This window comes from Nocardia stercoris, assembly GCF_003696265.1.
GTDB classification, from domain to species: Bacteria; Actinomycetota; Actinomycetes; order Mycobacteriales; family Mycobacteriaceae; genus Nocardia; species Nocardia stercoris.
Map to the genome: position 1 here is coordinate 1 of NZ_RFFH01000022.1, position 57671 is coordinate 57671.

The 57671-nt window shown below is 70.5% G+C and carries 47 protein-coding genes and 2 pseudogenes (1 of these 49 running past the window's edge); 18 read left to right on the forward strand and 31 right to left on the reverse strand.

Annotation, left to right across the window (positions count from 1 at the left end; translation table 11 throughout):
• A pseudogene (locus EBN03_RS30220) lies at nucleotides 1-281 on the reverse strand (HNH endonuclease signature motif containing protein); the annotation flags it as partial.
• A gap of 179 nt (nucleotides 282-460) precedes the next feature.
• On the opposite strand from EBN03_RS30220, the gene EBN03_RS30225 reads away from it, so the two are divergent.
• Nucleotides 461-1255 carry a hypothetical protein gene (locus tag EBN03_RS30225; RefSeq protein ID WP_147471764.1) on the forward strand — a complete coding sequence of 265 codons (795 nt, stop codon included), beginning with the start codon at nucleotides 461-463 and terminating at the stop codon, nucleotides 1253-1255.
• A 69-nt stretch (nucleotides 1256-1324) separates the two neighbouring features.
• Here the strand turns inward: EBN03_RS30225 and EBN03_RS30230 are convergent, their stop codons facing one another.
• From EBN03_RS30230 to EBN03_RS30245, 4 genes are read right to left on the reverse strand one after another with little or no spacing between them, the layout of a single operon-like run.
• On the reverse strand, nucleotides 1325-2347 hold the full coding sequence (locus tag EBN03_RS30230) for a prenyltransferase/squalene oxidase repeat-containing protein (RefSeq protein WP_122191579.1): 1023 nt from the start codon (nucleotides 2345-2347) through the stop codon (nucleotides 1325-1327).
• On the reverse strand, nucleotides 2334-3065 hold the full coding sequence (locus tag EBN03_RS30235) for a class I SAM-dependent methyltransferase (protein ID WP_122191580.1): 732 nt from the start codon (nucleotides 3063-3065) through the stop codon (nucleotides 2334-2336). Before EBN03_RS30235 ends, EBN03_RS30230 begins: the two co-directional genes overlap by 14 nt.
• A 46-nt stretch (nucleotides 3066-3111) precedes the next feature.
• On the reverse strand, nucleotides 3112-4377 hold the full coding sequence (locus tag EBN03_RS30240; protein ID WP_122191657.1) for a glycosyltransferase family 4 protein: 1266 nt from the start codon (nucleotides 4375-4377) through the stop codon (nucleotides 3112-3114).
• Nucleotides 4377-5735 (reverse strand): cytochrome P450, encoded by a 1359-nt coding sequence (locus EBN03_RS30245; RefSeq protein ID WP_122191581.1) that lies wholly within the window; start codon nucleotides 5733-5735, stop codon nucleotides 4377-4379. Before EBN03_RS30245 ends, EBN03_RS30240 begins: the two co-directional genes overlap by 1 nt.
• Nucleotides 5736-6118: 383 nt before the next feature.
• On the opposite strand from EBN03_RS30245, the gene EBN03_RS30250 reads away from it, so the two are divergent.
• Entirely contained in the window at nucleotides 6119-6808 is a 690-nt protein-coding gene (locus EBN03_RS30250; protein ID WP_122191582.1) for an MBL fold metallo-hydrolase, read from the forward strand.
• Between the two features lie 22 nt (nucleotides 6809-6830).
• Here EBN03_RS30250 and EBN03_RS30255 read toward each other — a convergent pair whose 3' ends face one another.
• Together EBN03_RS30255 and EBN03_RS30260 are read right to left on the reverse strand one after the other, a co-directional pair.
• Nucleotides 6831-6977, reverse strand: a complete 147-nt coding sequence (locus tag EBN03_RS30255; protein WP_122191583.1) for a DUF1059 domain-containing protein — start codon at nucleotides 6975-6977, stop codon at nucleotides 6831-6833.
• Between the two features lie 28 nt (nucleotides 6978-7005).
• Nucleotides 7006-8244 carry a cytochrome P450 gene (locus tag EBN03_RS30260; RefSeq protein WP_122191584.1) on the reverse strand — a complete coding sequence of 413 codons (1239 nt, stop codon included), beginning with the start codon at nucleotides 8242-8244 and terminating at the stop codon, nucleotides 7006-7008.
• 189 nt (nucleotides 8245-8433) lie between these two features.
• Here EBN03_RS30260 and EBN03_RS30265 point away from each other — a divergent pair, with 189 nt between their 5' ends.
• Nucleotides 8434-8772: a carboxymuconolactone decarboxylase family protein gene (locus EBN03_RS30265; RefSeq protein ID WP_122191585.1), complete on the forward strand. Its 339-nt coding sequence runs from the start codon at nucleotides 8434-8436 to the stop codon at nucleotides 8770-8772.
• Entirely contained in the window at nucleotides 8759-9340 is a 582-nt protein-coding gene (locus tag EBN03_RS30270; protein WP_122191586.1) for a carboxymuconolactone decarboxylase family protein, read from the forward strand. Before EBN03_RS30265 ends, EBN03_RS30270 begins: the two co-directional genes overlap by 14 nt.
• On the opposite strand, the gene EBN03_RS30275 is transcribed toward EBN03_RS30270, so the two are convergent.
• A complete protein-coding gene (locus EBN03_RS30275) occupies nucleotides 9331-10239 on the reverse strand; it encodes an alpha/beta fold hydrolase (protein WP_122191587.1) in 909 nt (302 codons plus the stop codon). The genes EBN03_RS30270 and EBN03_RS30275 overlap by 10 nt on opposite strands.
• A gap of 98 nt (nucleotides 10240-10337) precedes the next feature.
• Between EBN03_RS30275 and EBN03_RS30280 the strand changes: the two genes are divergently transcribed.
• The gene (locus EBN03_RS30280; protein WP_122191588.1) at nucleotides 10338-10943 is read left to right on the forward strand and encodes a TetR/AcrR family transcriptional regulator; all 606 of its coding nucleotides are present in this window, start codon (nucleotides 10338-10340) and stop codon (nucleotides 10941-10943) included.
• 53 nt (nucleotides 10944-10996) lie between these two features.
• Here EBN03_RS30280 and EBN03_RS30285 read toward each other — a convergent pair whose 3' ends face one another.
• From EBN03_RS30285 to EBN03_RS30315, 7 genes are read right to left on the reverse strand one after another with little or no spacing between them, the layout of a single operon-like run.
• Entirely contained in the window at nucleotides 10997-11590 is a 594-nt protein-coding gene (locus EBN03_RS30285; RefSeq protein WP_122191589.1) for a TetR/AcrR family transcriptional regulator, read from the reverse strand.
• Nucleotides 11591-11601: 11 nt separating this feature from the next.
• A complete protein-coding gene (locus tag EBN03_RS30290) occupies nucleotides 11602-13212 on the reverse strand; it encodes an acyl-CoA synthetase (protein ID WP_122191590.1) in 1611 nt (536 codons plus the stop codon).
• Nucleotides 13213-13234: 22 nt separating this feature from the next.
• Nucleotides 13235-14488 carry a hypothetical protein gene (locus tag EBN03_RS30295; RefSeq protein WP_122191591.1) on the reverse strand — a complete coding sequence of 418 codons (1254 nt, stop codon included), beginning with the start codon at nucleotides 14486-14488 and terminating at the stop codon, nucleotides 13235-13237.
• Nucleotides 14482-15030 carry a nuclear transport factor 2 family protein gene (locus tag EBN03_RS30300; protein WP_122191592.1) on the reverse strand — a complete coding sequence of 183 codons (549 nt, stop codon included), beginning with the start codon at nucleotides 15028-15030 and terminating at the stop codon, nucleotides 14482-14484. The genes EBN03_RS30295 and EBN03_RS30300 overlap by 7 nt, the downstream gene beginning before the upstream one ends.
• Before the next feature lie 13 nt (nucleotides 15031-15043).
• Nucleotides 15044-15235, reverse strand: a complete 192-nt coding sequence (locus EBN03_RS30305) for a ferredoxin (protein ID WP_122191593.1) — start codon at nucleotides 15233-15235, stop codon at nucleotides 15044-15046.
• Nucleotides 15232-16023 carry an SDR family oxidoreductase gene (locus EBN03_RS30310; RefSeq protein WP_122191594.1) on the reverse strand — a complete coding sequence of 264 codons (792 nt, stop codon included), beginning with the start codon at nucleotides 16021-16023 and terminating at the stop codon, nucleotides 15232-15234. Before EBN03_RS30310 ends, EBN03_RS30305 begins: the two co-directional genes overlap by 4 nt.
• Complete coding sequence (locus tag EBN03_RS30315; RefSeq protein ID WP_122191595.1) at nucleotides 16023-17228, reverse strand: cytochrome P450; 1206 nt, start codon at nucleotides 17226-17228, stop codon at nucleotides 16023-16025. Before EBN03_RS30315 ends, EBN03_RS30310 begins: the two co-directional genes overlap by 1 nt.
• Nucleotides 17229-17493: 265 nt before the next feature.
• Here EBN03_RS30315 and EBN03_RS30320 point away from each other — a divergent pair, with 265 nt between their 5' ends.
• The 5 genes from EBN03_RS30320 to EBN03_RS30340 all read left to right on the forward strand — a co-directional run bounded on the left by EBN03_RS30320 (nucleotide 17494) and on the right by EBN03_RS30340 (nucleotide 22548).
• Nucleotides 17494-18963 carry an aldehyde dehydrogenase gene (locus EBN03_RS30320; RefSeq protein ID WP_122191596.1) on the forward strand — a complete coding sequence of 490 codons (1470 nt, stop codon included), beginning with the start codon at nucleotides 17494-17496 and terminating at the stop codon, nucleotides 18961-18963.
• Nucleotides 18964-19013: 50 nt separating this feature from the next.
• Entirely contained in the window at nucleotides 19014-19763 is a 750-nt protein-coding gene (locus tag EBN03_RS30325; RefSeq protein ID WP_122191597.1) for an SDR family oxidoreductase, read from the forward strand.
• On the forward strand, nucleotides 19760-20629 hold the full coding sequence (locus EBN03_RS30330; protein WP_122191598.1) for an NAD(P)-dependent oxidoreductase: 870 nt from the start codon (nucleotides 19760-19762) through the stop codon (nucleotides 20627-20629). Before EBN03_RS30325 ends, EBN03_RS30330 begins: the two co-directional genes overlap by 4 nt.
• A complete protein-coding gene (locus tag EBN03_RS30335; RefSeq protein ID WP_122191599.1) occupies nucleotides 20626-21009 on the forward strand; it encodes a carboxymuconolactone decarboxylase family protein in 384 nt (127 codons plus the stop codon). Before EBN03_RS30330 ends, EBN03_RS30335 begins: the two co-directional genes overlap by 4 nt.
• Before the next feature lie 111 nt (nucleotides 21010-21120).
• Complete coding sequence (locus tag EBN03_RS30340) at nucleotides 21121-22548, forward strand: MFS transporter (protein WP_122191600.1); 1428 nt, start codon at nucleotides 21121-21123, stop codon at nucleotides 22546-22548.
• Nucleotides 22549-22611: 63 nt separating this feature from the next.
• Here the strand turns inward: EBN03_RS30340 and EBN03_RS30345 are convergent, their stop codons facing one another.
• Both EBN03_RS30345 and EBN03_RS30350 read right to left on the reverse strand, forming a co-directional pair.
• Nucleotides 22612-23529 (reverse strand): AraC family transcriptional regulator, encoded by a 918-nt coding sequence (locus EBN03_RS30345; protein ID WP_122191601.1) that lies wholly within the window; start codon nucleotides 23527-23529, stop codon nucleotides 22612-22614.
• Between the two features lie 96 nt (nucleotides 23530-23625).
• Nucleotides 23626-24996 (reverse strand): cellulase family glycosylhydrolase, encoded by a 1371-nt coding sequence (locus EBN03_RS30350; protein ID WP_158675790.1) that lies wholly within the window; start codon nucleotides 24994-24996, stop codon nucleotides 23626-23628.
• Nucleotides 24997-25158: 162 nt separating this feature from the next.
• Here EBN03_RS30350 and EBN03_RS30355 point away from each other — a divergent pair, with 162 nt between their 5' ends.
• Nucleotides 25159-25635 (forward strand): GNAT family N-acetyltransferase, encoded by a 477-nt coding sequence (locus tag EBN03_RS30355; protein ID WP_122191603.1) that lies wholly within the window; start codon nucleotides 25159-25161, stop codon nucleotides 25633-25635.
• Between the two features lie 88 nt (nucleotides 25636-25723).
• Here EBN03_RS30355 and EBN03_RS30360 read toward each other — a convergent pair whose 3' ends face one another.
• Complete coding sequence (locus EBN03_RS30360; RefSeq protein ID WP_122191604.1) at nucleotides 25724-27175, reverse strand: CoA transferase; 1452 nt, start codon at nucleotides 27173-27175, stop codon at nucleotides 25724-25726.
• 100 nt (nucleotides 27176-27275) lie between these two features.
• Entirely contained in the window at nucleotides 27276-27881 is a 606-nt protein-coding gene (locus tag EBN03_RS30365; protein ID WP_122191605.1) for a TetR/AcrR family transcriptional regulator, read from the reverse strand.
• 80 nt (nucleotides 27882-27961) lie between these two features.
• Between EBN03_RS30365 and EBN03_RS30370 the strand changes: the two genes are divergently transcribed.
• Together EBN03_RS30370 and EBN03_RS30375 are read left to right on the forward strand one after the other, a co-directional pair.
• A complete protein-coding gene (locus tag EBN03_RS30370) occupies nucleotides 27962-28342 on the forward strand; it encodes a DUF4345 domain-containing protein (RefSeq protein WP_233608747.1) in 381 nt (126 codons plus the stop codon).
• Between the two features lie 20 nt (nucleotides 28343-28362).
• Nucleotides 28363-29172, forward strand: a complete 810-nt coding sequence (locus EBN03_RS30375) for a siderophore-interacting protein (RefSeq protein ID WP_122191607.1) — start codon at nucleotides 28363-28365, stop codon at nucleotides 29170-29172.
• Nucleotides 29173-29226: 54 nt separating this feature from the next.
• On the opposite strand, the gene EBN03_RS30380 is transcribed toward EBN03_RS30375, so the two are convergent.
• The 4 genes and pseudogenes from EBN03_RS30380 to EBN03_RS30395 form a co-directional block, all read right to left on the reverse strand.
• On the reverse strand, nucleotides 29227-30564 hold the full coding sequence (locus tag EBN03_RS30380; RefSeq protein ID WP_325052113.1) for a salicylate synthase: 1338 nt from the start codon (nucleotides 30562-30564) through the stop codon (nucleotides 29227-29229).
• A 60-nt stretch (nucleotides 30565-30624) separates the two neighbouring features.
• Nucleotides 30625-31440 (reverse strand): ABC transporter ATP-binding protein, encoded by an 816-nt coding sequence (locus EBN03_RS30385; protein WP_122191608.1) that lies wholly within the window; start codon nucleotides 31438-31440, stop codon nucleotides 30625-30627.
• Nucleotides 31437-32453, reverse strand: coding sequence for a FecCD family ABC transporter permease (locus tag EBN03_RS30390; protein ID WP_233608748.1), 1017 nt, complete (start codon nucleotides 32451-32453; stop codon nucleotides 31437-31439). The genes EBN03_RS30385 and EBN03_RS30390 overlap by 4 nt, the downstream gene beginning before the upstream one ends.
• A pseudogene (locus EBN03_RS30395) lies at nucleotides 32450-33451 on the reverse strand (FecCD family ABC transporter permease); the annotation flags it as partial. The pseudogene EBN03_RS30395 and the gene EBN03_RS30390, both read right to left, overlap by 4 nt.
• Nucleotides 33452-33683: 232 nt before the next feature.
• Between EBN03_RS30395 and EBN03_RS30400 the strand changes: the two are divergent.
• The 4 genes from EBN03_RS30400 (at nucleotide 33684) to EBN03_RS30415 (ending at nucleotide 36850) form a co-directional block, all read left to right on the forward strand.
• Complete coding sequence (locus EBN03_RS30400) at nucleotides 33684-35039, forward strand: SagB family peptide dehydrogenase (protein WP_122191610.1); 1356 nt, start codon at nucleotides 33684-33686, stop codon at nucleotides 35037-35039.
• Nucleotides 35040-35119: 80 nt separating this feature from the next.
• Entirely contained in the window at nucleotides 35120-36088 is a 969-nt protein-coding gene (locus EBN03_RS30405) for an ABC transporter substrate-binding protein (RefSeq protein ID WP_122191611.1), read from the forward strand.
• 40 nt (nucleotides 36089-36128) lie between these two features.
• Nucleotides 36129-36446, forward strand: coding sequence for a type II toxin-antitoxin system Phd/YefM family antitoxin (locus EBN03_RS30410; RefSeq protein ID WP_158675791.1), 318 nt, complete (start codon nucleotides 36129-36131; stop codon nucleotides 36444-36446).
• Nucleotides 36443-36850 (forward strand): type II toxin-antitoxin system VapC family toxin, encoded by a 408-nt coding sequence (locus EBN03_RS30415; protein ID WP_122191613.1) that lies wholly within the window; start codon nucleotides 36443-36445, stop codon nucleotides 36848-36850. The genes EBN03_RS30410 and EBN03_RS30415 overlap by 4 nt, the downstream gene beginning before the upstream one ends.
• A 63-nt stretch (nucleotides 36851-36913) precedes the next feature.
• On the opposite strand, the gene EBN03_RS30420 is transcribed toward EBN03_RS30415, so the two are convergent.
• From EBN03_RS30420 to EBN03_RS30450, 7 genes are read right to left on the reverse strand one after another with little or no spacing between them, the layout of a single operon-like run.
• Nucleotides 36914-41995 carry a non-ribosomal peptide synthetase gene (locus EBN03_RS30420; RefSeq protein ID WP_122191614.1) on the reverse strand — a complete coding sequence of 1694 codons (5082 nt, stop codon included), beginning with the start codon at nucleotides 41993-41995 and terminating at the stop codon, nucleotides 36914-36916.
• A 1-nt stretch (nucleotide 41996) separates the two neighbouring features.
• Complete coding sequence (locus tag EBN03_RS30425) at nucleotides 41997-46787, reverse strand: non-ribosomal peptide synthetase (protein WP_122191615.1); 4791 nt, start codon at nucleotides 46785-46787, stop codon at nucleotides 41997-41999.
• Nucleotides 46784-50374: an SDR family NAD(P)-dependent oxidoreductase gene (locus tag EBN03_RS30430; protein WP_122191616.1), complete on the reverse strand. Its 3591-nt coding sequence runs from the start codon at nucleotides 50372-50374 to the stop codon at nucleotides 46784-46786. The genes EBN03_RS30425 and EBN03_RS30430 overlap by 4 nt, the downstream gene beginning before the upstream one ends.
• Nucleotides 50367-51683 (reverse strand): beta-ketoacyl [acyl carrier protein] synthase domain-containing protein, encoded by a 1317-nt coding sequence (locus EBN03_RS30435; RefSeq protein ID WP_122191617.1) that lies wholly within the window; start codon nucleotides 51681-51683, stop codon nucleotides 50367-50369. The genes EBN03_RS30430 and EBN03_RS30435 overlap by 8 nt, the downstream gene beginning before the upstream one ends.
• Nucleotides 51680-52438: a thioesterase II family protein gene (locus tag EBN03_RS30440; protein ID WP_122191618.1), complete on the reverse strand. Its 759-nt coding sequence runs from the start codon at nucleotides 52436-52438 to the stop codon at nucleotides 51680-51682. The genes EBN03_RS30435 and EBN03_RS30440 overlap by 4 nt, the downstream gene beginning before the upstream one ends.
• 27 nt (nucleotides 52439-52465) lie before the next feature.
• The gene (locus EBN03_RS30445) at nucleotides 52466-53404 is read right to left on the reverse strand and encodes a methionyl-tRNA formyltransferase (RefSeq protein ID WP_122191619.1); all 939 of its coding nucleotides are present in this window, start codon (nucleotides 53402-53404) and stop codon (nucleotides 52466-52468) included.
• Nucleotides 53405-53436: 32 nt separating this feature from the next.
• Nucleotides 53437-54720, reverse strand: coding sequence for a SidA/IucD/PvdA family monooxygenase (locus EBN03_RS30450; protein ID WP_122191620.1), 1284 nt, complete (start codon nucleotides 54718-54720; stop codon nucleotides 53437-53439).
• Between the two features lie 178 nt (nucleotides 54721-54898).
• Here EBN03_RS30450 and EBN03_RS30455 point away from each other — a divergent pair, with 178 nt between their 5' ends.
• On the forward strand, nucleotides 54899-55327 hold the full coding sequence (locus EBN03_RS30455) for a hypothetical protein (protein ID WP_122191621.1): 429 nt from the start codon (nucleotides 54899-54901) through the stop codon (nucleotides 55325-55327).
• A gap of 60 nt (nucleotides 55328-55387) precedes the next feature.
• On the opposite strand, the gene EBN03_RS30460 is transcribed toward EBN03_RS30455, so the two are convergent.
• On the reverse strand, nucleotides 55388-57671 hold the 3' portion of the coding sequence (locus tag EBN03_RS30460) for a non-ribosomal peptide synthetase (RefSeq protein WP_122191622.1). Its footprint extends 1598 nt past the window's final position; the window shows 2284 of its 3882 coding nt (coding positions 1599-3882); the start codon falls outside the window, past its right edge; its stop codon occupies nucleotides 55388-55390.

Below are 57671 nucleotides of genomic sequence, written 5' to 3' on the forward strand. Positions count from 1 at the left end.
ACTCGCCCGTGCGCTTCGGCGCCGGAGAGCCGGAACACGTCGGTGAGCATCCGCTTTTCCCCACGCACACCGCAGGTTTCGGGGAAGGATCGTTCAGCGGCTTCGATCAGCATGCGGTCTTGGACGGCGGCGAGTTTCCAGTAGGCGGTTTCGATGTCGCGCATGGCCTGCCACATGGCGTCGTCGGACAGTGGTGTCAGGGGGAGTTCGATGAGGGCGGTGACGGTGGACAGCAGTGTCGCCGCCGCCTGTCCTGTGTCTTCTACCCCCGTCGAAGTCATGCTTCAAGTTTACGCTCGAACCACCACACGCGCCAGGGTGGAACCCAAAGAATCTCAACATATTTGCTGGTCAAGCGACTGAACTATCGGCCGCCACAGATCTTTCGGTGGTCCACCAACGTGCGGCAACAGCATCCGTCTCCCTTCGGTATTCAGTTCATTGCCTCGCTCAGGTCGGCGTGCCAGCAGAGACGGTGTCACCCCGTGCGCATCCCCGCGGTGCGGCGGCCGCAGCCCTCCAGTACGCGAAGGCGCGTTCTCCCGGCGTGCCTACGATGAGCTGTCTCGGTGGCAGGTGCCGGGCGGGGGAGGAAGCGATGGCGAAGAAGGTCCAGCTCGGGAGGGTCGTATCACCTGACGGCCGTTGGGAATTCGAGGGCAGCATCGTGCGGTCGGGGGCGGCGGCATTCGATCTGGACGTGATGTGGGGCCTCGAGCGGTGGACTTATGCGCGATTCCATGGCGCCGACACTCTGGTGCTCGCCTTCGAATCAGGCTGGGAATATGTCGGCGACACCACGTTGGGTGGGATCTTTCATGGCGTTCTCGTCGCCACGCTCGACCAGCGGGACATGTGGTCGATTGCCGATATCGAGATGGACGACCGCGAGCCGTACGAGGACTTCGTGCCGACCGATGTCGTGTGGGACCGCAGCGGCGTCATGGGCTGGCTGCACGATGGGGTCATCGAACTGCTCGTGCTGTCAGGCCCGCGGCGCCACGTCGATCCCACACTCCCGCAAGGCATCGAGCTCACCGAGGACTTCGACCTGCTGCGCCTGGAACTGCGAGCCGAAGGAACGTGGCACGAACTCGAATTCGATCCAGTTTCTCGACTGTTGACAGCGCGCGACGCGGACGGCGCGGACTACTTCGACCTCGCCGGTGAGTATTACCGCAGGGACGAGACCGAGTGGCAGCCGATGGCCGATGTCGAGCGCTCGGGATGGTACTTCGCGTTCGCCGCGACTTGACCGTCGGATGCGCTGTGAGGCAACGGCACCTGTCGTGAGTGGGCGTGCCACCGAGCTGCCGTCGGTCGGTCAGTCCGGGCGTGCCGTGCGGAAGATGCTGTTGCCCGGGGTCGTGCGGCTCAAAGCATCAGCTGCCAGGATCACCGCCGCCGCGGTCCATGTCGTTCGTTCCTCCGGCCAGCGTTTCCCGTCTGCGAACACCAGTCCGGTCCAGTACGAGCCGTCCGGCTCGCGTAGATGCTGGATCTGGGTGAAGAGTGTTGTGGCAGAGGCGGTGTCGTTGATGGCGTCGAGCGCCAGGACCAGTTCGCAGGTTTCCGCGCCGGTGACCCAGGGGGCGTCCGAGACGCAGCGGGCGCCCAGGTCGGGGACGACGAAGGTGGTCCAGTGTGCGTCGATGCGGGTGCGGGCGGCGGGGGCGCGGATCGCGCCACTGAGGATGGGGTAGTACCAGTCCATCGAGTAGCGGCTCTTGTCCAGGAACGCTTCGGGGTGGTCGCGCAGGGCGGTGCCGAGCCGGTGGCGGGCCCGTACCCAGTCGGGGCGCGGATCGCCGAGGCGGTCGGCGAGTTCCACCGCGCAGCCGAGGCTGTGGAAGATGCTCGAGCTGCCGGTCAGCAGAGCGGTGCCCGAGTGTCCGGATTCGCCTGCGGACCAATAGATTTCACCGTACTCGCCTTGCAGGGTGAGCACGAAGTCGATTCCGGCGCGTACGGTCGGCCACAGTTCCGCCACGAAGTCGCGGTCGCCGGAGATCTGGAGGAAGTGCAGCAGCCCGGTCGCCAGGTAGGCGCAGAAGTTGGTGTCGGCGTCGTGGTTCTCGATCGTCCCCTGCCGGAACTGCATCGGCCAGGAGCCGTCGTCGCGTTGCGTCTTGGCCGACCAGACGTACGCGGCGCGGGCCAGGTCGTGCAGGCCGGCGGCGGTGAGCGCCATGGCGGATTCGACGTGGTCCCACGGGTCGGTGTGGCCGCCGGTGAACCAGGGGACAGCGCCGTCGGGTTCCTGTGCGGCGGCGATGGACGCGGCGCTGCGGGCGATCTCGCGCGCGCTCAGCACCCCGGCCACGGCCGGCAGGTCAGCGGCGCGCACCGGACACCGCCGGTTTGGTGAAGTACAGGGCCACCGACTTGCCGATCAGCGGGTTGAGCAACCGCTCGGCCGTGCGGGTCAGCCGGGGCGCGGACATCATGTCCCACACCAGCATCCGGTGATACGCGGCGACCAGCGGATGCGTGTCCCGCGAAACCCCGACCGCGCACTTGAGCCACCAGAACGGCGAGTGCAGCGCGTGCTCGAACCCCTGATGGACATACCGCACACCGGTTTCGGTGATCCGGGCGCGCAGCTCGTCGGCGCGATAGATCCGGATGTGCCCGCCCTCGTTGGCGTGGTATTCGTCCGACAGCGCCCAGCAGATGCGTTCGGGTAGCCAGCGCGGCACCGTGACCACCAGCGCCCCACCGGGTTTCAGTACCCGCACCAGTTCCGCGATCGCGCGCCGGTCCTCGGGCACGTGTTCGAGGATCTCCGAGGCGATCACCACATCGAACGCCCCGTCCCCGTAGGGCAGGTCGAGGGCGTCACCGCAGACGGTTTCGGCCTTGGCGTAAGCGGGTGCCTCGCCGGCCTCGGCCATGGCCCGGAACATGAGCTCGACGTCGGCGAGTTCGCCGGCGTTCTGATCGAAGGCGACCACGTCGGCGCCGCGACGGTACGCCTCGAACGAGTGGCGGCCCGCTCCGGCGCCGACGTCGATGAGGCGGGTACCGGCACGCACACCGAGGCGGTCGAAGTCGACGGTCAGCATTGACGCTCCTGGGGATCGAAAAGGTTCGGGCGGCTCACTGCGCGGATCATCTCGGTGAAACACCGTGCGCGGCAACCGCGGTGGTCGGCCCCGCGCGATGCCGTTCGATCGCGCGTTCGTACACCAGCGCGGTCCGGGCGCCGACCGCCGGCCAGCTGAAGATCGCGACGGCCCGCCCGCGCCCGGCGCGTCCCATCCGGTCCAGCCGCCGCGGATCACCGAGCAGCTCGTCGAGCGCCCGGGTCAGCTGGTCCACATTGCCCGGCTCGACGAGTTCCGCGCAGTCCCCGACCACTTCGGGCAGCGCTCCCGCGCGGCTGGCAACCAGCGGCGTCCCGCTCGCCATCGCCTCCACGGCGGGCAGCGAGAACCCCTCGTAGATCGACGGGATGCACGCGACCTGCGCCGACGCCAACAGCTCGGCCAGTTCCTGGTCGCTCAAACCGCTTGTCGCGGTGACGATATCGGCGAGCCCGAGTTCGGCGATCAGCTTCTCGGTCGGGCCGTTGGGTTCCAGCCGCCCAACCAGCCGCAACTCGACCTCGCGCGTATGCCGCAGCCGCGCAACGGCTTCGAGCAGATGTGCGATGCCCTTGAGCGGCTTGTCGGCACTGGCGACGGCGACGATGCGGCCGGGCACGCGGGATTGCCCACGCGGCCGGAACAATTCGGTGTCCACCCCGAGCGGTACGGTGTGCAGCTGCTCGGGCGCCACCCCGAAGTCGGCGACGATATCGGCGGCCGACGACGAGGACACCGTGAGCAGGTCCGGGATCCGCCGGGCCACCCGCCGCTGCATGCCGAGGAACCCGTACCAGCGGTGCACGAACGGTATCCGCCGCCACGGCGCCGCGGCCAGGTCCACCGCGCGGTCGCGGGTGATCGGATGGTGGATCGTGGCCACCACCGGCAGGTGCCGGGCGATGTCGAGCAGCCCGTACCCCAGGCACTGGTTGTCGTGCACGACGTCGAAATCCGCGGTGCGGGAACGTAACAGCTTCGCCACCCGGGTGCTGAAGGTGCGCGGCTCGGGGAACCCCGCGGTCCACATGGTGGCGACCTCCAGCAGATCGGTGCGATCGCGGAACTCGCGCGGGTGCGGGGTGCGGAACGGGTCGTCGTCGCGGTACAGGTCCAGGCTGGGCACTTCGGTGAGCCGGACTCGCGGGTCGAGCTGTTCGGGATAGGGCTGCCCGGAGAACACCTCGACCTGATGCCCGAGATCGGCCAGTCCGCGGCTCAGATACCGGACGTAGACCCCTTGCCCGCCACAGTGGGTCTTGCTGCGGTACGACAGCAGCGCGATCCGCATCAAACGGTCCGTTCCCGGCGCCGGTAGCGGACCGGGCACGGCTGTTCGAGCTGCACGACCATCTTGGAGTGGTCGTTGCGGTAACTGTCCGACGGCTGCGCCAGCTCGAATTCCCAGTCCCGCAGCAGAATCGAGAAGATCGCCTTCAACTGCATGAGCGCGAACGCGGCGCCCACGCACCGGTGCCGGCCGGCCCCGAACGGGATCCAGGTCCACCGGTTGACGATGTCCTCCTGCCGCGGGTCGAGGTAGCGGCCCGGGTCGAAGGTGTCGGGGTCGGGGAAGTCCTCCGGGATGCGATTGGAGATCGCGGGCGTGGCGGCCACCATGTCGCCCGGCGCGATTCCGTGCCCGCACACCTCGAATTCGTCGCGCGCGATCCGCATCAGGATGATCAGCGGCGGGTGCAGGCGCAGCGATTCCTTCAGTGCCGCTTCGAGGTTGGGGATCTGCCGCAGCGCGTTGTGGCTGACCTCGGATCCGTCGGCGTACAACTCGTCGAGTTCGGCGACGACGCCGGCGAGCGTCTCCGGGTGGCGCAGCAGCTCGATGATGGTCCAGGCCGCGGTGCCGGACGTGGTGTGGTGTCCCGCGAACATCATGGAGATGAAGATCCCGGTGATCTCGCTGGCGGAGAACCGCGGCACGCCGTGCTCGTCCTTGACCGAGATCAGGATGTCGAGCATGTCGCGGTCGTCCTTGCCCTGCGGTGGGTCGGCCTCGCGGTCGTTCATGATCGCCTGCACGAGTTCGACGAGTTGGGCGCGGGCTTCATCGCGGCGCCGGAAACTCTCGATCGGGGCGTACGGGTCCACGTAGGCGAGCGCGTCGGTGCCCTGTTCGAGCTCGTGGTAGAGGTGCGCGAAGCGGGAGTCGAGCTGGTTGCGGAACTTCACGCCGATCAGGCAGGACGACGAGGTGTAGATGGTGAGTTCGGCGAAGAATTCGAGCAGGTCGATCTCGCCCGCGTCGCCCCACTGCGCGAGCATGGCGTCGACCTCGCGCGCGATGGTGGCGGCGTGGCCCTTCATGTGGTCGGCGCGCAGCGCCTGGTTGTGCAGCATCTCCTTGCGGCGTTCCGGTGGTGCGTCGAAGACGACGCCGTCGCCGAAGATGGGCTTCATGAACGGGTAGGCCGCACCCTGGTCGAGTTCCTCGTCGCCGGCGCGGAAGAAGAACTCGTTGGCTTCGGCGCCGGTGAGCAGGATGACGTCGCGCCCGGCCAGTTCGAAGGACCCGATGTCGCCGCATTCGGCCCGGACCCGGCGCATGAGGGCGATCGGGTCGGTGCGGAATTCTTCGAGGTGGCCGTGCTCGTCCTCGCCTCCGGACACCCGTTGCGGCTTGACCAGTGTCATTGGAAGTCCTTCCCGGAATACCTGTCCAGACATGTGATGGACATGTGTCCGGACAGTACTACGGAAAATGGGTGGCGACAAGGCGCGCCCGACGTGGCGATGCGCGCGGGACCGGTTCCGGCCGGTGCCGGACCCTTGCCTTCGAACACCGAACCGAACTATATTCCGAACACCTGTCCAGGTCGATTCGGAGTCGGCACGGTGCAGGGTCACCGGCGAAATCGTCATCGCCGCAGGCACAGGCGTCCGGAGCGGACCCCGGGATGCGCTGTCGATGGAACCGACGGGATGGTTCCAGGTCGCGTGGTGGTGCCGGGGACCGGGATCGGGCACGACGCCGGGCCGGTGACCACACGGATTACGCTCGACCGAATGGAGAAGGTATGCGAGACGATGAACTCCGGACCGGCGGTCGCGCGGTGACCGGCGCGGTCGTGCATCGCAGTGGCGCGCTGCGCATCGAGCAGGTCGTCACCGCGGGCACCTTCGCGCTCGACGGCGGCACCTGGGAGGTCGACAACAACGTCTGGGTGGTCGGCGACGACACCGAGGTGGTGGTGATCGACGCCGCGCACAGCGCCCAGCCGATCCTCGACGCCGTCGCCGGCCGCACGGTGCGCGCGATCGTGTGCACGCACGGGCACAACGATCACATCGGCGTCGCCGAGGAGTTGTCCGGGCGCACGGACGCGCCGGTGCTGCTGCACCCCGGCGACGACATGCTGTGGCGCCAGGTCTATCCGGAGTTCTCGTTCGGCGCGCTGGCCGACGGGCAGCGGATCGCGGTGGCGGGCACCGAACTGGAGGTGCTCCACGCGCCGGGCCACTCGCCGGGCTCGGTGTCGCTGTCCCTGCCCGAGGCCACTGCCCTGTTCAGCGGCGACACGCTGTTCTCCGGCGGTCCCGGCGCCACCGGGCGGTCCTTCTCCGACTTTCCGACCATCATCGCCTCCATCCGCGACCGATTGCTGACCCTGCCGGTGGAGACGGTGGTGCTCACCGGCCACGGCGACAGCACCGAGATCGGTACCGAGGCACCGCATCTCGAGGAGTGGATCGCGCGCGGCTGGTGAACGGCTGTGCGGCACCGGGGATTCAGTAGGCGATGAACAGGATCTCGTCGCGCGAATAGTCGTGCCCGGGGTGGTTCGCGGCCAGATGAGCCTGCGTCTGCTCGACCAGGTCGTTCTCGTCGGTGCCGCGGATGTGTTCGCCGCACGGGCAATTCAGTCGGGTCTTCACGAATCTCTCCTTCGGTGATGTGGGCCCGCTACGCGTAGCGGACCTGCCAGCGTTTGATGCCGTTGATCCAACCCGAGCGCAGCCGTTCGGGTTCGGCGACCTGGGTGAGGTTCGGCATCGCGTCGGCGAGCGCGCCGAACATGAGCTCGATCTCCAGGCGCGCCAGGTTCGCGCCGACACAGTAGTGTGCGCCCGTGCCGCCGAATGCCAGATGCGGATTGGGGTCGCGCGCGATGTCGAACTCGAACGGGTCGGTGAACGCGTCCTCGTCGAAATTGGCTGAGCTGTAGAACAATCCGAGCCGCTGCCCCGCGCGGATCCGCTGCCCGCCCACCTCGGTGTCGGCGGTCGCGGTGCGCTGGAACGCGGTCACCGGGGTGGCCCAGCGGATGATCTCGTCCGCGGCGGTGCGCGGGCGTTGCTGCCGGAACAGTTCCCACTGCTCCGGGTGGTCGACGAACGCCTTCATGCCGTGGGTGATGGCATTGCGGGTGGTCTCGTTGCCGGCCACCGCCAGCAGGATGACGAAGAGGCCGAATTCGTCCGAGCCGAGGGATTCTCCGTCGATATCGGCGTGCACGAGCTTGCTGACGATGTCGTCGACCGGGTCGGTGCGCCGCTGTTCGGCCAGGTTCCAGGCGTACCCGAGGATCTGCACCGAGGCGTCGGTGGAGCCGGCGGTGGTGGTGGCGTCGCCGAATTCCGGGTCGTCGTAGTTGAGCATCTGGTTCGACCAGTCGAACAACTTGTGCCGGTCTTCCTGTGGGACACCGATCAATTCGGCGATCGCCTGCAACGGGAGTTCGCACGCCACCTGTTCGACGAAGTCCCCGCCGTCGTGCTTCGCGGCCGCGTGCACGATCGCCGCGGCGCGTTCGGTCAGGGTGGCGCGCAGGTTCTCGACCGCGCGCGGGGTGAACCCCTTGGAGATGATGCGCCGGATCTTGGTGTGTTTCGGTGGGTCCATGTTCAGCAGCAGCGCGCCGGTCGCCTCGATCTGCTCGGGTGTCACCTCGCCGGGCAGCCGGATCACCGAACCCTTGGCTGCGGCGGAGAACAGGTCCGAATGCCGCGAGATGTGCTTGATGTCTTCGTGTTTGGTGACGACCCAGTAGCCGCCGTCGCGGAACCCGCCGGAGGTCTCGTCGCTCTGGGCGTTCCACCACACCGGTGCCGTGCGGCGGAGTTCGGCGAATTCCGCGACGGGGTTGCGGGTCTCCCAGAGGGCCGGATCGGTGAAATCGAACCCCGGAGGCAGCAGCGCCATGGGACGTCCTTTCCGAGAAAACTGTCCAGACACATGATGGACATGTGTCTGGACGGTACTACGGTTCACTGGACGCGACAAGGCCGTCGCCGATCCGCGACGGCGCAGCCCTGACTGCGGTTGCCGGACTCTGCGACTACCGTCGGTCGGGAACCCGCTCGCACGTCCTACCGCCGCAGGAGGCGAACCATGAGCAGGACCGAAGAATTCGCGGCGCTCCGCCGCCACCTGGTGTCCCGGGTACTCGACGGCCCGGGATCCACGCCGGCGCAGCTGCGCGCCGGCGCGTTCGGCAATACCGTGGCCACCGAGCCGCTGGGCCGGTTCATCATGCTGGTCGCCGACAACTCCGCGCAGCTCACCGACGCCGACTTCGCCACGCTCTCGGCGGCGGGCTACACCGACGACCAGCTGTTCGAGATAGTCGTCTGTGCGGCACTCGGCGCGGCGAACCGGCAGTACGACGCGGCCCGGGCCGCGCTCGCGGCAGCGCTGGGCGACGAGGGGGCCGACGATGCGTCCCGCTAGCCTCGAACGCGGTATCGGGCCGGTGCCGAAGATGTTGTTCCGGTTCGTTCGCATGGTGACCGGGCGGCCGGTTCCCGACGCTGCGAAGATCACCTTCTACCGCCCCGACTTCTACGGCGCGGCCATGAAGAAGTTCACCCACGAAGCCATGCGCGGAGACTCGGCGTGGTCGGTCGCCGAGCGTGAGCTGATGGCGGCCTACATCTCCGAGGTCAATCGCGCGCCCTTCTGCGTCGGCGCCCACACCGCTACTGCCGCACAAGCTTTCGGTGATCCGGACAAGGTGGCCGCCGCGCTCGCCGATCCCGCGAGTGCCGATATTCCCGTCGGTCTGGCGGCGACCCTGGTCCTGCTCGGCACGCTGGCCCGATCCGGGCGCGTGGACGCCGCCCACGTCCGCGCGGTGCTCGCGACCGGCGTCACCGCGCAGCAGATCGAGGACGCGCTCGCAGTTGCCTTCGCATTCAACGTCACCGACCGCCTGGCCAACGCCTTCGACTTCGAGCAATTGACGCCGGAGGGCTTCGCGTCCGGCGCGAAGTACCTGCTGAAACGCGGCTACCGCTGAGCCGGTTCGGATTCCGATCCGCGCGCGGCGGGGCCACCCACTTCGAGCAGGAAGCGCTCGACGACGTCGGTGAATCGGTCCGGTTCCTCCAGCATCGGGAGATGGCCACTGGCGGTGAAGGTTTCGGCCCGGCGCGGCCGCAGTACGGTGGCGTCGAGCCGGTGGCCGGCGGCGGAGGAGAGCACGCGGTTGCGGGCACCCCAGATCGTGCAGATCGGCGGGAAGTCCGGATCGAGCAGCGCTCGGTCCAGTGCGGCGAAGGATTTCCGGAAGTCGGCCGCGATGTCGCTGTCCACCAGCGGTTGCAGCGCGCCGGGGCGGGTCCAGAGCGCGCGGAGTTCCGCGGCGGGCGAGCCGGCGCTCAGGCGTGCGCGGCTGCCGCCGGGACCCAGCTGCTGATCGAGAATCGCGGCGGCGATCGGCGCGGGCAGGCTGAGCGTGCGCAGCACGGCGAGCCGTCGCGCCACCCACGGCAGGGCGTTCGCGAGCCGGATCGCCGCCCCCAGCGGCCGCGGCCCGACCGTGGCATAGGTCGCCGGGTTGGCCAGAACCAGCGCGGTCACGGTGGCGGGCCGGCGGATCGCGTACGACAGCGCGGTGGCCGCCCCGACACAATTGCCGACCAGCGCCACCCGTTCGAGACCCTGCTCGTCGATCAGCCGCGCGAGCAGATCCGTGTAGTTGGCGAGGGTGTATTCGTCGCGGGCGCCGCGATCGGAGTCGCCGTAGCCGAGCAGGTCGAGCGCGAACACCTCGCGGTGGCGGGCCAGTGCCCGCATCTGGTGGGTCCAGACCAGCCGCGACGTGCCGAGATTGTGTAGCAGGACGACCGGCGCTCCGGCGCCCAGGCGTTCGTAGACGATCGTGCGGCCGTTGTGCTCGAACCGCTGCACTGCCATACCCGACCTCCGCGCCACTACTGAATCGACTTCCAATAGATCGTGCCGCGTTATTGAGTCCACTGTCAATAGCGGGATCGGCTGGCTAGGATCGCAGCGTGTCCGCCCCACGTACCCGGTCTCGCCTCGGCACGGCGGAACGCCGCGCGCAGCTGCTGCGCATCGGCGCGGAGAAGTTCGGCACCCAGGCCTACGACGACGTGTGGATGGAGAGCGTGGCCGCCGCCGCGGGCGTATCGGTGGGCCTGATCTACCACTACTTCGGCAACAAGAAGGCGTTCGCGGCGGCCGTCGTCGAGGCGCAATCGGAGGCGCTGCTGGCGGAGATGCGCACCGACGCGTCGCAGCCGCTCGACCGTCAGGTGCGCGATGCGCTCGATGCCTACCTGCGGTTCGTCGAGGCGAACGAGCACGGCTACCGCGCACTGCGCAACGCGGCCGCCATGGCCGACGAGGACGTGCGCGCCATCGTCGACCGCAATACCGCCGAACTCGAACGCCGGATCGCCGCGGCGCTCGGCTGTTCAGCCGCGGTGCCCGCCGATGTGGCACTGACCGTCCACGGCTGGGTCGCGTTCACTGTGGCCGTCTGCCTACGCTGGCTCGACGACCGCGGGATGGACCGAGACGCGGTCCGCGACCTGTGCGCTCGCGCCCTGCTGCGCGTGGTCGCACCCCCGGAAATGATCTGCCCGCCAGAATGATTCGACCGTGGCCGGATCGGACGGCCGATTGCTGTGTCGGAGAGTCGCGGTCGCTAACTCTCCGGGGCCGGGTCCGCGAGGACGCGGCGCACGCAGGTGTCGAGCAGGTCGGCGACCTGGGCGTAGGAGAGCAGGCCCATGCCGCCCTGGAGCAGGGCGCCGGAGTACAGCAGTTCCAGCATGGCCAGGCGCTCGGGATCCTTCGACCCGAGGGCCACGGTGAGCCGCTGGCGGATCTCGCGGCCGATCCGGATGCGCAGGTGCTTCACGTCGGGGTCGTCGCCGAGCAGGGCGGTGCTGACGGCGCCGGCGAGCGCGGGCTCGTCGGCCACCAGCATCGAGACCTGCCGCAGGACGGCGGCCACCCGGGTGGCCGGGTCGGTGTCCTCGGTCGGTTCGGGCGGATTGGCGATCAGGCGGCGCCAGAACACCTCCGAGATCAGGTGTTCCTTGGAGGAGAAGTAGGTGTAGGCGGTAGCGGTGCCGACGCCCGCGGCGGCGGCGACGAGCCGTATAGTGGTGCCGGAGTATCCTTCTCGGGACAGCACTTCGACCGCGGCCACGGTGAGCCGATCGACGGTGTCGGCCTGCTTCTCGGTCAAGCGGCGCCGAGTTGCTTCGATACCGGTAGACGCTAGTTCGGACATGTGTCTGGATTCTACTCGACCCGGTGGTCCGGCGAACGCTCGGCGGTCCGGTCGCGAGCCCACCGATAGTCCGGCTTACCGCTGGGCGAGCGCACGATCGTCTCGGCCACCCAGATACTGCGCGGCACCTTGTAACCCGCCAGGTAGCGGCGCGCGTGACCGGTCAGCGCCGCGAAATCGACATCGGAATCACCGGCCACCGATACGACGGCCGCGACCTGCTGTCCCCAGCGCTCGTGCGCGATCCCCACCACCACGGCGTCGAACACCGATTCGTGGGATTTGAGCACACTCTCGACCTCCTCCACGAACACCTTCTCGCCGCCGGTGTTGATCACCATGTTGCCGCGCCCGATCAGTGTGATGTGGCCGCCCTCCTCGGCCCGTGCCCGGTCGTCGGTGATCACCATCCGCTTGCCGTCGACCGTCTTGAACAGCCGCTCGGACTTCTCGGGATCCTTGTAGTAGCCCAGCGGCACCGCACCGGTTTTCGCGAGCCAGCCCTCCGCACCGACCGCCACCGGTGTGCCGTTCTCGTCCACGACCACCGCGCCACGCCCGGTCTGCACCCGCGGCCCGCGACCCGGATCGTCGTCCTTGGTGGCGTAACCGATTCCGCCGAATCCGGTTTCGGACGAGCCGATGGAATCCGAGATCAGCCGATCCGGAAAGTTCTCCAGCAGCGCGTTCTTCGTCGGCTGCGACAGCAGGGCCGCACCTGAGGCGATCACCATCAGCGAACTCACATCCGAGGGCGCCGCGATGTAGGCGTCGAGCAGTGGCCGGGCCATCGCGTCGCCGGTGAGCACCATGACGAACGGCTTCTCTCGTGCCACGGTCGCCCAGATCCGCCGCGGATCGAAGCTCGATTCGAAGATGACCGTGGCGCCGGACCACAGCGCGTTGAAGGTGGGCATCATGCCGGCCGCGTGGATCAGCGGCGGCAACATCAGCCAGGTCGTCGGCGGGTTCCCGGTGCCCACCCGGGACTGCTGGTACTCGTCGGCGACCGGCTCGTTGGTGTAGAAGTCGATCCCGCCGCCCAGCACCCGCCACATGTCCTCCTGGCGCCACATCACGCCCTTGGGCATGCCGGTGGTACCGCCGGTGTACATCATGAACAGGTCGTCGGCCGACCGCTCCCGCGCCACCCGGCCGGGGGCGCCGGCCGCCATGGCCTGCTCGTAAGGCGTTGCGTCACTGGCGATCGCGTCGCTGCCCAGATCGTCGTCGACCACGAACACGTGCCGGACCCCGGGCACTGCCGCCAGCGCGGCCTGCGCCGCCGGCGCGTAACTGCGGTGGTACACCAGCGCGTCGAGATCGGCGTTGTCGTAGAGGTAGCGCAGTTCCGGCGCGCCGTATCGGTAGTTCACGTTGATCGGTACCGCGCGCAGTTTGAACGTGGCGAGCAGGGTTTCCATGGTCTCGATGCTGTTGTGCATCTGGAACCCGATGTGCGCGCTGGTATCCAGGCCGAGCGAGGTGAAATACGAGGCGAGCCGGTCGGCCCGCTCGTCGAGCTCGGCGAAGGTGACACGGCGGTCGCCGTGGATCACGGCGGTACGCTCGGGCATCGCGTCGACCGCGTGCTCGAACAGGTCGGCGAAGTTGGACGCCATGGGTTTCCCTCTCGAAGGCAGTTCAGAGGACGGTCAGTGGCAGCGGGATGCCGCGGTCGGCGAAGCGGAAGTCGGCACCGGTGGAGAACCGGGTGATGGCGACCTCCCCGGATTCGCGGAACGGCTTGTCCGCCTTGCCGAATCGCACGGTCAGCCCGTCGGCGTCGTCGGCCGCGACCTCGGCCGTGTAGTGCGGGTCGACCCCGCGGGCCATGGCCGCCACGGCGCCCAGGTGTTCGGCGTCGATCAGGGCCGGCCAGGTGCCGTCCACGGTCGCGCCGCCGGCCTTCGGCAACCACAGTTGCACCCCGGACGTGGTGAGCTCGATCCGAGCCCCGCTGTAGCGCAACGGGTTCCATGCGGGATGCAGGCGCAGCACCTGGGCCAGCGCCGCGTCGTCGGTGCCGAGCCCGAGGGCGTCGCGCAGCCGCTCGGACGTCAGTCCGGCGATGCCGGTGAACTGGGCGCGGCCGATCCGGGCGGTCTCCGCGGCATCGGCCCGGCCGCCCACCGCGATCAGGAAGGCCAGCGTCAGCAGGTGATGCTGCAGGCACACCTCGTCGGCCATCCGGATCAGCGCCGACCGCGAGAAGTCCGCGAACCGCAGGTCGCTGAGCAACGGGCCCGAATAGTCGCCCATCCCTTCGTCGTTCGGGTCGATCGGGTCGAGTTCCACTGCGGCCGCCCGTGAATTCGCCGCCCGGTGCGCGTTCGCCGGGGCGGGTGGCGGCACATGCGAGTCGTCGATGGTCACCGTCCACGCGCACACCGGCTTCCGGTCGGCCGGTACGCGTGGTGGCCGGTGGATCGGGCGGACCTGGGCCTTCGGGTTGGTGGCCAGCGCGGTGGCGTCGAAGGTCGGGTCCTCGATGTCGTGGCACATCGAGAACACGAACTCCTCGCCCATCGGCTCCACGTCGGCGAGCGCGCCGCAGTGGTCGAGCCAGAACTCGCCGTGATCGTGGTCGTCGACCCGGTAGCGGAAGTCCATGAACTGCGGGGGTGCGCCGATATCCAGCTGCAGCCCTTTGAAGATCGTCTCCACGCTGTCGCCCGCGTAGCCGAGCGCGCGCCGCATGCGGCGAGTGTAGACCGGGCTGGCGACCTGCCATTCCTCGATGGCGACCTGTGCCATGCCCTCCCGGCCGAACGCGGCGATGCTGTGCGCCATCCCGGACCGGTCGATCAGGTGCCCGCTCAACAGCAGTTCGGGCACCAGGATCGCGAGTTGCTCGCGGGTCAGGTCCGCGTAGGCGCTGCGGGCCGGGGTCACCACAGCGGCACCGGCCCCTTGCCGATCGGGTACCAGCCGGGCAGCGGGCCGGCGACCGATCGCTCGATCCGCTTGGTCATGCCGTCCGACAGCGCGTTCGCGGTGATCATCTCGAGAAACAGCGCGCTCACATTGCCGAAGTCGAAAAAGTCACGCTGCCAGGACCATTGGAAGTCTCCGGCGTAGCGGAACCAGCTCCCGCCGATACCCTGTGGCGAGTAGTGACTGCCGTCCGGGCGGGTGTTCTCGTTGACCTGCTTCCACAGGCCGATCAGGTTGCCGGTCCGGTCGTCGATCACCCAGTCCTGGTACGGATAGGTCCAGCCGTCCAGGCCGTCCATCTCGGTACCGAGGGCGTAGTCGCGGATCTCGTCGCGCCCGACGGCCATGAACTCCTGGGTGGGCCCGTAGTTCCAGCCGTAGGTGGCGTCGACGGTGTAGAAGTCGGCCAGTGGCCGCCAGTCCCCGGCGGCTTCGCAGTCCTGGTTGGCCCGCAGCCAGCGGGCGACCATTTCGTCGAGCTCGGCACGGTCGAATTCGGCCATGACGGTGGTCCTTTCACTCGGTGATCGACAGGGCCCGGGTGGGGCAGTAGCGCACGGCGGCCTCGACGGCGGCGCGAGCATCGGGATCCGGTGTGGCGCAGAGGATCTCCACCTTGCCGTGTTTGGGCACGGTGAAGATCCCGGGCGCTTCCTCCTGGCAGGCGGCGTGACCCTGACACAGGTCGAGGTCGACGGTGATCTTCACGAGGCGCTCCGCGGGTCCTGGACGCGCGCCTCGGGCTGCACCTCGGTGAGCTGGATGTGGGCGCCGCGCGGCGCGGACACGACCGCGGCGATGGCGGAGGCCAGATTGCGCGCCTTCAGCATCTCCGAGTGCCGGGCGAAGCCGAAGCGCACCCAGTCCGCCAGCACCGGGGTGATGATCTCGGCGGTGGTGTCGGTGCCCATCCCGGTCATCGTGGGGCCCGGGCGGACCAGCGAGGCGCGAACTCCCGTGCCCTCCAACTCCATCCACATCTGGCGGGCCATCGCCTCGACCGCGGACTTCGCGGCCGGATACGCGCCCGAGCGAGGGCGGGGCTGGACAGCGGTGTCGGAGCTGATCATGACGAAGTCGCCCCGCTGCCGTTCGACCATGCCGGGCACCACGCGGTGGATCAGCCGCTGCACGCCGAGCAGGTGCACGTTCACCTGTGCCGCGAAATCGTCGGGATCCATCTCGTGGACCTTGCCGAAACGCAGGTCGCCGGCGCCGGAGACCACGATCTCCGCGGTGCCCAGCGCGGCCTGGGCGCCGGTCACGAACTCGTCCACCGATGCGCGGTCGGTGACGTCGAGCCGGCCGGCCCAGGCCTCGCCGCCGTTGGCATTGATCTTCGCGGCCAGTTCCGCGCACAGGTCGACGCGGCGCGCGCCCAGCGCCACCGGGTAGCCCAGTGCGGCAAGGGTTTCCGCGGTGGCGGCGCCGATGCCGGAGGAGGCGCCGGCAATCAGGGCCGGCCGGCGGTCGGGATGGGGTTCGAAGCGGGGCATCAGCGGCCTTTCACGGTGACGGGGAGTTTCGCGAAACCACGCACGCTGGTCGAGTGGACCCGCTCGATGCCGGAGTCGACCAGCTGGTACGCGCCGACCCGCGACACGAATTCGCGCAGTGCGATGGTGGTTTCGAGCCGGGCGAGGTGCGCGCCGAGGCAGAAGTGCACGCCCGCACCGAAACTGGCGAGGTTGCCCTTGCCCGGCCGGTCGATGCGGTAGGTGTCGCCGTCGTCGAACACGGCCGAATCGCGGTTCGCCGAGCCGATCAGCAGCAGTACCTTCGCGCCGGCCGGAATGGTCTCGCCGTACATCTCGATATCGGTGGCGGCACTGCGCGCGATGATCTGGCTGGAGGTGTCGTAGCGCAGGGTCTCCTCGACCCAGTCCGCGACCAGTTCGGGATCCGCGACCACCTTCGCGAATTCGCCGGGATTGCGGCCCGCCCAGTAGATCGCGTTGCCGAGCAGTTTGGTGGTGGTCTCGTTGCCGGCCACCACCATCAGGAACATGAACGCGATGATTTCCTGATCGGTGAGCTTGTCCCCGTCGATCTCGGCGTCCAGCAGCGCGGAGGTGAGGTCCGCGGTCGGGTTCTTCCGTCGCTCGGCGACCATCTCGGTGTAGTAGCCGATCAGCGCGAGCGCGGACTCGATCGCCGCCATCGGCACGTCGAGCACGCCTTCTTCCCGGTGCACGACCAGGTCGGCGAGCCGGCGCAGTTCGGCGCGGTCGGGCTGGGGGACACCCAGGAGCTCGGAGATCACGTCCATGGGCAGCTTGCCGGCGAAGTCTTCGATCCAGTCGAAGGTGCCGCGGCCCAGGGCCGGTTCGAGGTGTTCGAGGGTGAGCTCGTGGATGCGCGCGTCCATCTCGGCGATCCGGCTCGGAGTGAAGCCCTTGAAGACCAGTTTGCGCATCCGCATGTGGCGGGGGTCGTCCATGGCCAGGAAGGACATGGTGTGGTGCGCGTGCGGTCCCCAGGCGGCGGGGTCCAGGGAGACGCCCATGGCGCTGGACAGTCGCACGTTGTCCCGGAATCCCGCGATCACGTCGCTGTGCCGCGACAGCGCCCAGAAGTCGAGCTCCGGGTTGTGGTAGAGCGGCGCGTCGGCGCGCAGTCGCTCGTAGACCGGGTACGGGTCGTCGTGGAAACGGTAGTCGTACGGGTCGAAGGTGAACGGCTCCAGGGAGGCGGACGTCATCTCGGATACCTCGCATTCGGTCGCGGGTCATGCCCGGACCGGACGGAACCGCCCCGTCCCGAAGACACATAGCTGGACATGTGTCTGGACAGTATCACCGGCAGTGGTCCATCACAACGGAATGTTTCGAATACGGTGTGTACCAGTGCGAACGTCCCCGGTCACGGGCTCGGGGTGTGGACGCCGTCGCGCCGATTCCTTGCGCCGGGCCGATGATCCGAACTATATTCCGAACACCTGTCCAGACATGCATCGGAGTCAACGTATGAACAGCCTCGTCCCGAGCACGGGCACGCCCCTGCTCATCGGCGGCAAGCTGGTCCCGGGCGGCCGGGGAGTCTTCGCGACGATCGACCCGGCCACCGAGGAAGTCCTCGGCTACGCCGCCGACGCCTCGGCCGAGGATCTGGACGCGGCCGTCGGGGCCGCGCGCGCGGCCTTCGACGACACCGGCTGGTCCCGTGACCCCGCGTTCCGGGCGCACTGCCTGCGCCAGCTCCGCGACACCATGCGCGACCACATCGAAGAACTGCGCCAGATCACCGTCGCCGAGGTGGGCGCGCCCGTCGTGCTCACCAGCGGCCCGCAACTCGAAGGGCCGGTGAACGACCTGTCGTTCGCCGCCGACCTGGCCGAAAGCTACAGCTGGGAAACCGATCTCGGTACCGCGGTGCAGATGGGCAGCACCAGCCGCCGCGTGCTGCGCCGCGAGGCCGTGGGCGTCGTCGGCGCCATCACGCCCTGGAACTTCCCGCACCAGATCAACCTGGCCAAGCTCGGGCCCGCGCTGGCCGCCGGAAACACGGTGGTACTCAAGCCCGCACCGGACACCCCGTGGTGTGCGGCCGTGCTCGGCGCGCTCATCACCGAGCACACCGACATCCCCGCCGGCGTGGTCAATATCGTGACCTCCTCCGACCACGGCGTCGGCGCCCGGCTGGTCGAGGACCCGCGGGTGGACATGATCACCTTCACCGGATCCACCCGGACCGGGCGCGCGGTCATGGCAAGTGCGGCACAGACACTCAAGCGCACCTTCCTCGAACTCGGCGGCAAGTCGGCCGCGGTCGTCCTGGACGACGCCGATATCGCGGCGGCCGCCGCCTACACCGCCTTCTCGGTCGCCGTGCACGCCGGTCAGGGCTGCGCGCTCACCACCCGGATGCTGGTGCCGCGCGAGTCCTACGACGCCGCGGTCACCGCTGCTGCGGGGACGCTGAGGGGGCTGAAGGCGGGCGACCCGACGAAGCCCGGAACGATCTGTGGCCCACTGATTTCCGCCGCCCAGCGGGAACGGGTCGAGCGGTACCTCGACATCGCGCGCGCCGAAGGCGGCACGATCGTGGTCGGTGGCGGGCGCCCGGCGGGCGCCGAACGCGGGTACTTCGTCGAACCGACCCTGATCAGCGGCCTGCCCAACACCGCCACCGTCGCCCAGGAGGAGATCTTCGGGCCGGTGCTCGTGGTGGTCCCGCACGACGGTGACGCGGACGCGATCCGGCTCGCCAACGAATCCCCGTACGGGCTCTCGGGTTCGGTGTGGGGCACCGACCCCGACCGCGTCGAGCGGGTCGTCGCCGGAATCCGCACCGGCACGCTGAGTGTCAACGGCGGGCTCTGGTATCACGCCGACGCTCCGTTCGGCGGCTACAAGCAGTCCGGCATCGGCCGTGAAATGGGTGTGGCGGGCTTCGAGGAGTACCTCGAAACCAAGCTCGTCGCCAGCCCCGCCTGAGCGCCCTCGTCGGCGTGCCCACTAGATCTCCCGGAAGGACCACGAACTCCATGAATCGTTTCACCGGCCGCACCGCCATTGTCACCGGCGCCGCGCAGGGGATCGGCGCCGTCTACGCCGAAGCCCTCGCCGCCGAGGGCGCCAACGTCGTCGTCGCCGACCTCAACGCCGAGAAGGGCGAGGAGACCGCCAAGCGGATCACCGCCGCCGGCGGCACCGCCGTCTTCCACACCGTCGACGTCGCCGACCCCGAATCCGCCACGGCCCTGGCCGAATTCACGGTCGCCGAGTTCGGCGCGATCAACCACCTGGTCAACAACGCCGCCATCTACGGCGATATGAAGCTGAACCTGCTGCTCACCGTGGACTGGGACTACTACAAGAAGTTCATGAGCGTGAACCTCGACGGTGCGCTGAACATGACCCGCGCGGTGTATCAGCCGATGCTGAAGGCCAAGGGCGGCTCGATCGTCAACCAATCCTCCACGGCCGCCTGGGTCTACTCCAGCTTCTACGGTCTGGCCAAGGTCGGCATCAACGGTCTCACCCAGCAGCTCGCCACCGAACTCGGCGGGTCGAAGATCCGGATCAACGCCATCGCGCCCGGCCCGATCGACACCGAGGCCACCCAGGCCGTCACCCCCGACGTCATCGTCAAAGACATGGTGTCGCGCATCCCGATCAAGCGGATGGGCACCCCGCAGGACCTGGTCGGCGCCTGCCTGTACCTGCTGTCCGACGACGCCGCCTGGGTGACCGGCCAGATCCTCGCCGTCGACGGCGGGCAGATCATCCGATGACCGAAACCACCGGTGTCCCGGTCGGATTCATCGGGCTGGGCAATATGGGTGCGCCGATGGCGCGCCGCTTGCTGGAGTGGCCCGGCGGGCTCACCGTGTGCGACGTGCGCCCGGAGGTGACCGAGCCGTTCGCCGCGGCCGGGGCCCGGGTGGCCGCCGACCCCGCCGAACTCGCCGCACACGCGCGGGTCATCTGCGTCACCGTCATCGACGACGCCCAGGTCACCGAGGTGGTGCACGCGATCCTGCGCACCGCCACACCCGGCACGGTGATCGCGGTCCACTCGACGATCAGCGACCGGACCGCCGAGACCCTGGCCGCGGTCTGTGCCCAACACGACGTCGAATTCGTCGACGCCCCGGTCAGCGGCGGCGCGCCCGGCGCCACCCGCGGGCACCTGGCCGTCATGGTCGGCGGCAGCGACGCGGCTGTCGCCGCCATTCGGGAACCGTTCGGCTGCTTCGCGAATCTGATCGTGCACGCCGGCCCGGTCGGTGCCGGCACGCGAATGAAGCTGGCGCGCAACCTGCTTCACTTCGTGGCGTTCACCGCCGTCACCGAGGCGCAGCGCCTCGCCGAGGCCGCCGGGCTGAGCCTGGTGAAACTGGGCAAGGTGGTGCGGCACTCCGACGCCGAGACCGGCGGTCCGGGCGCGATCATGTTGCGCGACACCACCGCCGCGATCCCGGAAGACGACTTCTGGTATCCGATCCTCACCCACGTCCGCAACCTGGGCGAGAAGGACCTGTCCCTCGCCCTCGAACTCGGCGACCGCCTGCACGTGCCGCTGCCGCTGGCCCAGCTCGCCCGCGACGGCCTGGGCGCCGGCCTCGGCGTCCCCACCCCCGCAAAGGAGCAATCATGACCGCCGACAACGAAACTCGCGACGAGGTCCGCGCCCGCGGCCTGGCCAAGATGAGCGAGGTCTACGGCTGGGAATTCTCCGACGGCCCCGGCGACTACTTCGCCATCACCGCCGACCACGTGTTCGCCGACATCTGGTCCCGCCCCGGCCTCACCATCCGCGACCGCCGCCTGCTACTGCTCGGCGCGCTCTCCGCCCAGGGCCTGTTCGACATCGCCGAGATCCAGGTCGGCGCGGCCCTGCGCAACGGCGAACTCACCGAGGACCAACTCCGCGAGATCGCGATCTTCCTGTGCCACTACGTCGGTTGGCCCTCGGGCACCAAGTTCGACGGCGTCGTCGGCAAGGTCGCCGCCCAGGAGAAGCGCAACAAGTCCTGACCCCGCGTGGTGAGCGTTCGGAGCATCTACACGAGCTTTTCAATTATTGGAACGCTCAAATCCCGCGAATACCGTTCAGAACGACGAAAGAACGATTCGCAGGAGGAAACGGTGTCGGTCTCCCAACGCCTCACCCTGGCCGTGTTGTCCGCGGCCGCGCTCATCGACATTCTGGACGGCAGCATCGTGACGGTCGCGATGCCGGCGATCCAGCGAGATCTCGGCTTCGGTGCGGCCGGCGTGACCTGGACGGTCAACGCCTACCTCATCGCCTTCGCCGGTCTGCTGCTGCTCTCGGGCCGCATCGGCGACCTCGTCGGCCGCAGCCGGATGTTCCTCGCCGGGAACGCGGTGTTCACCGTCGCGTCCCTGCTGGCGGGTGCGGCGCAGAATACGACCACGCTGATCGCGGCCCGCTTCGCACAGGGGATCGGTGGTGCGCTGACGGCCTCGGTCGTCCTCGGCATCCTCGTGACCCGGTTCCCGGGGGAGCGCGAACGCGCGCGGGCCCTGGGTGTCTTCAGTTTCACCGGTGCCGCGGGCGCATCGATCGGCCAGGTGCTCGGCGGCGTGCTGACCGATGCGCTGAACTGGCACTGGATCTTCCTGATCAATGTGCCGATCGGTGTCGCGGTGGTGGTGCTGGGTGCGCGGGTGCTGCCGGCCGACCGGGGTGCCGGGCTCGCCGCCGGTGCCGACCTGCCCGGCGCGGTCCTGGTGACCGGCGGACTCGTGCTGGGCAGCTACACGATCGTCGACATCGGCCGGTACGGATGGGTTTCCGCGCACACGCTCGGCTTCGGTGCGATCTCGACGGTGCTGCTCACCGGCTTCGTGATCCGGCAGGCAACCGCTCGCACACCGTTGCTCGCGCTGCGGGTCTTCCGCTCGCGCAAGGTTTCCGGCGCGATCGTGGTCCAGATGCTGACCCTGTCGGCCATGTTCGCCTTCCAGGTCGTGGTCGCGCTGTACATGCAGCGGGTGCTCGGATACACCGCACTGCAGACCGGCCTGGCCATGCTGCCCGCCGCGATCGGCATCGGCGCGGTATCGCTGTTCGCTTCGGCGCCACTGAGCGCCCGATTCGGTACGCGCAACGTCCTGTTCGGCGGACTGGTGCTGTTGCTCGCCGGCATGACCTGGCTCACCCGGGTCCCGGTGCACGGTCACTACGTCACCGATCTGCTGCCGATGATGGTGGCGATCGGCGGGGGCGGACTGGTGCTGCCGGCCCTTGCGGCCCTGGGCATGTCGGGCGCGAGTGAGCGGGACGCCGGTGTCGCGTCCGGGCTGTTCAACACCACGCAGCAACTCGGCATGGCCCTCGGGGTCGCCGTGCTGTCCACCCTGGCCGCCGCGCGGGCCGAAAACCTCAGCGCCGCAGGGATGTCCGAGGCGGCAGCGCTCACCGGCGGCTATCGGCTCGCTTTCCTGGCCGCGGCGGTGTCGCTGGCCGCGGCGCTCGCCGTGACGGCCGTGGTCCTGCGACCCGCGACCCCCGCGGAAGCGGTGAGCGAGCTGCCGGTCCCGGTGAACTGATCGTCGATCCCGGGCGCCGGAGCGGTCCGCGCGAATGCGGAACGCTCCGGCATCGGCGCGTCCCTACACGGCGATCGGCGACACGTCGGCCCCGTCCCGGCGATACTGCCCGGGTGCCTGTCCGTATTCGCGTTTGAACGCCTTGGCGAACGCGAATTCCGAGGTGTAGCCGACCTTGCGGGCCACCGCGGCGAGCGGCGCGTCGGTGTCGCGCAACAGGCGTGCCGCGGTGAGCAACCGCCACCGGGTCACATAGGCCAACGGCGCCTCACCCACGGTCGCGGCGAACCGGCGGCCCAGGGTCGCGCGCGAAACCCCCGCGATCGCGGCGATTTCGGCCACCGTCCACTCCCGGGCCGGATCCTCGTGGATCGCGCGCAACGCCGCGGTGACGGCGGGGTCGGCGAACGCGCCGGCCCAGCCGGTGCGGCCGTCGGCGGCCTGCTCGTCGAACCAGGCCCGCAGGACGAACAGCACCATGGTCTCCAACAGCGCGGGCACGGCGGCGTCGCTGCCCGCGCGTGGCTCGGTCAGCTCGGCGAGCAGCAGGTCGACCGCGCCGCGCAGGGACGGGTGCCGGTCGGAACGCGCTGGGAGATGGATGAATTCGGGCAGTTCCGCCAGCATCGGGTGACTGCGGGCCCGGCCGAGCTCGTACGCGCCACACAGCAACGCCGTCCGGGTGCCGGATCCCACGATCTCGCGTGGCTCGCCCGGTCGTGCCACCTCGGTGACGGGGGTGTCGAGCCGATCGACGAGATCGTGGTCGGCGCCGCGCGGCATGAACAGCACATCGCCGGGGCCGAGCGCGATCGGTTCGACATCGACCGGCACCGCCCAGCAGGACCCCTGCAGCACCACATGGAACCCCGCGCCCGGGACCACCGGATAGCGCCGCCCCCACGGCGCGTGCCGCACGAACAGGCCGGATGCCGGCGTGCCGGTGCGAATCGCCGCGAGGGCGTCACTCAAGATGTCCACCCTGCCACGGTACCGGCGGGCCGCAAACGGGTGACCGGCGTTGCCGAGCGTGAGCCCGCTGTCGGGTAGGCCGCACGGTGTGCGGCGGGCAGGACGTCAGTTGCGGGTGACGGTGAGCTGCACGGTGTTTCGGGTGGACCGCAGTTGCAGCAGCGGGGCGTCGGGCGCGGAGACGACGTCCGCGCCGTCGGCCCGGACCTGGTAGCCGTTCGGGTAGTCGGCCGTCGGCAGGTACACCTCGCTGCGGGTGTCGGTGAGCGCGTGGTTTGGGTCGACGGGGTCGGTGGTGTAGGTGAGGGTGAAGGTCGCGGTGGCGGGGTCGTAGTGCCAGTTCTGTGGGGTTCCCGCGACGGCTCGCGGGTAAGGACGGATGATGCCGGTGCCGGGACTGACCAGGTTCGGGCCGGTCGGGGGCTGTTGCGGGTGGTCGGACAGTTGGTTCTGGGTGAGTGACCAGAGCATCCACGAGGCCATGCGGTCGTCGAGGTCACCGGTGACGCGGCCGAGGATGGCTCGATCGTCAGTGGCGCCGAATTCGGTGACCACGCCGACGGTGTCGTCGGCGCGGGTGCGGTCGAAACCGTTGTCGGGGCAGGTGCGGATCGGGCCGAGGCAGTAGTCGTGGAAACTCATGCCCGCGTTCGGGTCACCGGTCGGGTTCGAGATCGCCACCGGCGCACCGAAATCGGTGGTGAGGAACGGCTCGTAGAACAGGATGTGTCGGGGGTCGGCCTGCCGGATCGCGGTCATCGCCTTCCCCTCGAACGAGGCGAGTGTGCCCGACATGGCCGGGCAACCGTCGAGCAGGCAGTCGGGGTGGGTGATGCCGGGCCACGGCTCGTTGATCAGGTCGTAGCCAAGCACGTACGGATCGTCCGCGAAGCGTTCCGCGACGCGAGACCACATGGCCGCGTAGTGCTCTTGAACGCCCACGCCGTCCGAGGCGGGATGATCCGCCCAGAAGTTCGCCCAGGTCCGGTTCTGCGCCGGACTCAGCGCATAAGCGGCGAGCAGACCCGGAATCGGTTGCGGTGGAAGCCCGTCCGGGAAGGCGGCCCAGTCCGGGAATCCGTCCCAGCCGGCCCCGACCCGCTCGTCGAACCCGTCCTGATGGGAATCGACGAGCGAGTAGATCCCGTGCCGGGCCAGGACCTGCTGCGTCCGCACGATCTCCGCGAGGTAGTCGTCGTCGTACTCGCCGGGGTTCGGCTCCACCTTGCTCCAGGCGAATCCCAGCCGCACGCTGTCGATTCCGTTGTCGGCCAGGTATTGCGCGTCCTCGTCGCCGAACCCGCCGGCGGCGGGGAAGTAGGGCGGGTACTTGTAGACCAGGTTCACGCCGTGCAGCGTGATCACCCGGCCCGTCTGATCGGTCAGCCACCGGCCGGAGTGTCCGAGCAGCGCGGTGTCAGAGGTGTCGGCACCCGCCGTCGCGGGCACGACCGCGGCGAGCACAAGTGCCGCCACGCCCACACACCGGGCCGCGGCAGCGCCGGCCCCGGACCACCCGCTCGAACGCCCCCGAACGGCAGAGTTAGCGACCATGCGGCAAACCTAGCCGCTGCCCACAGCGGAACCGCTCGACCCGGAGTCCGTGTCGCCGGGACACAGACGCTCTACCCTTCTCCCATGGCGAGGGAGAAGTTCTCCGGGCCGTCGGACTGCCACGTGCGTCCCGCCGGCCGCGGCGATCACGGTGCGGTGCTCGACCTGATCACCTCCTTCTACCGGCAGGAGGGTTTCGCGACCGCGACGGACGTGCTGGCGGCACACCTGACGACCCTCATCGTCGCCGACAACGCCCGCGTAGCGGTCGCGATCGCCGAACACCGTTGTGCCGGTTTCGGTATCACCACCACGTCGTTCGGGCTGGAACAAGGCCTCGTCGCCGAACTCGAGGACCTGTACGTCCACCCGGACCTGCGACACCGCGGGATCGCGTCCGCGCTGATCGAGGACAGTGCGCGGTGGGCCCGCGAATGGGGGTGCGGCGAGCTGGAACTCGTCGTCGCCGACCACGGGCACGGCGTCGGCGCACTGCTGGAGTTCTACCGGCGGCGCGGATTCGCCGACGGCGGCCGCAGACTCGTCAGCCGACGCCTCTGACCGCACCGCACACCTACCGGGAGAACCCCTGGGCACCGGCCACTTCCGCGCGAATCTGCAGACCGCGCAGACCATGGGCTGAGCGCGGTCAGCGGCTGCGCCACTGCGGGCGGCTGGAACCACGGGGAACCAGTGGCGGGTCGGGCCAGCGGGCCGGAGTGTGGGAGAAGCGGACCGGCGGCGCGAGCATGTGGATGTCGCCGAGGGGGCTGGGGGAGTCGTAGGCCTCCGGGTCGCGGAGCTGGTGGCGGTCGGCGGTGCCGGCGCGGGCCGGGTCGACCAGGCCCAGCGACCGGTACCACATGGCGGCGCGGGTGAGGTTGACCGTGACGTGCCAGGAGCCGCCCTCGGTGGCCCGCTTGTTCAGTGCGGCGAGGGCGCCGACCGCACCCAGGTAGCCGGTGATGAAGTCGTTGATCATGCCGGTGACGGGGAGTTGCGGGTCCTCGAGGGTGCCTTCGAGGGTCATGAGACCCGAAGCGGCGGAACCGTTCATGTCGAAACCGCCGCGGTTGCGCCACGGGCCCTCGGAGCCGTAGCAGGTGACCGAGACGACCACGATGCCCGGATAGCGGGCGGCGAGCTGATCGGGGTCCAGGCCCAGGTTCTCCAGCTTGTCCCCGCGATGATTGTTGACCACGACATGGGCGTCGGCGAGCAGCCGGTCGGCCCGCTCCCGTCCGGTGTCGGTGCTCAGATCGACGTAGGCGCTGCGGGAGCCGATATTGGCCTCGGCGTAGATGAAGTCGTGCTCGTAGTCGTTGGGGCGGGTGGCGCACAGGACGTCCGCGCCGTGCTCGGCCAGGGTGCGGCCAACCGTGGGACCGGCGATGGCGTGGGTGAACGAGAGCACCCGGATGCCGTCGAGCGGCCGTGCGGCCGAACCGAATTCGGCGACGGGCGCGTCACCGAGGCGGCGCAGCCCGATCACCGGTTGCTCGGCCAGCAGGGCGCCCTGCGGGTGGGCCAGCCATTCCTCCGGCGTGCGGGCGATGCACAGTGGCAGCCCGGCCGCGTTGGCCGACTCCTCGAGTTCGGCCGCGTCGCGGGTGGCGAATGCGGCGGCCGCCTTCGTGTAATCCGGTGGGACGTCGAGGAATCGGCACCATTTCGCGGCCAGGTGCGGGTACACGCCCGAGGCCATGACCGTGCGTCCGTCGGCGGTCCGGTAGGGCGCCAGCAGGAACGGATTGTCGGCGACCAGCGGATGCGGCGGCAGCTCACCGGAGATCGTCGGATGCCAGAACGCGTGCGGGGTGATGCCGTGCACGGCCTGCCGCAGGTCCAGGTGCAGATCCTGATCCGGCCCGCCTCGCCGCCGGTGCAGTGCGACGGCACCGACCGCCGCCGCCATGATCGGGATGCCGATACACGCCCCCAGCCGGTGCCGGGCGGGCAGGATCGGATCTTGACCGCTGAAATCGACACTGCCCCCGGCATCTTCGGCCGTCAGGCCGACCGGTGCCAGCAGATCGTTCAGTGCCGCAACATGATCGAGATCGGTGTCGGTTTCATCGAGCGTGGTGGAATGCTCGGTCATCTGTCCCCCTCCGGAACGATCGGTCGGTGCCGCTGAAGATCGACCTTAACCGCGCGGGGCACCCACCTTCATAGCGCGGGAGGCTGACTCCGGCCGGGCGTCATCGTTCGTCGTGCGAAGGCGCCGATGGAAACTGTGCTCCGACAGTCGCATCGAACGCGGCCATGCACAGCGCCAGGTTCTCGGCGGGCGTGATACGGCGGTCGAGGTGGGCGCTCAGGGTGGTCTCCCGGACGAAGGCGATCCAGCCGGTGAACGCGGCCTCCGCGAGCCGGCGCGGGCGTCCCGTCACGCCCGCGGCGTCCAGCACCGCCGCGCACACGCCGGCGAAGGTCCGCTCGACCGGCTCACGTACCGCCGGGTCGCGCGCGATCGAACTGCGATTCGCGATGATCACCAGCGGGAGGTGCGCCGCGTAGAAGTCGAGATACGACTGCAGGATTCGCTCCACCCCGGCCCGGACCGCCGGTGGCTCGATCCCGGACCGGGCATCGCCCAGCCGTTCGTGCGCGCGTGACCAGATCGCGCCGAAGTACTCGGCCTTGGTGCGGAAGTAGTGGTAGAGCAGCGCGCGGGTGACGCCGGCGGATTCGGCGATGTCGTCCATGGCGACGTCCTCGAACGGCCGGGTGCCGAATACCCGCTCGCCGACGTCGAGCAGTTCGCTGCGGCGCTGCTCCGGGGTGAGGCGGCGGCGAGGAGGCACCGGTCGATTCTAGGGGTTGACGGCGCTGGGCAGCGGCCCTACCGTTGACTTATTCAACAGTTGTCAAATAAGGGGCCGTGATGCGGGTGTTCCGGGGCTGGCTGGTGCTGTTCGGCGTGGTGATGATCGCGATCGCCGTGGCACACCTGCTGTTCGGGCAGGCGACCTATATCGGCGGCGGTGCGGTGAACTCGACGATGGATTCCGACCTGCGGTTCTTCAATGTCCTGTTCCTGGCGTACGGGTTGGCGTTCGTCTGGGCGGCACGAGATATCCCGGGGCGGGGGCGGGTGGTGGATCTGCTCGGCCTGCTGTTCTTCGCCGGGGGCGTGGTGCGGCTGCTGGCCTGGGCGGTGTCGGGTGCGCCGAGCTGGTTCTACGTCGTGATGATCCCGGTCGAGTTGATCGTCCCGGTGCTGAACTACGGGTGGCCGCGGGCGCTGGCGCGGGGGTCAAGTTAGGGTTTGCTAACCTTATCTGCATGGCGAAGCGTGGCAAGTACATCAAGCCGGCCCAGCGTCGGGTGCACAGCGTGGAGGTGGTGTCGAACAAGCAGATCAGCCCCAATTTCCGGCGGATCACGCTGGGCGGCAACGGCCTCGACGGTTTCGAGTCGATGGGCTACGACCAGTGGTTCCGGCTGTTCATGCCGGGCCACAGCGGGCTGCGACTGCCCACCGCCACCAGCACCCTGTGGTTCGCGCAATACCTCATGATGGGCAAGGAACACCGGCCGCTGACCCGCAACTACACCGTCCGCGAGTTCCGCCCGGCAGGTGCCGACGGTCCCGAACTCGATATCGACTTCGCCGTGCACGACCCAGAGAGCCCCGCCGCCACCTGGGCGATCGCGGCCGCGCTGGGCGACCGCGTCGGCCTGCTCGACGAGGGCATCACCTATCAGCCGCCGGAACACACCGGCTACACCCTGCTCGCGGGCGACGCCTCGGCACTGCCCGCGGTCGCCGGGGTCCTCCGCGACGTGCCCCGCGACCTGCGGGGTGCCGCCTACCTGGAGATCGCCCACGCCGACGACGCCCAGGACCTGGGCGAACCCGAAGGCGTGCAGGTGCATTGGCTGATCCGTGCCGATTCCGCCGCGCCGTGGGGGCAGCTCGCGGCGGACGCGGTCCGGACCGCCGACCTGCCCGGCAGTGGCGTGTACGGGTTCCTGGCCGGCGAGCAGAACCTGGTCGCCGGCCTGCGCCGGCACCTGGTGCACGACCGGGGGATCCCCAAGGCCGACGTCACCTTTACCGGCTACTGGCGAGAGGGCAAGTCGCAGGGCTGAATTCGGTGCCGGACCGAACGGGCCGCCCCGGCGCATCGCCGGGGCGGCCCGCTGTCATCGAGCGCGGACCACGTACGGCGAGACGCTGCGCAGCTTCTCGCAGGTCTCCTCGAATTCCCGGGCCGGTGTGGACTGTCCGATGATCCCGGCACCCGCCCGCAGCCACGCCGAGCCGCCGGACTGATACACCGCGCGCAGTACCAGCGTCGCCTCCAACGCGCCGGACGGCGAAACGGTCAGGACCGCACCGGAATACAGCCCACGCGGGTCGTGGTCGTGCCGGAAGATCGCGTCCACGCCGGGCGCCTTGGGGATCCCGGCCGCCGTCACCGACGGGAACAGCACCTCGACGGCGTCCCACGGAGAGCGCCCGGCCGCTAGCCGGCCACGGACGGTGGAGGCCAGGTGCTGCACGCTGCCCCGCTCGCGCACCGACATGAAATCGGTGATCGACTCGGTGCCGGGCTCGGCCACCGAGGAGATCTCGGTCAGCGAGAGTTTCACCGACGCAGCGTGTTCCACGATCTCCTTCGGATCGGCCTCGAGTTCCCGGCGCGCCTGCCGGTCCCGCGCGTGGCCCAGGCCGAACGCGCGGGTGCCGGCCAGTGGCTCGGTGGTCACCACGCCGGTGTCGTCGACCGCCGCGACCAGTTCCGGGCTGAAGCCCGCGGCTTCGAAATCGCCGAGCCGCAACAGGAAGGACCGGGCCGGGGTGTTGTGCGCGCGGCCCAGCCGGTAGGTGGCGGCGAGGTCGACGCCGAACGGGATCGCCACGCGGCGCGACAAGATCACCTTGCGGTAGTGCCCGGCGTGGATCTCGGCGACGGCCGTGGCGACCCGATCCCGGTACCCGGTGGGATCGGCGCGCACCTCGACCGGTTCGGCGGTGGGGAGCGGTTCCGGTGCGGCGGTGAGGATTTCGGTGATCGCCCGGGTCTCGTCCGGTGTGGTCCCGGTGATCGTCGTCCGGTCGCCGGCGAACGTGATCTCGACCCGGGGAACGATCAGGTGCGCCAGGGCCGTGCCGGCGGGCACATGGTGTGCGGCGTCGAGATGGTATGCGCAGCACTCGAATCCGATCCAGCCGCACGCCGAGGTGGCCCGGCCGGCCGCGCCGAGCTCCTCCCGCACGAGGTCCAGGCTCTCGGCCAGGGCGCCCAGCGGGCGGCCGGACCACCGGATCCGTTCGGTTCGTCCATCGACCGTGCGGCGGACTTCGGCGGTGTCGAGTTCCACGCGGCCGATCGGATCGGCCGAGAACACCCATTCGCCCTGGCGTTCGTAGACGACGTACTCGGCGAACAGGCCCGAGGCGGCCAGCCGGGTCACCAGGTCCGCCGGATCGGCGTCGGCGGTGCGGGGCTGCGAATCGCTGTGCAGCGCAATGGTCACGGTATCCTCCCAAGATCTTTGTTAGGTTAGCATTCCCTAATAAAGATGCCCAAGACCGGTTCACCCGTTCCCGCGGCGGCCGATCGGCACGACCAGCGGACCGCCCGACACCGGACACGTGGTGACCTCGGCACGCAAGCCGAACACGCGCTGTAGCAACGCCGCATCGATCACGTCCGCGGGCGCGCCGGCGGCCACGATCCGCCCGTCGTGCATGACGACCAGCTCGTCGCTGTACCGGATGGCGAGATTCAGGTCGTGCAGCACCATCACCACCGTGCGGTCCGCGCCGGCCTGCAGCTCGTGGACCAGGTCGAGCACATCGACCGAATGCGCCAGGTCCAGATAGGTGGTCGGCTCGTCGAGCAGGAGGATGTCGGTGCCCTGCGCCAGCGCCATCGAGATCCACGCGCGCTGGCGCTGACCGCCGGAGAGCTCCTCCAGCGGGCGATCGGCCAGCTCCGCCATCCCGGTCCGCTCGAGCGCCGTCGTCACCTCGTGCTCGTCGTCGCGCGACCACTGCCGCAGCCACGAGCGATGCGGATGCCGCCCGTGGGCGACCAGATCGCCCACGGTGAGGCCCTCCGGCGCGACCGGAGTCTGCGGCAGCATGCCCAGCGTGCGGGCGACGTCGCGCCCGCGCATGCGCGCGATCTCCTTGCCGTCCAGCAACACTCGGCCCGACTGTGGCGCGAGCAGCCGGCCCAGGGTGCGCAGCAGGGTCGACTTCCCGCACCCGTTGGGGCCGATCACAGATGTGATGCCGCCGGGACGCAGCCGCAGGTCGAGGCCCTCGATGACCACCCGGCCGTCGTAGCCGACGGTCAGATCCTGTGCGACGAGCCGGGATTCGGCCACGGTGTCCAGATCGGTCATGACGAGGCCTTCCGGTTGGCTCGGACGAGCAGATAGAGCAGGAACGGTGCGCCCAGCGCCGCGGTGACCACCCCGACCGGCAGCGGTCTCGGCAGCAGGGTGCGCGCGACGATATCGCTGCCCACCAGCAGAATCGCGCCGACCAGCGCCGATCCGGCGAGCGGTTCGCCCGCGGTGCGGAGCACCCGGCGGGCCAGCTGCCCGGCCGCCAGCGCCACGAAGACGACGAGTCCGGCCGCGGCGGTGGCGAATGCGGCGGCCGTGACTGCCGCGAGCAACAGCAGCGCTTGGTCCCGGTGCACCGCGACACCCAGCGACCGGGCGGTGTCCGCGCCGAACCGCAAGGCCGCCAGCGCGTGTGCGCGCGAGAGCGCGAGCACGGCCGCGGCGCCCACCCCGATCACTACCGGAACCACACGGTCCCAACTGGTTTCGTCGAGCGAACCGTTCAGCCACGCCTCGGCCCGCACCACATCGGTGAGCCGGGCCTGGACCAGCAGCCAGCCGATCCCCGCGGTCAGCGCCGCGTTCACGCCGATCCCGATCAGTACGATCCGGAGGCCGTCCACACCGTTGCGCCAGGCGAGCAGATAGATGCCGCCGGCGGTGACGAGTCCGCCCGCCAAAGCCGCGGCCGGAACTCCCAGCGCGCCGGCCGAACCGGTGACCACCGCCGCGGTGGCCGCGAACCCGGCGCCCGCGGTGATCCCGAGCATGTCCGGTGCGGCGAGCGGATTGCGGAGCACCGACTGCGTGATCGACCCCGACAGGCCCAGGGCCACACCGACCACCGCCGCGGTGAGGACGCGCGGCAGCCGGGACTCGAAGATCACGAAATGCTCGGCGCGCGTACCGCTTCCGGTGAGCGTGCGCACGACGTGCGGCAACGGGATCGAGTAGTCACCGCGGGCGAGATCCACGCACACCAGCAGGAACAGCAGCAGGGTGCCCGCGGCCAGACCCGCGACCACGCGCGGCCGCCACCGCACCGACAGCGGGCCGACCCGGTTCACAGCTGCACCAGCTTCCGACGGCGGACCAGATGGACGAAGCAGGGCGCCCCGGCCACCGCCAGCACGATCCCCGCGGATACCTCGCCCGGCGGCGTCACGACCCGCCCGAGCGTGTCGGCGGCCAGCAGCGCGATCGCGCCCAGCAGTGCCGAATACGGCAGCAGCCAGCGATGGTCCGGTCCGGTGATCGCGCGGGCGACGTGCGGCACCACCAGTCCCAGGAAGGCGATGGGCCCGCACGCCGCGGTCGCCGCACCCGACAGCAGGACCACCGCGAGCAACCCGACGCCGCGTGCGACCGGAATGTTCGTGCCCAGCGCGCGGGCCACATCGTCACCGAGGGACAGCAGGTTCACGCTCGGTGCGGCCGCCAGCGCCAGCACCACGCCGACGGCCAGATACGGCAGCACCTGCCAGAACACGTGCAGGTCGCGGCCGGCCGTCGAGCCGACCGCCCAGAACCGGTACACGTCGAGCGCCGCCGCGTCGGACAGGACCACCGCGTTCGTTCCGGCCTGTAGCAGAAAGGAGACCGCCGCGCCGGCCAGGGCCAGCCCCAGCGGTCCGGGTGCGCCGCGTCCGCCCAGGGCCGCGGCGCCGTAGACGACGATCGCCGCGCCGGCCGAACCGGCGAAGGCGAACCAGATGTACTGTCCGGGCGCGCTCAACCCGAACAGGTGGATCGCCACGACAGCGAAGAACGCTGCGCCGGTGTTCAATCCGAGCAGCCCGGCGTCGGCCAGCGGATTGCGGGTGTAGCCCTGGATCAGCGCACCGGCCAGGCCGAGCGCGATGCCGACCGCCGCGCCCAGCAGGGTGCGCGGCACTCGCAGGGTCCGGATCACCTCCGCGTCCGGTCCGGTGCCGGATCCGGTCAGTGCGTGCACGACGTCGGGGAGCCCGATGCCCTTCGCGCCGAATGCCAGACTCGCGGCGACCGCCGCCACCAGCAGGACCGCCAGGCCCAGCAGCCCGGTCAGTCGCTGGGTGCGCAGCGCCTGCCGGTCCGGGCGGGTACCACTCTCCATCACGAACTTAGGCTAGCCTACACTTCGCATAACGGAAATCGGGCGGGGGCGCACCGCGAATCGCCCGGTGAAGTCCAGCGGCCGGTTCCGGCGGCCGGAGACAACCGGCCGCATCGCCGAGAACGGGCGGTGCAACCCGCGCCGATCCGGCGGCGCCGGTCGAGCAGAGCGCGCCGCAGGGCGAAGAAGGAGTCGAAAACCCATGACGCACACGGTGAACGAGCCAACCGTCGCACTCGGGTTCCGGTACGCGCTGCGCTCCGGCGTCACCTGCCTCACGCTGCCGAACCGGGTGGCCGTACTGTCCGCGCCGCCGCGCAAGTTCCAGCGCGCGGGGCTGGACGCCGCGCAGCTGGCCGCGCTGCAAGCGCTGAACTCGAACAGCACAGTGCTCGTCACCGCGGACGACTCGGTATCCGAACTCCTCGCCGAACTGGCCGACGGCGGCTGGCTCGCGGTGACCGTCCGCGCCGCCGGACGCGACCTGTACACGCTGCGGCCGTTCGCCGAGCCCCCGGCCGCGCCGGCCGAGATCCCCGCGACGGTGACCCCGTCGAAATTCCTGGTCCTGCACCGGGCGGGTGCGGACCTGGTGGCCGAGCATCCGATGTCCTGGTGCGACCTGGTCGTCCACGACGCGGACGTGCTCGCCGCGGTGTCCGGGCTCGCCGCGAGCCCGGACCTGCCCGCGCGGCTGCGCCGGGATCTGCTCTGGGGCGGGTTCGCGCTGGCCGAATCCGATTGCGAGGAGCACGAATTCACCACCCGAAGCTGGAGTGCGCCGGACCTGTGGTTCCATCGCCGCAGCACGCTCGGCGCCCGGATCCTGGACTGGGAACACTTCGGCCCGACCCGCTGGGCGGCCGACCGCTTCCCGGCGCCGCCGGCCCGGCCCGCCGAGCGCCCCGGTGCGCCGATCGAGCTGCCGGCCTGCGATCTCGACCTGCTCACCTGCCACGACGTGCCGTTGACCGCGGCCATCGAGGCCCGCATGTCGCATCGCAGCTTCGACGAGCGCAATCCGATCACCCTGGATCAGCTCGGCGAACTGCTCTACCGCTGCGCCCGGACCCGGGAGGTGCGCGACGACGCCGGATTCGAGCGCGCATCTCGGCCGTACCCGTCGGCCGGTGGCATCTACGAACTCGAGCTGTACCCGATCGTCCGCAACGCCGCCGGGCTCGAAGCCGGGATGTACCACTACGACTCGTTCGACCATCACCTCGTGCCGGTCGCGGATATCGATTCCGCCGCGGTGCAGCGGCTGCTGCGCATGACGTCGGCCACGCTGTCGGGTGGGGCGCAGCCGCAGGTGACCGTCGTGGTCGCGGCGCGCGCCGGGCGGGTCATGTGGATGTATGAAACCGTCTGCTACGCGAGCATTCTCAAGGACGTGGGCGCGCTGATGCAGACCTGCTATCTGGTGGCGACCGCGATGGGGCTCGGGATCGTGGCGCAGGGCTTCGGCGACACCGCGGCTTTCGGCGCGGCGGCCGGGGTCGCCGAACTCGAGGAGTGCGCCGTCGGCACCCTCATCGTGGGTTCGCTACCGGAGTGAACTACCGCCGGGGGTCTAATTTAGGTTAGCCTACCCTGGCGTGGCTCTCTCTCGTTGCCGCGCGAGAAGGAGAACCACCGATGGCACACAGCCGTACCCGGATCGGGGCCCGCGCCCTGATCGCCGCCGTGACCACCGCACTGACCCTCACGATCGCGGCCTGCGGATCCTCGTCCGACACCCAATCGGGTGCGGGGGACAAGGTGTCGGTGAACCACCGGCGCGGCACCACCGAGATCACCGGGGTACCCACCCGGATCGTCGCGCTCGGCAACCAATGGCTCGACGCCCTCGAGATCCTCGGCGCCACCCCGATCGGCTACCTCGACAACGTGTCGATCGTCTCCGGCGGCGACGTCCCGTGGGAGCCCGCGAGCCTGCCGAAGGACCGGGCCATCCAGCCCGGCGGCGACCTGGTGGAGAAGGTCGCCGCCATGAACCCCGACCTCATCCTTGCCCCCAGCTTCCTGGTCGACCAGACCAAGTTCGACAAGCTCAGCCGACTGGCCCCCACGATCACCGATCTGACTGCGGCGCAGGTGGATCCGTGGAGCGAACAGGTGAAGACCCTGGGCCGGGTCCTGCACAAGGAGGCCGACGCCGACAAGGCGATCGCCGACATCTACGGCAATATCGACGCCGTCGGCCGCAAGTATCCGGGCCTGAAGGGCAAGACCTTCCTCACCTCGTTCCTGGCCGGCCCGCAGCAGCTCATGGTGCTGGCCGACGCGAAGGACGGCAGCAGTGAGCTGTTCGTCCGGCTGGGCATGACCGTGCCGGAGAAGCTCGCCGCCCAGACCGGCGCGGGCGGCCGCCTGTCGCTGTCGCCGGAACGCGTCGGCGACCTCACCTCCGACCTGCTGGTCGCCTCCGGCAACGAGGCCAACTACAAGGCACTGCCCGGCTACGCGGACCTGCCGTCCGTGCGGAAGAACAGCGTGACGTTCCTGAGCATGGGCGATGTGACGGGGCTCAATCAGCCCACACCGCTGGCACTTCCGTACCTGCTGAAGAAGCTGGAACCGGCACTGGCCAACGCGGCAGGGTAGGACGACCGCCATTGTCTGACAAAGCCGTATCATGTCAGACATGGAGCACTCCGCGCCTGACGAGAAGATCTCTATCCGCGAGCTGCAACGTAATGCGGCCGACGTCTTCGACCGAGCCCGGCAGGGAAGCAGCTTCCTGGTGACCCGGCACGGCGAGCCGGTCGGCCGCATCGTTCCGCCGGATCCGGCGGAGGAAGCCATCGCCCACGCCATCGCGGCCGGAGTGCTGGACCCCGCTGTGCTGGCCGACCTACCCTCGGCGGCTGAGGCGGCGGACATGACGCCGGAGCCATCCGATCCCGGAACCCGCGCCGGGAGCGTGGAGATCGAATCGTTGCGCGACGAGGAGGCTCGGTGAAGTTTCTTTACATGGATAGTTGCGCGGCCATCAAGCTGTTCAAGCAAGAGGTCGAATCCGAAGCGCTGCAGCAGTGGCTGGTCGATCAGGCGCCGAGTCGGCAGATCACCTCACACCTGACCCGGACGGAATTGCGCCGCGGCCTGCACGCTGTCGGTGCTCGCCCGGAATCCATTACGCGGGCCGACCATTGGCTGCAGCGTTGCGCGCACGTCGCACTACCCGCTGCGGTGCTGGACAAGGCCGGCCAGCTCGCGCCGACCAGCCGATTGCGCTCGTTGGATGCGATCCATGTGGCTGCCGCTCTCGAATTGGGTGCTGCGCTGACGCATTTCGTCACCTATGACAAGCGCCTCGCGGCCGCGGCCGAGGACCACGGTTTGGTGGTAGCGGCACCGGAATAGCGGGCCGGTGCTCCTCCGCGCGGCCTGGCGCCAAGGCCGATCACCAGGCCGCGCGCGCGGTGGTCAGCGCTGTGCGGCCCAGGAGGCTTGCAGCGACGCCAGCATGTCGGCGTCCAGGCCGGATGCGGCCATCGGGGCCAGCTGCGGCTGGGGCTCCGGCTCGGGTGGCGACGATTCCGCCGCCGCGTCGACCGCCGCGGCCAGCTCCGCGATGCTGTAGTGCTCGAACACCAGCTGCGGGGTCAGCGGCAGCCCGGCTTCGGCTGCGCGCGTGGACCATTGGATGGCGATCACGCTGTCGCCGCCGAGGCCGAAGAAGGCGTCGTCGCGGGTCACGTCGGTGATGCCGAGCAGTTCCTCGAGCAGGGTCGCCAGCGCGCGTTCGGTGTCGGTGCGCGGCGGCTCACCGCCGGGCTGCATCCAGCGGGACACCGGTTGTGCGGCGGTCCGCGCCACGGACCTGGTGGGGTCCCAGTTCGCCGGGAGGACGTCGAGGGCGCTCAGACGCGCATCCGGGTCGGAGCCCATCGCCGTCACGACCCGCACCAGGACGTCGGCGAAGATCTCGCCGGTCGCGGCCTCGTACAGATCGGGGTTCACTACCACGCGCAGCGCGACGTCGCCGCCGGCCCTGAGCGTGAAATCGAGGTGGAAGTCCATGAAGGACACCTCGTATTCGCGCGGCATCGGGGTGGCGGTCGTGCCGCCGTCCGCGGTGAGATCCAGTGGGACAGTGTCGGTCCGGACATGCATCATGACCTGGAACAGCGGGTTCCGGGCCAGCGAGCGCGCCGGGTTCAGGGCCTCGACGACCCGCTCGAACGGCACATCCTGGTGTGAGATCGCACCCAGCGCGGACTCCCGCACCCGGCTCAGCACCTCCCGGATCGTGGGGTCGCCGGACAGATCGTTGCGCAGCACAACCACATTCGCGAACAAGCCGACGAGTTCCGCGGCGCCCTCACCGACCCGGTTGGCGACCGCGGCGCCGATCGGCACGTCGGCACCCCCGCCCAGGCGGTTCAGCAGCACGGCCGAGACCGCCTGGCACAGCATGAAATCGGTGACCCCGTACTGCTCGGCGAGATCCTTCACGGCCCGCCAGGTGGCGGTCGGCACGGTCCGTGCCGTGCCGATACCGTTGCGGCCCAACACCGGGGGACGGGGACGATCGTGGGCGATGGCCAGTTCGTCGGGCAGGCCGGCCAGCGCTGTGCGCCAGTAGCCGAGTTGCGCGGTGCCGTACGGGCTCAGCTCGCCCCCGGCGCCGTGGTCGAACATCTCCCGCTGCCACACCGCGAAGTCGGCGAATTGGCGGTCGAGCGTGGGCCATTCGGGCGCGGCACCCCGGATCCGGGCCCGATAGGCGGTGATCAGGTCGGCGACCAGGATCTCCGAGGCCGACCGGTCGGCGATGATGTGGTGCATCAGCACCGACAGCACGTGGCAGCCGGGGGCCGTCGTGAACAGCCGGACCCGCACCAGCGGCTCGTCGGCCAGATCGAAGGCGTACCCGGCGATCTCGTCGAGTTCCCGGTCGAGGGCGGCCTGCGGATCGGCGTGCGCGGTCAGGTCGGTGACGGGTACCGGTACCGGGCCCGCCGGGTGGATCAGCTGATACGGATCGCCCTCGTGTTCGGGGAAGGTGGTGCGCAGCGATTCGTGTCGGCCGACCACGTCGGCGACGGCGGCCGTCACGGCGGCGACGTCGAGCGGACCGTCGAACCGGACGGCGAACGGGACGTTCTCGCCTTCCATCGCGCCTTCCATCCGGCGCTGAATCCAGTAGGCCCGTTGCGAATACGACAGCGGGAGGTGCCCGGTGCGCTCGCGCCGGGTGATCGGCGGCCGGGCGGCCCGCGCGGCTTCGGCGGTGGCCGCCGCGATCACGCCGCTGACGGAATCCGCCGCACCGGAGTCGGTTTCGGGCGCGAAAGCCTCGTCGAGGTCCAGGCCGAACTCCGCCCGGAACTTCGCGGCCAGATGCGCCGCCAGACCGCTCACCGTCGGGGTGTCGAACGGCACCCGGACGTCGATCTCGAGTCCGAACTCGGTGCGCACCAAGGTGATCAGCCGGGCCGCGAGCAGCGAATGACCGCCCAGTTCGAAGAACGAGTCGTCGGCGCCGATCCGCTCCCGCTCGAACAGGCCACGGTAGATCGCGGCGACCCGGGTCTCGACGGGAGTCGACGGTTCCCGGTAGGTGCGCGCCACCGCCGGCAGCGGTTCGGGCAGGGCCCGGCGATCCAGCTTGCCGTGCGCGGTCAGCGGGATCTCGTCGATGACCGCGAACGCCGACGGCACCATATGCTCGGGCAGCGCGGCGCGCACCTGCGCGCGCACCTCCCGCAGGTCCAGTGGCGCCGTGCCCGCGGGGACCACGTAGGCGGCCAGGATCGGGCCCAGTGCCTCGTGCTCGGTCACCACGACCACACAGTGCGCGACACCCGGATGGGCCGCGACGGCGGTCTCGACCTCGCCGAGTTCGATGCGGAACCCGCGCACCTTCACCTGCTCGTCGGCGCGGCCCACGAACTCCAGCTCACCGGACTCGTTGCGGCGCACCAGGTCACCGGTCCGGTATATGCGCTGCGCGGTCCGGAACGGGTCGGCGACGAACCGTTGCGCGGTCGCGCCCGCCCGGTTCAGATAGCCGCGCGCGAGCTGATTGCCGCCCAGATAGAGCTCGCCCACCACACCGGCCGGCACCAGCCGCAGCGCGGAGTCCAGGACATAGGTGTACACATTGCGGTTCGGGGTGCCGATCGGCACCACCCGCGTGCCCTGCGGGCCGTCCACGCGCTGATGGGTCGAGCAGACCACGGCCTCGGTCGGGCCGTAGTGGTTGCGCAGTTCGGCGTCGAACAGGGCGCCGAACCGGTCGGCCACGTCACCGGGCAGCGCCTCGCCGCCGACCGGAACATGGCGCAGCGCTTGCCATTCGATCATCTCCGGCAGCAGCAGGAAGGTGGCGAGCATCGACGGCACCATGTGCAGCGTGGTCACGCCGTGCCGTGCGATGAGGTCGGTGACGTACGGAAGATCCTGGTACGCGTTGTGTTTCGGCACCACGATGCGGGCACCGGCCACGAGCGTGACGAAGATGTCCAGCATCGAGGCGTCGAAACTCACCGAGGACGACTGCAGCACACGGTCTTCGGGGCTCAGGCTCCATTCCGCGACGAAGCCGGTGACGTGCTCGGCGATCGCGGCGTGCGGGACCGGTACGCCCTTCGGCTTGCCCGTCGACCCCGAGGTGTAGATGACATACGCCAGATTGCCCGGCCGCAACGGCTGGTTGCGGTCGGCGTCGACCGGGTCGGTGTCGGGGCCGCCCGCCGCATCCGCCTCGGCCGCGACGATGCCCGCGCGATCGAATTCCAGTGCGGGCCGGGCGTCGGCGAGCAGGTAGTCGATGCGGCCGGCCGGATAGGCGGGGTCGATCGGCAGGTAGGCGGCGCCCGCCTTCATGATCGCCAGGATGGCGACGACGAACTCGACCGAGGTCGTCATGCGCAGCGCGATCAGGTCCTCGGCTTCGACGCCGCGCTCGATCAGCCAGTGCGCCAACCGGTTCGCCCGCCGGTTCAGCTCGGCGTAGCTCAGCTCCGCGACCGCGCCCATGTCGTCGTCACCGGAGACCGCGATCGCCGCGGGGGTCTGCGCGACGCGGCGCTCCCACAGTTCGACCAGGGTGGCCGCCGGCTCCGCGATCAGCTCTCCGTGCGAGAGCTCCAGAATCGCGGCCCGGTCGGCGGCGGTGAGCATCGCGACGTCGCGCAGCGGGCGATCGGGTGCGGTGAGGACCGTGTCCAGAAGCTGCAGATAGTGATCGAGCATCCGCGCCACCAGGGCGCCGTCGAGTTGCTCGGTGCGGTAGGTCAGCTGCAGTTCGGCGCCGCCGTCGCCGGCCACGACGACCATCAGCTCGAGCGGGTCGGTGGCCACTGCGGCGACCGGTTCCAGTTCGGTGGCGGTCACGCCGGGCAGGTCGAAGCCGTTGCCCGCGTTGCGCATCGCGAACGCGACCTGGGTGAGCCGTGCCAGTGCGTCGCGGCCCGCGACCCGATCGGGGCGCACGGCCCGGACCACCTGGTCCACCCCGACGCCGATATACGCGAACGCGTCCGAGCAGCGGTCTCGGGTGGCGGTCAGCAGGTCGGTGAAGCTGCCGGTCGCGGGCAGGTCGGCCCGCACGAGCAGGGTGTTGCCGAAGTAGCCGATCAGCGGCTGCGCGCGCGGGTCGCGGCGGTCGGTGACCGGCACGGCGACCAGGAAGTCGGTGGCCGCGGTGTAGCGGTGCAGGGTCGCCTCGAAGGCGGCCAGCAGCACCATGAACGGGGTGGCGCCGTGGGCGCGGCCGACCGTGGCGACCCGGTCCAGCAATTCGGCCGGGACCGTGCGGGTGAAGCGGGCGGCGCCCCGCTCGGTGCCGGATCCCGCTCGGCCGCCGGGCAATTCGATCGGCTCGGGCAGCGGGGTGAGGGCCGCGCGCCAGTAGTCCAGGGCCACGTCGTCGGGGGTCGCGGTGTCGGCCACATCGATGTACTGGGCCTGCAGCGGTTCGGGTTCGGTGCCGCGGTAGGCGGCGCTGACGTCGGCGAACAGGGCCGGCCAGGAGTCGTCGTCGACGGCGATGTGATGGATCACCAGGACCAGGACGTGCTCGGCGGGACCGGTGCGCAGCAACAGCGCGCGCAGCGGCAGTTCCGCGGTCAGGTCGAAGGGGCGGGCGGATTCGCGGCGGGCGAGCACCGCCACCCGCCGGGCCCGGTCCGGTTCCGGCAGATCGCTGAGATCATGGTCCTGCCAGCACAATTCGGCGTCGTCGCGGGCGATCTGGGCCGGGGCGCCGGAGTCGTCGACCAGGTAGGTGGTGCGCAGGACCTCGTGGCGGGCCTGCAGTGCGGCGAACGCGGACCGCAACCGGTCGCCGTCGAGCTCACCGTCGAGCCGGTAGGCCACGCTGACGTTCAGCGTGGTGTCCTCGGGATCCAGGGTCTGCAGGAACCACATCCGCTGCTGCGGCGCCGACAGCGGGCTGCGCACACCCGCCCGCCGCACCGCAGCGGCGACGGGCGCGGCGGCGGCCAGGTTGCCGCTGCGCAACCGCTGCTGGAGCAGGCGCTTGCGGCGTTCGTACATCTCATCCGACACGGCAGTTCTCCGATTCGTTCGTTACGCAGCCACAGCAGGCCAGTGCCTGTGACCAGAGGGTGGCGATCCGCTCCACGTCCGCCCCGGTCAGCACCGCGCTGTTCCAGCGCAGGAGGGTGACCAGCTCGGAGCCGGTGGGACCGGCCTGCACGCCGGTGATCACCTCGAGGGCGTGGTGCAGGGGGAAGTCCGGCTCCGGGGCGAGCGGAAGTTGTTCCAGCAGTGCGGGATCGGTGACCGGCGACCAGGGGGAGCGGGGAGCGGCCAGGTCGTAGCGGCCCAGATGGTCGAACAGCACCTGCGGAGTGGGGGCCGCCACCAGGTCGGGGCTCGGATCCAGATACCGCAGGACGCCGTAGTCGATGCCGTCGTTCGGCACCCCCGCGAGCTCCGCGGTGATCGCGGCGATCAAGGCCGCGACGCGGTGCGGATCCGCTTGGGCGGCAGCGAGATCGACACAGTGCGTGCCCGCGCCGAGCCGGGTGGGGTACAGGCTGTTGAACCAACCGACGGTCGCGGTGGTGTCGACTCCGAGTACGTCGTCCGCGCGGCCGTGGCCCTCTACGGTCAGCAGGGCACCGGCGCGGGGGTCGGTGCCACGTTCCCGATGCCAGGTGGCCAGGGTCACCGTCAGCGCGGCGAGCAGCCGGTCTCGCAGAACCGGTGCGGCCGAACCGGATTCGGCCTCGGCGAACCTTTTCCGCACCACGCGGACCCGCAGGTCGGCCATGCGGTCGGTGCCCGGGTCCGGCCGCCGGGACCCGACGACCGGATCGGGGCCGGTGACCCGGTGCGCCCAGTAGCCGAGCTGAGCACGGGCCTCGGCGCCACGCTCGCGCAGCTGCCGCGCCCACTGTCGGTAGCTAGTGGTCGGCGGCGGGCCGGAGGGCAGCTCGCGGCCGGCGGTCAGCCGTGCCCAGCCGTCGGCCAGATCGTCGCGAACAATGTGCCAGGACACCGGATCCACGGCCGCATGATGGATCGTGAGCAGGAGCAGATCGGGTTCGTCGGGGCGACGCAGCCAGACTGCGCGCACGATCTCGCCGGCGAGGATGTCGATCTCGTTCGCGGCGGTGCGGGCCTGATCGGCCAGCGTCGACGGTTCCCGGTCTGTCGCAACGGCGCGCGCGACGATCCCGGTGGTGCCGCTGCCGGTGTCGGGCAGACCGCTCTGTGCGATTGTGCGGCCGGACACGCCGATAATGCTGCCGCTCGGCGCAATTCGCTGTGCGTCTGCCGACGTGAAGTCCGAATCCGCCGCAACGGCGCGCGAGCCGGTCGTGAGCTCCGGGGCGCGGCCGAAGTCGCCGGTCGGGGAACTACCCGGCCGGTCGATCTCGGCGGAATCGGACTTCGTTGCGACAGCAGCCGATCGAGCCGATTCGGCCTCGGCCACCGTGAGCAGATCCGCCGCGCGGACGGTTCCCGGCTCCCGGGTGTGGAGCTCGTAGCCGCTGTCGTTCGCGGTCATCATGCAGCGCAGCATGTCGTGGCGGTCGAGCAGCCACTGCAGCAGGGTTTCCAGGCGCGGGCGGTCGATATCGGCGGGGAGTTCCAGCAGGGTGCTCAGTGAATAGCGTTGGTAGCGGCCGTATTCGGTCATCCAGGACTGGATCGGGACCGGGCCCACGGCACCGAAGCCGTCGTGCTCGTGCGCCTGGGTGGCGGTGGCCGCGTCGATGCGGGCGGCGAGGTCGGCGATAGTGGTGGCGGACAGCACCAATCGCGGGGTGGCGGTCAGGCCGTCGCGGCGCAGGCGGTTGACCAGGGCGATCGCCACGATGCTGTCGATGCCCAGCGCGGCCGGGTCGTCGTCGATGCCGGGGGCGGGGCCGCCGGACAGTTCGGCGATCGCCGCGCACACCGCGCGCTGGGTCGGGGTGACGGGGGCGGCACCGCCGTTGCCCGACATCGCCTGCGCGCCGAGTTGCTGCAGCCGCTTGGTGTCGAGCTTGCCGTGGGCGGTCACCGGCATCCGGTCGAGGACCACGACGCGCGCCGGAACCATATATGCGGGAAGGCGATCCGCGAGCCGGGCCCGCAGCGCGGCCGGGTCCGGGGCGGCACCGGCGGCGGCGGTCACGAACCCGGCCAGCGCCGGCGCCCCGCCGCGGCGGACCACGACGACCGCGGCGGCCGCGACGCCGGGGAGGTCGCGCAGCGCGGTGTCGATCTCGCCGAGCTCGACCCGGTAGCCGCGGATCTTGAGCTGGTCGTCGCGGCGGCCGAGATACGCGAGCGAGCCCGAGGGCAGCCGCCGCACCAGATCGCCGGTGCGATAGGCCCGCTGACCCGGCCGGACCGGGTCGGCGACGAACCGCTCGGCGGTCAGCGCGGGACGGCCGAGATAACCGCGGGTGAGCTGTGCGCCGGACAGATACAGTTCGCCGACCACCCCGTCGGGCACCGGCCGCAGCCGCGAGTCGAGGACATAGGCCGCGGTGCCCACGGTGGGCGCGCCGATCGCGGGTTCGGCGTCCGGGTCGGCGATCTCGGCCACGACCGCCTCCACGGTCGTCTCGGTCGGTCCGTAGCAGTTCTGCACATATGTGCCGGGCAGCGCGCACAGCTGCCGCCACAGGGTCGGGCTCACCGCCTCCCCGCCCATCGCCAGCACCGACAGCGGGGTACGGCCGTCGGTGATCAGCCCGGCGTCGGCGAGCCGGCCCAGCATCGACGGGGTGACATCGAGCATGTCGATCCCGTGGGCCGCGATACCCGCCACGATCCGTTCGGCGTCGCGAGTGTCGTCGGCGTCGAACAGGTGGATCGCGTGACCGTCGAGCAGGCCGATCATCGGCTGCCACGACGCGTCGAAACTCAGCGACCATACGTGCGCGATCCGCAGCGGGCGGCCCAGCCGCGCGGCCGTGGGCCGGTAGACGCGGTCGCGGTGGTCGGCGAAGTAGGCGGCCAGGGCGGCGTGTGTGCCGACGACGCCCTTCGGCTCGCCGGTCGAGCCGGAGGTGAAGATGACGTAGGCGGCCTGATCCGGGTGGGTGGCGGTCATCATGGCCGCCGACAGCCCTGGCGGCGAGTCGGTCACAGGGGTTGGCTGCTCCAATCGCTGTGCCGCGCAGTCGATCCCGTTCAATCGGTCCGGAGCGTCGTCGGTGACGATCAGACGCGGCTGCGCCTGCCGGAGGATCGATTCGATCCGGGTGGGCGGCAGGGTGACGTCGATCGGCACGTAGGCGGCGCCGGCGGCGAGGACGCCGAGGATCGCGACCACGGCCGGTGCGCCGCGCGGGATCGCCAGCGCGACCCGGTCCTCGGGGCCGACCCCGTGCGCGCGCAGGGTTTGTGCGAAATAAGCTGCGGCAGATGCCAGTTCACGATAGGTGTAGCGCTCGGTGGCCGTGGTCAGCGCCGGGGCGTCCGGGGTGGCCGCGGCCTGGCGGGCGAACAGTTCGGCCACCGTCACCCCGCGGACGTCCGCGGCCGGCGGAGCGGGAGCCGTGGGCCGCTCGCCGGGCAACAGCACATCGAGTGCGTCCGCCCCGCGGTCACCCGGACCGGGCAGCTGCTCCAGCAAGCCGAGCAGGCGAATCCCGATGTCGGACGGCACGATTCGGCCCAGCATCCCGGCGACCGCCTCGACGGTGACCGTGAGCCGCCCGTCGAGCAGATAGGCCGCGACCGACAGCGGATAGTGCGCCAGGCTCTCCGAGGCGACCGGCCGGAAGCCGACACCGTCGGTGGTGGTCGTGGTACCGAACAGGTCCGACACCGGGGCGTTCTCGAACACGAACAGGGTGTCGAACAGCGTGGCGGTGCCGGCGGTCCGCGCAATGGTGGCCAGGCTGAGCCGACTGTGGTCGCGCATGCCGGCCGACTCGCGCTGCAGCGCGGCGCACTGCTGCGCCACACTGCCGGATCCGTTGGCGTCCAGATCGATTCGGACCGGAATTGTATTGATGAACAACCCGATCATGGTCTCGACGCCGGTCAGCTCGTCGGGCCGCCCGGTGACGGTGGTGCCGAACACCACATCGCGCCGGTCGGTGAGCCGGCCCAGCAGGACCGCCCAAGCGAACTGGACCACGGTATTGAGCGTCAGGCCGTGCGCGCGGGCCCAGTCCCGCAGCCGGGCGGTCGGCAGCTCGTCCAGGGTGAACGTATCCACGTGCGGCGCAACCGTGTTCACCGCCTCGTCGGCGCGCTCGGCGACCACGAGCGGTTCCACACCGGCCAGATAGTTCGACCACGCCCGCACCGACGCCGCCGCATCGTGCGCGGCCAGCAGGCCGATGTAGTCCCGGTAGGGCCGCGGCGCGGGCAGGTCGTGGTCGCCGTCGGCGGCGTACACCGCGAACAACTCTCGGAAGAACACGCCGATCGACCAGCCGTCCATCAGGATGTGGTGCGCGGTGACGATCATCCGGAAGGTGCGGTCGGGCAGGCGGATCAGCGTCACACGCAGCAGCGGGCCGCGCCGCAGATCGAACGGGCAGCGCAGCTGCGCACCCGCGATATCGGCGACTTCCGCCGCGGTGGCGTCGATCTCGGTCCACGGCAGCTCGACCTCGGCGGGCACGACCGCCACCGGATGCGGCAGGTCCTGATCCCAGAACACCGCCCGCAGGTTGGGGTGGCGGCGCAGGATGGTCTCGGTACTGCGCCGCAACCGCGCCGGGTCGGCCGGCCCGTCGACGGCGATCACGAACTGCATCCCGTACAGGTCACCGTCCCCGGCGACCTGGGCAAGCGCGTACAGCCCCTCCTGCAACGGGCTCAGCGCGAGCACGTCCTCGATCCGTGGTGTGGTGGTGCTCGTCATCGCTGCGACACTCCTGCGGCCGGAATCGGGGACATCAGGCGCACGACCTCGTCGAGCGAGGCGCCGCCCAGGATCTGGGCCACCGGCAGCTCCCGATCCAGTTCGTCCTGTACTCGTTTGCGCAGGTCCAGCGCCTGCAACGAATCCATGCCGAGCGCGATCAGCGGTACCGACCCGTCGATCGGGTCGGCGGGATCAGCCGCCATGACCACGGCGAGTTCCCGGCGCAGCCGATCGGCGAGACTCTGCTCTGAAATCCCACTGCCGGAGGCGGTCTCGTCGGCACCGGAAGTCGCGGCGGGCGCGCCAACGGGGAAGGCGTGCATCCCGACCCGGTCGGCGCTGCCATGCGTAGCCGGTGCGGGCGCGGCATGTCCGGCCCAGGTCGACCCCAGGTCGGTAGTTCCGGCTGGGACCGGCACGGGAGTCTGCGGCTCGGCGGAGACCGGTGCGGCGCTACCGGCCCAGGCTGAAGCGCCGTCGGAGCTTCCGTACCGAGCCGGTGTGGGCGTCAGCGCGGCGTGCACCGGTGCGGTCATCGGGGTGAGCCCGGCCGCGTCGAGGATGCCGCGCAGGCGGGCCCAATCTGCGGCCAGCACAATGGAGTTCGCGCCGGCGCCCGACAGTCCCGCCGCCACGGCGGCCGCCGGGTCCATCGGGAGCAGCCCGGCACCGTCGATTCGCGCGTGGACCGCGGCGCCTGCCTGCGCGGGCAGCTCCCACAGCCCCCATTGCACGGAGACGCAGTCGACCCCGCGGGCGCGCAGCCGGAAGGCGAGCGCGTCGAGCATCCGGTTGGCACCCGCGTATGCCGCCTGTCCCCAGCCGCCGAGCGTGGCCGCGAACGAGGAACACAGCAGTACCCGGCCGCCGGCGGCCAGCGGTACCGACCGCACGATCGCGTCGAGCCCGGCGATCTTCGCGGTCACCGACCGGGTGACGTCGTCGGCGGTCAGGTCGGCGGTCGCGGCGACGACATAGTCGACGGCCGCGTGTACGACCAGATCCGCTGGGGCAGCAGCGAACCGGTCCGCCAGCGCAGTCGCTTCGGCCGGATCGGTGATATCGCAGGCCACCACGTCGACCACGGTGTCGCCCAGCGCCCGGATCCCGCGCAGCCGCTGGGTGACCGCGGCCGTCTCACCCCGCCGGTTCACCAGCGTGACTCGGCGGGCACCAGCGCGGACCGCGGACGCACAGAACCGCAGGCCCACCGCGCCGGTCCCGCCCACCACGAGCACCTCCCGCGCCGGCGGGGAGTCCGAGCCGCCGGGCATCGGAACGAGCCGCTTCGCGGACAGCGCACCGTCGCGCACGGCCAGTTCCGGCTCCCGCGCGGTGTGTACGGCGTCGAGGATCCGGTCGGCGAGCCTCTTGGGCCCGAGCGCGGCGGTATCCGCGGGCAGATCCACGTGCCGGAACGGAATTCCGATCCGTTCCAGCGCCAGCGACCGGAACGCCGCGGCGATCCCCGCCTGCGCCGGATCGGGCAGATCCCCGGGGGATACCGCCTCGGCACCGGTTGTGACGAGCCAACATTCGCGGACGCAATCAAGGTCGGAGGCCCAGAGCGGATCGGTGAGGAACGCGCCGAGTTGCTCCGCGCCCAGCCGGGGCGCCGCCGACGACGTCGGAGACGACACCTCTATGCCGTCCAGCACCGAACCGGCCGCGTCGGCCGAGTTCGACCGTGCCGCGTCGGCGGCGACCGGGCTACCCGCATCGGCCCGCGCCGCGCTGACGGCGCCGAACCCTGCATCGTCGGGTGTCGACCGCGCCGAGCTGTTCCCGGCCGACTCCGCGACGTCGAATTGTGTTGCCGGGGAAGCGCCATACGGCTTCGGTCTGGGTTCGATCGGCTGCGTGCCGACGGCGTCGCCGCGAGCCCGTGCCGATCGGGCAACACCGGGCCGACGAGAATCCGCAGTGGGTGCAGGTGTCGAATCCGCGGGTTCGGCGCCGACTGAGGCGAAGACGACGAGAACGTTTGCGGCGCCGCGGTTTACGGCGTCGGGGCCCTCGATGGACACCGAGGCGCCGTGACGGGCGGCTCGCAGCTGGAGCTGTTCGGCCAGGGCCGCATCTACCGTTCCGGTCACCGCGATCGTGCGCGGTTCGGTCGCGGTCCGGGCGGTGAGCGGTTCCCACTGTTCGCGCAGGCGGACCGGGGTGTGGTACTCGGGCGGCGGCTCGGGGGTCCGGTAGGGTGCCCACAGGCGGCGCGGGTTGGTCACGGTGTGCGGGAAGTCCAGCAGCGGCAACCGGATTCGGTCCGAGACCCGCAAGGCGTCCCAGCGGTAGTTCAGGTCGGCGACCGCGACGGCGGCCAGGTTCCGGGTGAACTCGCTCAGGTCGGTGGCGTCGCGGGTGGAGGTCGCGACCACCCGGTGGTCCGCGGTGTCCGCGCCCGGGAGCGAGCGCAAGGTGTCATGGATCGCCAGCTGCAGCACCGGGTGCTCGGCGATCTCGACGAAGGTGTCGACCGCGGCGTCGGGGCGTGAAGCGGCGGCCGCCTGGATCGCGCGGTCGAAGCGGACCCGGTTGCGCAGGTTCCAGTACCAGTACTGGCAGTGGGTCAGGTCCGGGGGGATGGGGGCGCCGAGTGTGGCGCCGTAGCAAGGGATCTCGGTGGCCTGGAAGGTCGGCGCGCTCATGTCCGCGCCGAGCATGGTGTCGAACGGCTCGCGCAGCCCGGCCACGATCGAGGTGTGCGCGGGATAGGCGACCCGGATCTCGCGGGCGAAGACGCCGCGCTCACCGCAGGTGCGAACCAGGTCGGCGATGGTGTCGCGGTCACCCGAGATCGCGTGGATGCGGGGCGAATTGACCACCGACAGCTCCGCCCAGCCCGAATGCCGGGCCAGCAGATCCTCACACGCCTCGCGGTCCAGGCCCAGCACCGCCATCGAGTAGCCGCGCGGGGCGATCTCGTCGACCAGCCGCGCTCGATGGGTGACCGCGAGGACGGCGTCGCGCCGGGTCATGACCCCCGACACCCAGCCGGCGGCCAGTTCACCCTGACTGTGTCCGATGGTGGCGGCCGGCCGGACGCCGGCCGCCTGCCACAGCGCGGCGAGCCCGGCCATGTGGAACATCAAGGCGGGCTGGATCTCCCACACCTGTTCGCTGGTGTCGCCGCGCCCGAGCAGATAGTCCAGCGGGCCGGAGTGGCCGAAACGCTCCTGGTGGATGGCGGCGCAGGCGTCGACCTCGTCCCGGTAGTCGGGGGAGTGCGCGTAGAACAGCGCGCCCATGCCCGGTCGCTGGCTGCCCTGACCGGGGAAGACGAACCCGATCCGGCGTGCCGTGGCCGGGCCGGTGCCGGTGACGGCCGCGGGATGCGCGTCACCGGCCGCGACCGCGCGCAGCGCCGCGAGCAGGTCCGCGCGCGGGCCGGCGAGGATCAGCACGCGATGCCGCCGCGCGACTCGCGTGCGAAACAGCATGTCCGCCACGGCGTCCGGGGTGGCCTCGGGATGCGAATCCAGATAGTCCAGCAGCGCGGCGGCTTCCGTGCGGAGCCCGGCGGCGGAGTCGGAGCAGACGAGTACGGGTGTGCTGCCGTCGGGCAGCCGATAGTCAGGCATGAGTGTCCTCCAGCGCCGGAAGAGCCAGCACGGCATGGGCATTGGTTCCGGTGACGCCGAACGAGGACACGGCCCCGTAGCGGATGCCGTCGACCGGGTGCCACGGTTGCGGCGTGGTGGCCAGGCGCAGCCCGCTGTGCGCCCAGTCCACCGCGGTCGTCGGCTCACCGGCGTGCAGGGTCGGTGCCACGGTGCCGTGGGCGCCGCACAGCAGCAGCTTGATCAGCCCGAGCAGCCCCGAAGCCGCTTGGGCGTGACCGAGATTCGATTTCACCGAACCCAGCAGCACCGGATCGGAAGACTGGTGCGCGGCGCCGTAGGTGGCGGCCAGCGCGGCCAGTTCGATCGGGTCACCGACCGCGGTCGCGGTGCCGTGGCCCTCGATCATGCCCACCAGCGCCGGGTCGAGTCCGGCGGCGTCGAGAGTCGCGCGGATCAGCCGTTCCTGTGCGGCGGCGCTGGGCACCGCGAGCGGGGCACCGCCGCCGTTGTGATTGACCCGGGTCGCGAGGATCCGCCCGTACACCCGGTGTCCCATTGCGCGCGAGCGTGATTCGCGTTCCACTACGACCACACCCGCGCCCTCGCCCCAGACCGTTCCGGCCGCGCCCTCCGCGTACGGGCGGCAGTGTCCGTCGGCGGCCTGCGCCTTGTTCTTCGCGAACTCGTAGAACGCCGCCGGCGAACCCATCACGCAGACCGCCCCGGCCAGCGCCCACTCGCACTCGCCCGCCCGGACCGCGGCGGCCGCCTGGTGCAGCGCGGCCAGCGAGGACGCGCAAGCCGCGTCGACGGTCAACGCCGGCCCGGTCAGCCCGAGCGCGTGCGAGATCCGGCCCGCGACGGCCGCCTGCATCTTGCCCACCACGCGGAATCCGCTGTGCTCGTTGACCTCCGCGACCAACGGGCCGTACTCCATCGCCGACACGCCCAGGAAGCAACCCACCTCGGCGCCGTCGAGCCGGGCGGGATTGATTCCCGCCTGCTCGAGCGCGCGCCAGGCGACCCGCAGCGCCACCCGCTGCTGCGGGTCGGCCGCGACCGCCTCGCGCGGCGACATGCCGAAGAACTGGGGATCGAAGACCGTTGCGCCGGTGAGGAATCCACCGGCGTCCGGGATAGTGCCCCAGCCGTCGTGCTCGTGCACGGACAGCATCTCCCGGATCGGCCAGTCCCGGTCGCGGGGCAGCGGCTCGAGTAGTTCGCGGCCCTGCTCGAGCGCCGCCCAATATCCGGTGAGGGTATCGATGCCGCCGGGCGCCTCGACCGCCATCCCGGCGATCACGATCGGGTCGTCGGTGCCGCTCATCGCACGCCCGCGACCGCCGCGGCGGCCAGATCGGCGATCGCGGCGACATGGTCGTGGAGATAGAAGTGGCCGCCGTCGAACAGGGTGACCGGGACCTCGTGGGCGCTGTGCCGCGCCCACAACCGCAGCTCGTAGGGGGTGACGTGTTCGTCGTCGGTGCCGCCCAGCGCGTGCAGCCGGGCGTCGACCCGCACGTCGGGCGCGCAGCTGTACACGTCGAAGGCGCGGTAGTCCGCGCGCAGCGCGGGCAGCGCCATCCGGATGATGTCGCGGTTGGCCGCCACCTCGGCGCCCGTGCCGTTCAGCGACACCATGTGGTCGAGCAGTTCGTCGTCGTTCTCGGTGGGGTGCGGCGGCATATCCGCCGCCCGGCTCGGGGCCACCGCGCCCGAGGCCAGCATCAGCTGCACCGGCACGCCCGCGGCCTCGGCCTGCCGCACGAACTCGAAGCCGACCATCGACCCCATGCTGTGCCCGAACACGGTGACAGGAACGCCACGGTGCCACGGTGATTCGAGGAACTCCGCGAGCGCCCCGGCCGCCACCTCGGGCAGGGCCGCCGGCATCGGTTCGGCCGCGCGATCCTGGCGCCCGGGGTATTGGAGCACGATGACGTCGAAGTCCCGGCTGAACGCCTGGGAGAAGGCGCGATAGGCCGACGCCCCGCTGCCGGCGTGCGGAAAGATCACCAGCGGCGGGCAGCCGGCCGATGCCGGGGTGTGGAACTTGCGGATCCAGCCGAGTTTCGCAGTCACAGTGCTACTTCCAGAGATTCGAAGGTGTTACCGGGCGTCGGTGAGATAGCCGCCGCGGACGAAGAATTCGGCGGCGTCGTGTTCGACGCCGTCGTCGGTGCGGACCCGGTGCAGGACGAGCCCGTGGTTGGTGCCGCGGTAGGCGTCGGGACCGGTGACGACAGCCGCCTCCCCGTTCTGGACCACGACCCGCCCGGGCGTGCCTCCGTACCGGACGTCCGACACCGCCGCGCGCGTAATCCGTACGCGCTCACCGCGATAGAAGCTGTAGGCGTTGGGGTAGGGGTCCGACAGCGCGCGCACGAACCGTTCGAGCTCGATGGCGGGCAGCCGCCAGTCGATGCGGCTGTCGATCTCGCTGCGCTTGTGGAAGTAGGTGCGCTCGGCGGGATCCTGCGGGGTCCATGTGGCGGTGCCCGACTCCAGGGCGGCCAGCGCGTCGCGCACCGCGGCGGGAATGAGGTCCATGCCGCGCAGGACCAGCCCGGTGCCGGTGTCGTCCGGGCCGACCGGGATCCGGTGCTGCACGAGAATGTCTCCGGTGTCGAGGTTCTCGTCCATCCGGTGCACGGTCAGGCCGGTCTCGGCCGCGCCGCTGATCAGCGCCCACAGCACGGGGGAGAAGCCGGTGAACTTGGGCAGCAGCGAATCGTGCAGGTTCAGGGTGCCGTGGCGCGGCATGGTGTAGAGCTCGGCGGGCATCCAGGTGTACCAGCTGTTGACCACGATCACGTCGGGCCGGGCCTGCCGGACCAGCTCGATGGTCTGCGCGTCGGCCCGCTCGGTCAGATGGACCGGGATGCCGTGCTCGCGGGCGAGATCCTCGACCGAGTCGGCGAAGATGGCTCTGTACGATTCCTCGCTCTGCGGATGGGTGACCGCGAGCACCACCTCGTGCTCGGTGTCGAGCAGAGCCTGCAGTGTTCGCCGGCCCCAGGTCTGGAACCCGAACGACACGATGCGCATGAAAAAACCTCACTCGGTGAAACGACGGACAACTAGGTGGAGACGGCGACGCGGGTCGCGTGGGCCGGATTCCGCTCGGCCGCAGCGGATTGCAGCGCCGTCTCGCGCAGGATCCGGTCCGACAGCGCGCCCAGGCAGCTGAGATTGGGGAACCCGGGCCCCTGTGCCACACCGGCGAGCCCGGGCAGGAACAGCTTCGGGGCGAGCCCGGTGACCGACAGGTCGTGGCCGATGGCGTCCTCGAGCCGGGACCGGCTCAGTGGGCCACGTACCGCCAGTTCCAGCAGATCCAGCGAGTTGGGGTCGAACAGGTCCAGGAACCACAGCGGCTGCCCGCCGGTCGCGTCGACGGCGAGGTCGACGGTGTGGACGCGGTCCGGCATGGTCTCGGTGCGCAGGGTCAGTGCCACACCGTCGGGGTGGTCGGCGACGCGCACCACGCGGCCCTGCAGGTGGTGTACCCGGTTGTCGGCGAGCAGGCTCTCCTGCACGCGGGTGGAGAACACGCCGCGGTCGGTGCGCCGGATCACCTCCCGGCGCTCGGTGGCCGACAGGGTCGACCAGCGGCTCGGGTCGCTGAACAGCGTGTTCTCGAAGTAGCTCTCGCCGCGCGTGTAGATGGTCGCGTTGGGTGAGATCACCGAGATGGACAGCATGCCGTGGCGGACCAGTTCGTCCAGCGCGGAACCCGCGGTCTCGCCGCCGCCGATCACGGCGACCCGGGAGGACACCGGTACTTCGCGGCGGCACACCAGGTTCCAGAATTCGGCGATGCTGAGCAGCTTCGGGTGCGGGGCCAGCGTCGTGCGGCTGCTGCCGGGCCCGGTGATCATCAGTGCCTGGGCGGCGAGATCGCCGGCGGTGGTCCCGATCCGCCAGCCGTGGGCGTCGGTGGCGATGGAAGTCGCTGTCGCGGAGACGATCTCGACGTCCATTCGGCCGGCGGCCCACTGCAGGTACTTGGCCCACGAGTGGTGCGGCGGGCTGGGGCGCCCCCGGTCGATCCATTCGGCGTAGGTGCCGTGATCGATGAGGTACGCCCGCCAGCTGTAGGCGGTCATCGCCTCGTCGATGGCGCGGCCCCGGCCGCGCGCCCAGGTGGAGTGGTAGGGGAAGCCGAGGTCCTTCTCGGGGCTGGTGCCCAGCCGATGCTGTCCGTCGGTCCAGCCGCCGCTGGGCAGCCAGTTGCCGCCCACCGTGTCGGATTCGACGATCGTCACGTGCGGGGCCGGTATGCCGAGGTGCCGCAGCACGTGTGCCTTGGCCGCCACGGCAAGGGCTTTCGGCCCGGCGCCGATCGCCAGCAACTCCTTCACCCGGTACTCCCGTCCACCTGCGCGTTTGCTCGTCGCCGACCCCTAGATCGAGCGATTGAGGGTTACCTTACCTCATTTGAATAGGGTTACCTTACCTAAGTATGTGTAGGCTTACCTAGACTCGCCTCCGGCGGCGGAGGTGGCGTCTGATCGGCAGTGGAACGAAGGGATCGAACAGATGAGCAAGAACCGGAAGATGCTGGGCACGTTGGCCATCGGCGTCGGGGCGCTGGCGGCCTGGATCGGCGGCGCGGCTCCGGCCGGCGCCGCGCCCGCCGCCCCCGACCTGCACGCCAAGGTCGCGACCCTGCTCGACCCGGGCGCGGGCACCGCCGCGCGGGCCGCGGAACTGGCCGACGGCGGTGCCGGCCTGGCCACCTTCGACCGTGCCGCCGCGCTGATCGCGATCGCGCCCGCCAGCTGGCGGTGGGACGTGGTGAACGTCGCCTACCCGTCCGACGACCTGGTCACCGCCCAACTGCTCACTGCCACCGACGGTTACGAGCCCTGGTACTTCGACCTGGCCTGGACCGACGCCGACGGCTCCTGGAAGCTCACCCACGACTCCGCCTGCAACATCGGCAACTTCGTCGGCACCGGCTGCTGACCGGATCCGCAGACCGAAACGGGCGGCCCGCACAGCGGGCCGCCCGTCGTCGTCTCGTCGTCAGCCGGCCAGCACGTCGGCGTCCGACATCGCGGCGACCTCCAGATACAGCGCGCCGATCGCCACCAGCCGCTCCCGCGAGTCCCGCGCGGCCAGCCGCTCCGCCAGCGCGGCCACCGTGCGGGCCGCGAACAGGTCACCCACCAGGGCGTGACCGACGTCGAGCAGTTCGCGAATCCGTGCGGTCATGGTGGTCGCCTGCACGGAATCGCCACCGAGGGTGAAGAAGTCGTCCTCGACGCCGATCGGTTCCCGGCCCAGCACCTCGCCCGCCAGATGCGCCAGCGCCGCCTCGAGGTCGTCGGCGGGGGCGCGGCCCGGGCTCGACTCGGCCGCACCCGCGCCGTCGAGCAGACCGGCCACCGCCCGCCGATCCAGTTTCCCGTTGGCGGTCAACGGCATCCGGTCCAGGACGACGAGCTGCGCGGGCATCATGTACCCGGGCAACAGCTCCGCCGCGGCCGCCCAGATCTCGGGTTCGCCGGCCGTGCCGGCCACCGCGGCCACCAGCCGGGGCGTGACCCCGCCCACGACCGCCGCGATCGCGTGCCGCACGCCGGGCGCCGAGCGCAACGAGGTCTCCACCTCGCCCAATTCGATTCGGTAGCCGCGCAATTGGACCTGATGGTCGGCCCGGCCGAGGAATTCCAGGGTGCCGTCGGGCCGGTAGCGGGCCAGGTCGCCCGTCCGGTACCAGCGGATCCCGTCGTGGTCGACGAAACGTTCGGCGGTGCGCTGCGGATCGTTGCGGTAGCCGAGCGCGACATTCCGTCCGCCGACCCATAGTTCGCCGGGCACCCAGTCGGGGCAGTCGCGCCCGGCGGGACCGGCGACCCGGCAGCGCACATTGGGCAGCGGGACACCCCACGGCACGGTCACCCAGTGCGCGGGCGGCTCGGACACCTCGCACACCGTCGAGTGGATCGCGGTCTCGGTGGCGCCGCCCAGGCCCGCGAACCGGCAGCCCGGGATCTGCCGGGCGGCGCGGCGAGCCAGCTCGGCGCCCACCCAGTCGCCGCCCAGCAGCGCCGCCCGCAGCGTGCCCAGTTCCCCACGGTCCGCGTCCAGCATCATGTCCAGAACCGCTGGGACACAGGTGAGTACGGTCACGCGGTGCGTGGCGACCGCCGCCGTCCACGCGGTCGGCTCCGCGCGCTGCGCCGGGGTCAGGGTCACGACCGCGCCTCCGGCCGACAGCAAGCCGAACATGTCGTACACGGTGGGATCGAACTCCAGCGCCGACACCATGAGCGAGCGGTCGCCGGGGCCCACCTCGAAGCGATCGTTCACCGCGTCGAGGGTGTTCATCGCCGCGCGGTGGGGCACCGCCACGCCCTTCGGCTTGCCCGTCGAGCCCGAGGTGAACAGGACGTACGCCGCCGCTTCCGGGTCACCGAAGACGGGTTCCGGCAACGGATCCGGCCAGGCGCGCAGGGTGTCGAGGGCCACCGTGTGCGCGGTCGAGCCGGGCAGGTCGGTGATCGTGAGGGTGGCGTCGCCGTCGGCGAGGATCACGTCCCGGCGCGCGGCGGGCTGGTCGTAGCCGACCGGGAGGTAGGTGGCACCGGCCGCGAGCACCCCGAAGACCGCGAGCACCTGATCGGGACCCTTCGGCAGCTGGATCGCGACCGTGCCGCCGGGGCGGATCCCGGCCGCGCGCAGGCCGCCGGCGACCGTGAGCGCCGAGTGCACCAGCTCGCCGTAGCTCCACTGCCGTGCGGTGCCGTTGTCGTCGGTCCAGCACACCGCCGTGGCCGCGGGCTCGACGGCGGCGCGCTCGAACAGGCCCTGATGCAGGAGCCGGTTCGAGAACAGCATGTCGGTGGCGTTCACCGCCGCTCGGACGGTGGCCTGCGAAACCGGCAGGTGCACAGCCGATTCCGCGTCCCAGGCGGCCTCGCCGGCCGCCAGCTGGGTCACGGCGTGGGTGTACCGGGCGAACATGGCCTCGATCATCCCGGCGGGGAAGGCGTCCGCGCGCACGTCCCAGTTCAGCAGCAGGCCGCCGCGGACCTCGGTCACCTGCGCGTCGAGCAGCACCTGCGGCCCCTGCGAAATGATCCACACCGGCTCGCCGAAGGTCGTCCCGACCTCCGCGGCGAACAGCTCACCCAGGTTGAGCGCGCTGGTGTAGACGACGGGCGCGAGTACCGGTTCACCGCGCAGCCGGCCCAGATCGCGCAGCACGTCCAGCCCGGCGTACCCGCTGTGCGCGGCGCACTCGTGCAGGGTGCGCTGCAGGGCCCGGGCCCGCTCGATCACCGTCACGGTGTCGGTGACGTCC

Coding starts and splice junctions, on each gene's coding strand:
- EBN03_RS30240 (WP_122191657.1), bottom strand. CDS start 4,377: ATGCGGATCGCGCTGCTGTCGTACCGCAGCAAGACCCACTGTGGCGGG.
- EBN03_RS30245 (WP_122191581.1), bottom strand. CDS start 5,735: ATGACACTGGTCAAGCCGCAACGGGTGTCCGGAGGCGAGGACGAGCAC.
- EBN03_RS30355 (WP_122191603.1), top strand. CDS start 25,159: ATGGCGAGGGAGAAGTTCTCCGGGCCGTCGGACTGCCACGTGCGTCCC.
- EBN03_RS30300 (WP_122191592.1), bottom strand. CDS start 15,030: ATGGCCGAATTCGACCGTGCCGAGCTCGACGAAATGGTCGCCCGCTGG.
- EBN03_RS30320 (WP_122191596.1), top strand. CDS start 17,494: ATGAACAGCCTCGTCCCGAGCACGGGCACGCCCCTGCTCATCGGCGGC.
- EBN03_RS30315 (WP_122191595.1), bottom strand. CDS start 17,228: ATGACGTCCGCCTCCCTGGAGCCGTTCACCTTCGACCCGTACGACTAC.
- EBN03_RS30405 (WP_122191611.1), top strand. CDS start 35,120: ATGGCACACAGCCGTACCCGGATCGGGGCCCGCGCCCTGATCGCCGCC.
- EBN03_RS30270 (WP_122191586.1), top strand. CDS start 8,759: ATGCGTCCCGCTAGCCTCGAACGCGGTATCGGGCCGGTGCCGAAGATG.
- EBN03_RS30325 (WP_122191597.1), top strand. CDS start 19,014: ATGAATCGTTTCACCGGCCGCACCGCCATTGTCACCGGCGCCGCGCAG.
- EBN03_RS30250 (WP_122191582.1), top strand. CDS start 6,119: ATGCGAGACGATGAACTCCGGACCGGCGGTCGCGCGGTGACCGGCGCG.
- EBN03_RS30260 (WP_122191584.1), bottom strand. CDS start 8,244: ATGGCGCTGCTGCCTCCGGGGTTCGATTTCACCGATCCGGCCCTCTGG.
- EBN03_RS30430 (WP_122191616.1), bottom strand. CDS start 50,374: ATGCCTGACTATCGGCTGCCCGACGGCAGCACACCCGTACTCGTCTGC.
- EBN03_RS30360 (WP_122191604.1), bottom strand. CDS start 27,175: ATGACCGAGCATTCCACCACGCTCGATGAAACCGACACCGATCTCGAT.
- EBN03_RS30235 (WP_122191580.1), bottom strand. CDS start 3,065: ATGCTGACCGTCGACTTCGACCGCCTCGGTGTGCGTGCCGGTACCCGC.
- EBN03_RS30275 (WP_122191587.1), bottom strand. CDS start 10,239: ATGGCAGTGCAGCGGTTCGAGCACAACGGCCGCACGATCGTCTACGAA.
- EBN03_RS30265 (WP_122191585.1), top strand. CDS start 8,434: ATGAGCAGGACCGAAGAATTCGCGGCGCTCCGCCGCCACCTGGTGTCC.
- EBN03_RS30290 (WP_122191590.1), bottom strand. CDS start 13,212: ATGGCGTCCAACTTCGCCGACCTGTTCGAGCACGCGGTCGACGCGATG.
- EBN03_RS30285 (WP_122191589.1), bottom strand. CDS start 11,590: ATGTCCGAACTAGCGTCTACCGGTATCGAAGCAACTCGGCGCCGCTTG.
- EBN03_RS30435 (WP_122191617.1), bottom strand. CDS start 51,683: ATGAGCGGCACCGACGACCCGATCGTGATCGCCGGGATGGCGGTCGAG.
- EBN03_RS30370 (WP_233608747.1), top strand. CDS start 27,962: ATGCGGGTGTTCCGGGGCTGGCTGGTGCTGTTCGGCGTGGTGATGATC.
- EBN03_RS30335 (WP_122191599.1), top strand. CDS start 20,626: ATGACCGCCGACAACGAAACTCGCGACGAGGTCCGCGCCCGCGGCCTG.
- EBN03_RS30400 (WP_122191610.1), top strand. CDS start 33,684: ATGACGCACACGGTGAACGAGCCAACCGTCGCACTCGGGTTCCGGTAC.
- EBN03_RS30410 (WP_158675791.1), top strand. CDS start 36,129: ATGGAGCACTCCGCGCCTGACGAGAAGATCTCTATCCGCGAGCTGCAA.
- EBN03_RS30375 (WP_122191607.1), top strand. CDS start 28,363: ATGGCGAAGCGTGGCAAGTACATCAAGCCGGCCCAGCGTCGGGTGCAC.
- EBN03_RS30455 (WP_122191621.1), top strand. CDS start 54,899: ATGAGCAAGAACCGGAAGATGCTGGGCACGTTGGCCATCGGCGTCGGG.
- EBN03_RS30420 (WP_122191614.1), bottom strand. CDS start 41,995: ATGTACGAACGCCGCAAGCGCCTGCTCCAGCAGCGGTTGCGCAGCGGC.
- EBN03_RS30425 (WP_122191615.1), bottom strand. CDS start 46,787: ATGACGAGCACCACCACACCACGGATCGAGGACGTGCTCGCGCTGAGC.
- EBN03_RS30445 (WP_122191619.1), bottom strand. CDS start 53,404: ATGCGCATCGTGTCGTTCGGGTTCCAGACCTGGGGCCGGCGAACACTG.
- EBN03_RS30310 (WP_122191594.1), bottom strand. CDS start 16,023: ATGCCCCGCTTCGAACCCCATCCCGACCGCCGGCCGGCCCTGATTGCC.
- EBN03_RS30385 (WP_122191608.1), bottom strand. CDS start 31,440: ATGACCGATCTGGACACCGTGGCCGAATCCCGGCTCGTCGCACAGGAT.
- EBN03_RS30330 (WP_122191598.1), top strand. CDS start 19,760: ATGACCGAAACCACCGGTGTCCCGGTCGGATTCATCGGGCTGGGCAAT.